Source organism: Pigmentiphaga aceris (genome assembly GCF_008119665.1).
Taxonomy (GTDB): Bacteria; Pseudomonadota; Gammaproteobacteria; order Burkholderiales; family Burkholderiaceae_B; genus Pigmentiphaga; species Pigmentiphaga aceris.
Window position 1 is genome coordinate 5755930 of sequence record NZ_CP043046.1, and the last position, 57201, is coordinate 5813130.

Below are 57201 nucleotides of genomic sequence, written 5' to 3' on the forward strand. Positions count from 1 at the left end.
AGCCGATGTCACCTTGATGCACAGCGACCTGCTGGCCGTCGTCGATGCCATTTCGCTGTCACGCGCCACCTTGCGCAAGATTCGACAGAACCTGTTCTTCGCGTTCGTGTACAACGTACTCGGCATTCCATTGGCTGCGTTCGGTCTGCTCAACCCAGTAATCGCGGGGGCAGCCATGGCCATGAGTTCGGTGTCGGTCATCAGCAATTCTCTGTTGCTGAAAAGATGGCATCCCACCCGGGCGTAAGCCTTGCAAAACCGCAGGCCAGTCCCGATTAAAAATGCTTGGTGACAAGTTTTCCCGAAGTTTGTCCGAGGATCGCGGCACGTATTGATCCCCGTACAGTCGAACCCTCACAATTTCGCCGAGGTGCCATTGTCGAGCACCCTGGTTCACGCAATACCCACAGGAGATTTTCCATGGCACAAACCACCGTCTTCAACATCAAGGGCATTACTTGCGAAGCGTGCGTTCGCACCTTGTCTGCTGCGCTGTACAAGGTCCCTGGCGTGCAGTTCGTCCTGGTCGATCAGCCCAATGCTCGCGCCACCGTGCAGTATGACGAGCAGCAAAGCAAGGACGTTGACCTGGCCAAGACGATCGTCGACACCGGATATGAAGTCGTCTGATTGCTGCACGCCGTCGCCTGAGGCGACGCGCGGGGCTGCGGCGCTGTCCTCGGCCACGTCAGCGGCCGGGGCAGCGGACACCGCAGCCGATGATTCGGCACGCACCGGCCCCAGCGTCGTCCAGCCCGGCAAGCCGCGCCTGATCTCGCGGCTCAATCGCATCGAAGGTCAGGTGCGCGGCATCACCCGCATGGTGGAAGACGACCGTTATTGCGTGGACATTCTCACGCAGGTGGCCGCCATCAAGTCGGCGCTGGATGGCGTGGCCATGCAGCTGCTGGAAAACCATACACACGGATGCGTGGCGCGTGCGCTGCGTGACGGCGATGGTGACGCGGCGATTGCCGAGTTGATGGACGTGATGAAAAAACTGAGCGGGCGCGGGCTGGGCTGACCGGGTTGCGGTCAGTGTGCAGGGTCATGCACGTCCGCGACGCCTGCCTGTCCACCAGGCGTCGATTACCAGCACCGCCACAAACCCCAGCGTGTAAGCCAGCACATCCCACCAGTCGGGCGTGCTGCCCAGCACAACACGAACGATCGGGTTCTCGATGCGCACGTGGAACACCGTCGACAGATATTGGACAAGCTCCACCAGCAGCCCGATCATCCAGGCTGCGCAAGCCAGCCACCAGTTCCTGGCCCGAATGAAGGCCTTGAAGCCCGCGTACACCCAGATCACCGCCAGCACGTCGCCAAAAAAACTGCGCAGCAGGCCAAGGCGTGCACCCACGGTGGCAAGCAGCGCCAGCAACACAAACAAGACCACCGCCCAGATGAAGGACGCGAGATCAAACCGCCAAGCGATACGCGCTTGATCGGGCGGACTGGCAGGCCCCAGGGTTCGCGACATCAGGCAGGCCTCCGATCAGTACGAGGATGGGCCGCCATGTGGCACGTCAGACATGCCGTAAACGCTGCGCGGTCGGGCAAGGCAGCCAGCACGCGTTCCGTCACCCAGAATGCGCTGATGTGATCGGCAACGATGAAGATGCCGTCCTGATCCTTCGCCACCTGCGTAACCGACGACCAAGGCACGAACAGCACACGGGAAGCGTTGTGCATCACCAAGCCACGTTCGCCGATGGCAAGTGTGTGCGCACCGTACAAGTCCCCAGCAGCGGCATGCACCCTGACAAGCATGGCGCGCTGCGCGCGGGTCAGACACAGCATGCCGCAAACAGCCGTCACCACCATCAGCAGAAACGCCAGCACCAGCATGCCGCGCCCGCCCATCTCCAAACCTCGGTCCAGGGTCTCCGACGCAATCCACATCCCGCCCGACAGCTCATGGACAGCGGTGAGCACGCCAATGATCGCACCAAGCATCGCCCCAGCCGTCAGCCAGAAGGCAAGCGACCCCAGCGATGCCCAGCCGATCCGCTTCCGCGTGCGCGTGCCGGGTTGCCGCAGCAACACGCGCTGCATGCGCATATAGGATGCGAACGACAGCGCCGGGATCTGCAGCCGGTAATCGACCACACCGATCTGCGTCTCCAGCGTCATGCCAAGGTGCTGCGTCACGTTCTCGTCCATCGTCGGCTCACTGCTGGTTGCCACATAACCAAGGGTAGAAAGACAGGCGTGCCATTCGCCACCGATGTGGCGAGGCCGCTCACTGGAGCCTGTACAAGCCGCTCTGTTGTTCCAGATAACGCATGAAATCATCCCGATCCGGCATCGCAGCCAGCAAGGATTCGGGCAGCCAATACGCGCTGATGCGGTCGGCAATGATGAACGTCACGCCTTTGTCGGCGACGATTTCGGTAATGACCGACCACGGCACGATCGAGCTGCGCGACGCGTTGTGCAGCAAGATGCCGCCATCGCCGAATTGCAATTGGTGCGCACCGAACAGTCCGCCCCCCGCAGCATGGATGTCACCCAACAGCAGGCGTTGCGTCTGGCTCAGGTAGAACACGCCGAAAAATACGCTGAGCAGCATCAGCCCAAGTGCCAGCAAGATCACGCTCAGCCCCCCGAACAGCCAGCCAGCGTCACTGTCTTCGACACCGATCCAGAGTTCAGCCGACAAGTCATAGGCCCCGGCCGCCCAACCCAGCGAGCCACCGATGACCACCAGGATCCACGTCTTCCAGTTCCAGATTCGCCCAGAGCGTTTGCGCGCTATGCAGGAAGCGGATTTCAGATCGGGCCTGAGCAGCAGACGCTGCATCCGCACATAATCGTCAAACGACAAGGCCGGTACGTTCAGCGTGTAGGCGACCTTGCCCAGCTGATGTGCCGGATGCACGAGCCCCGCTTCCTGCGTGCTTTCCATGCTGCCCCCCAATCGCTTGTTCGAGACCGCGAAGCGTATAAAAACGGGGTGCAATTCTCCAGTGATGTAGCGAGTGCTTGCGTTTTTCCCGGTGGGTCTGGCGTAAGCTTTTGCGTTCTGCGTTTTTGCGTTTTTTGTCTAAGACCGTCCCTACCTCAGTGACCACCCCCTTGTTCCAAGGAGTTCGCTTCATGACCACCCGCCGACTTGGCACCAGCAACCTGCGTGTCTCCCGCCTGTGTCTTGGCACCATGATGTTCGGCGACCGGACCGCCATCGATGAGGCCGCGAACATCGTTGCGTCGGCCCGCGAGCACGGCCTGAATTTCATCGACACCGCTGACGTCTATACCAAGGGCGCATCGGAAACCATGGTGGGCGAAGTGCTGCGCGGGCAGCGTCACGATTGGGTGCTGGCCAGCAAGATCGGCAACGCCTTCAGCAGCAATCCGAACCAGTCGCACTACTCACGACGCTGGTTGGTGCAAGGCGTGGAAGGCAGCTTGCAGCGACTGGAAACCGACTACTTGGACATCCTGTACTTGCACCGCGATTTCCACGAAGAAAACCTGGAAGAAGCCGTTCGCACGCTGGGAGATCTGATCAGCGCGGGCAAGATCCGCAGCTTCGGGCTGTCCAATTTCCGGGGCTGGCGCATTGCCGAAGTGGTGCACCTGTGCAAACAGTTGAACGTGCCGCAACCGGTGGTCTGCCAGCCCTACTACAACCTGCTGAATCGCGGCCCGGAAGTGGAAATTCTGCCGGCCTGCAAAGCGTATGGTCTGGGTGTGGTCCCGTACAGCCCGATTGCGCGTGGTGTGCTGACTGGCAAATACGCCCCTGGCCAGGCACCAGCTGCCGACACCCGGGCCGGACGCGGTGACCCGCGCATGATGGCAACCGAGTTCCGCGAAGAGTCACTGAAGATCGCAGCCGACCTGGCCGAACACGCCAAGTCGCGTGGGATACAGCCCGGCCATTTCGCCACGGCCTGGGTGCTGGCCAACCCGATCGTGACATCGGTGATTGCCGGGCCGCGCACACTGGCGCAAATGGAAGACTATTACGCCGCACTGGACGTGCAGATCACGCCGGAAGACGAGGCATTGATGGACAGCTGGGTGACGCCCGGCCACCCGTCGACACCGGGTTTCAACGACCCGAGCTATCCGTTCTTTGGACGGCCGGTCTGAGGGTCTAAGTGAAGATCAAGGTCTGAAGGTCTGAGGGTCTGAGGGCCTGAAGGTCTAAGTGAAGATCAAGGTCTGAATCGAAAACCCGGGCATGGGGAACCAAGCCCGGGCTGTCAACCTCAGTCTTCGCCCACCAGGAACAGTTTCCGGTGTTCGCGGATCGCGTAGCGATCGGTCATGCCGGCGATGTAGTCGGCAATCGCACGTGCCTGCGTGTTGTCGTCGTTGCGCTGATATTGCGGCGGCAACAGGCGGGGTTCGTCCAGGAAGGCCTGGAACAATTCCCGCACCACACGCTTGGCCTTGTTCATCACGCGCGTGACCTGATAGTGCCGATACAGCTTGTCGCGCAGGAATACCTTCAACTCGTCCGCCTCGGCACGCACACCATCGCTGAATGCAACCAGTGGCGGTGAACTGCGCACCTCGTCAATCGAGCGCGGTCCGTAGACAGAGATGCGGGCAGCCGTGGTGTGAGTCAGGTCCACGATCAAGGTGTTGATCATGCGACGGATAGTCTCGGTGATGGCGCGACGCTCCGTCACCTGCGGGTACAAGCGCAGCACTTCGGCATGATGACGCGCGAAGAACGGCACGTCGCGCATCTGCGCCAAGGTGATCAAGCCAGATCGCAGCCCGTCGTCGATGTCGTGATTGTTGTAGGCAATCTCGTCTGACAGGTTCGCCAGCTGCGCTTCCAGCGAAGGCTGGGTGCGGTTGATGAAGCGTTCGCCGACATCCCCCAGCGTGCGAGCACGTTCCAGCGAGCAGTGTTTGAGGATGCCCTCACGGGTCTCGAAACACAGGTTCAAGCCGTCGAAGGCGGCATAACGCTCTTCCAGCTCGTCAACGATGCGCAGGCTTTGGAAGTTGTGCTCGAAGCCGCCCGCATCCGGCGCGTGATCGCGCATGCAGGCGTGCAATTCGTCCTGGCCCGCGTGCCCGAACGGCGTGTGCCCCAGGTCGTGCGCAAGCGAAATGGCTTCGGCCAGGTCTTCGTTCAGGCGCAAGGTGCGCGCCACGGAACGTGCAATCTGCGCGACTTCCAAGGTATGCGTCAGCCGCGTGCGGAACAGGTCACCTTCATGATTGATGAAGACCTGGGTCTTGTATTCCAGCCGACGAAACGCGTTGGCGTGAATGATGCGGTCGCGGTCACGCTGGAAATGGCTACGCCCCTGCGGACCCGGTTCCGCATGCCGGCGCCCCCGGCTGGCCAGCGGGTCGGCCGCATACGGCGCGTCCCGGCCCGACGATGGCGCGACGGAAACTGTCATCGGTGCCTCGGGCATGAATGAGGACGGACGAGCAGCGGAAGGCGCGGGCTGACTGGCACGCGGACGTCCATACGATGACAGGCCGGGAGCGGAATCTGCAGGCGACCCGGACGATGTCTCAGGTGCCCGATACGCGGGGCGTTCGTTTGGCTGCGCAGGAAACGCTTGCGCGGGAAACGACGGTGCCGACGGTGATGACGATCGCGCGGGCGGCTGCGCAGGTGAATGAACAGGTGCCTGTGCAGGTGTGTGCGCCGATGCACGCGCAGGGGCATGCATGGGCGGCGATCCCGTCGGGCGCGTATTCATCGACTCCGACAGGCGATCCGTCAACACGGCCGGACCTTGCGGCCGGTTCACCGGTGGGACCGGCGGTGCAATGGTCGGTTCCCCAGGGACTTCGGGGTGACCACTGTAATGCGGGTGATCGGGGAAGATCGGCGCGTTCTCCAGCGGCGCGATCGTCGGCTCGACACGCGGCGGCAAACGCGGCCCGGCCATCACGCCACCTCGGTCACAACAGCCGGCAACGCCGTGCTGTCTTCAATCCGCACGGTGCGGGCAATCACCGCGCGCACCGCGTCTTCGGGCGCAGTGCGCATCTTCGCCGCGCCCAGGCTGGGCATCAGCACGAAGCGCAGCTCGCCGCCTTCGGTCTTCTTGTCGACCTGCATCAGATCGAGCCAGCGGTCGGCACCCAGGTCCGGGGCCACGGTGGGGCAGCCAATGGCTTCCACCAGGGCACGAATGCGCTGGGCATCGGCAAGCGGCAAACCGGCCACATCGGCCGACAGCTCGGCAGCCTGCACCATGCCGCATCCGACGGCTTCGCCATGCAACCAGGCACCGTAACCAAGGCCGGATTCAATCGCGTGGCCGAAGGTATGACCCAGGTTCAGCAAGGCACGCAGGCCGGTGGTTTCACGCTCGTCCTGCGACACTACATCGGCCTTGATCTCGCAGGATCGGGCAATGGCGTAGGTGACGGCTTCCGGGTCCAGCGCGCGCAGTGCGGGCGCATTGCGCTCGCACCAGGCAAAGAATTCGGTATCGAGAATGGCACCGTATTTGATGACCTCGGCCAAGCCCGCAGATATTTCGCGCGCCGGCAGCGTCTTCAGCACATCGGTATCGACTTCCACGGCGATGGGCTGGTGGAACGCGCCCACCATATTCTTGCCCAGCGGATGGTTCACCGCCGTTTTGCCGCCCACGGATGAGTCGACCTGCGCCAGCAAGGTGGTGGGCACCTGCACAAAGCGCACACCGCGCATGTACACCGCTGCCGCAAACCCGGTCACGTCACCGATCACCCCGCCGCCCAGCGCCACCAGCACGCAACGACGGTCACAACGATTGCCCAGCAAGGCATCGAAGATCAAGTTCAGCGTTTCCCAGGTCTTGTACTGCTCACCATCGGGCAATTCGACACGCAGCACGCGCTTGCCAGTGGCCGCGAGCGAGCGTTCTACCCGTTCACCATACAAACCCGCCACGACCGGGTTGGTCACCACAACAATGCTGGTGGCATCTGCGGGAATCGACTCGGCGATCTTGTCCAGACGACCGGCAGCGATGTGAATGGGATAACGCCCGCCGGGCGTGTTGACGTCAACGATAGTCATGAGCAGTCCTGTTTTTGCCACGGGGGCAATAAGGGCGACGATGGCACGGTTTTGCCACAAGCGTCGAGCATGGGCAGGATTTTTTGCACCAGGCGGGCAATCGACATCTTGCCGGTGTCGACCACCACGTCTGCAACCGATTCGTACATCGGTTCGCGCAGGGCCAGCAGTTCGCGGATCCGCCCGAGCGGATCGGCGGTCTGCAGCAGGGGGCGATTGCGGTCGGCCTTGGTGCGTTGATACAGATCGTCGGCACGGGCGCGCAGGTAGATCACCAACCCGCGTTCAGCCAGCATGCGACGATTGGTCTCCGACAACACCGCGCCGCCACCGGTGGCAAGCACCAGCATGGGTCGGCGGGTGTACTCGTCGATGATGCAGGATTCGCGTTGGCGGAACCCGGCCTCACCTTCAAGCTCAAAGATCACCGGCACGCGCACGCCACAGCGATCTTCGATCAATTGGTCGACGTCGACGAACTCGCGGCCGAGCGCGCGCGCCAGGCCGCGACCAATGGTGGTCTTGCCCGCCCCCATCATGCCCACCAGATAAATGGGCGTGACGGGACCGGCCGGTTGCGGGACCGGCTCGTCCGGGAAGAGCGAGAGAGTTTCGTTGGATGGATGCATCACCGCTCCATTATCCAGCAAGCGCCCCCTAGCGGGCAAAGCCTGTGGTGATGGGCACGTTACAAGTAAGGAATGCTGCCGGCTCAATTCGTTACAGAACCCAAATCGGCATTTCAGGTCCAAGTTCCCGTCACTCCTTATAATCAGGGAGTTAGTCTGCCGACAATGGCGCCCTGGACCCCTTGCAATCCTTCATCGGTCCGGCCGACGGCGTACATTGCCTCGACGCCCTTTCTCGAGAGCCCGCTTTCTCCATGCTTCGATTTTTCCTTAAGCTAGCCGGTATTTTTGCCGGTTTGGCCGCCTGCGGTGTTTTGCTGGTGGGGCTTGCGCTTGCGCTGGCCTACCCGAACCTGCCTGATCTGGATGCGCTGACCAACTACCACCCCAAGGTGCCGTTGCGCGTTTTCACCGCAGATAACGTCCTGATCGGCGAATTTGGCGAAGAGCGCCGCAATGTGGTCCGCATCAACGAAGTGCCTGACGTGCTCAAGTCGGCCATTCTGTCGGCGGAAGACGATCGCTTCTATCAGCACGGTGGTATCGACTGGGCGGGTGTCACGCGCGCAGCACTCACCAACTTGGTGAACCTGGAAAAGAGCCAGGGGGCCAGCACGATCACGATGCAGGTGGCGCGGAACTTCTACCTGTCGTCGGAGAAAACCTATACCCGCAAGCTGTATGAAATCCTGCTGACCTTCAAGATCGAAGCCAGCTTGACCAAAGACCAGATCCTGGAGCTGTACATCAACCAGATCTATCTGGGTCAGCGTTCATACGGTTTCGCCTCTGCCGCGCGCATCTACTTCGGCAAGCCGCTGTCTGAAATCTCGACCGCAGAAGCCGCCATGCTGGCAGGTATTCCGAAGGCACCCTCGCGTTACAACCCGGTGGTCAATCCCACCCGCGCCAAGCTGCGCCAGCAATACATCTTGCAGCGCATGAACAACCTCGGCTACCTGACGGCCGACGAATATCGCGTGGCCGCCGCCGAAGTCGTGAAGAACAAGCCGCTGGGCGGCGAATTCGCGGTGCACGCCGAGTACGTGGCCGAACTGGCCCGCCAGCTGGTCTACGACATCTACAAGGAAGAGACTTACTCGCGCGGCCTGAATGTCTACACCACCGTGCTGAAAGACCACCAGGATGCGGCTTACGCATCGGTGCGCGAAGGCATTCTGGACTACGAACGTCGCCACGGTTATCGCGGTCCCGACGCGTTTGTAGACCTGCCCGACGGCCTGGAAAAGAACCCGGAGAAATTCAACGAGTTCATCGACGACGCCCTGAACGATCATCCGGACAACGACAACCTGGTCGCGGCCGTGGTGCTGTCGGCCGACAGCAAGAAAGTGGTTGCTGCGCGCAGTTCCAACGACATCATCGAAATCACTGGCAGCGGCCTGAAGTTTGCGGCCGCTTCGCTGACCGACAAGGCCCAGCCTGCGAAGAAGATTCGCCGTGGCGCCATCGTGCGCCTGCTGAACAACGGCAAGACCGGCTGGGAAATCCTGCAGGCACCGGCAGTACAGGCCGCGTTCGTGTCGACCGACCCCACCGACGGTGCCATCAAGGCGATGGTCGGCGGCTTCGACTTCAGCCGCGGCAAGTTCAATCGCGTGACGCAAGCCTGGCGCCAGCCGGGTTCCAGCTTCAAGCCTTTCATCTATGCGGCATCGCTGGAAAAGGGCCTGACCCCATCGACCGTGATTTCCGACTCGCCCTTCGTGCTGGAAGCCTCGCAGACCGGTTCGCAGCGCTGGGAGCCGAAGAACTACGGCGGTGACTACGGCGAGCCGCTGACCATGAAGTCGGCGCTGGCCAAGTCCAAGAACATGGTGTCGATCCGCATCCTGCAGGCCATCGGCCCGAAGTACGCCCAAGATTTCGTAGGTCGATTCGGCTTTGACCCGGCCCGTCATCCGGCCTACCTGACCATGGCGCTGGGTGCAGGCCAAGTCACGCTGTTGCAAGAAGCAGGCGCTTACTCGGTGTTCGCCAATGGTGGTTATCGCGTCACGCCCTTCCTGATCGACAAGGTCACCGACAGCTCGGGTCGGGTGCTGATGCAAGCCCGTCCGCCCAAGGCTGGCGACGAGTCAGTGCGTGCCATCGACGCCCGCACTGCCTTCGTGGCTGACACCATGTTGCGCAACAACGTGCGTACCGGCACGGCCAATCGCGCGATGAGCCTGAAGCGCAACGACGTGGGTGGCAAGACCGGCACCACCAATGACTCGGTTGACGCCTGGTTCGCGGGCTACACGCCGGCACTGGTGGGGATTGCATGGATGGGCTATGACCAGCCCAAGTCGCTGGGTTCACGCGAAACCGGCGGTGGCGCAGCCATGCCGATCTGGCTGGACTACATGCAGAAGGCATTGAAGGGCGTGCCGGAACGCGAGCAGAAGCCGCCTCCGGGTCTGAAGTTCGTCAATGGTGATTACTACTTCGACGAATTCCCGCCGGGTCAGGCGATTGCATCGATCGGTGTGCCAAAGCCGGCCGAAGACCCGCTCAGCAACCTGATCGACAGCTGGGGCAATACGAGTGGCAATCGCCAGGCGCTGCCACCAAGTCAGGACTTCCCGCCTGCGGGTTCCAACCGTCCCTGGGGCACCTCGGGTCAGGTGACTCCGTAAAACCGGCGCAGACCCGGTGGCAGCCAGACAGCTGCCGCCGGGTTTTCTTCAGTCGGGCATCAGCGTCAGGTATCAGCTCAGGCTGACACGCAAGCCGGTATTGGCCTGCTCGGAAATGATTTCCGACAGCGCATCGGCCAGCTCCTTGTTGTTGCGGGAGTCGAACCAGCTGCCGTCTTCCTGCAAGCGGTAGTGGAAACCACCGCTGCGGGATGCCACCCAGATCTCCTGCATCGGAGCCTGGGTGTTGATCACCACCTGTGAACGGTCTTCGAAGCTCAGCGTCAGCACATTGCCGTTACGCTCACCCTCGATATCGATGTCCTGTTCGTCGTACCAACGGTCGACCTGGACCTCGATGGCGTCCAATACCGCGACAGCCACGGCAAGAAATTCGCTTTCGTTCATAATTTCACTTTTATTTGTGCGGATCTGGGCATGAAGCTTTCACACGCGGTGCGATCCACCACGCTCCGGCGCCCGGGTGCCGGCAGTCATCAGGGCATTGTAGCCACCCGCCTGGGTGCTGCGCTGCTTGTCCTCGGACTGCTGGCAGGCTGCGGCCAGAAAGGCCCCTTGTTCTTCCCTGGGCAAAAGCCGCCCTCCAAATCCTCAAGTTCTTCGTGATGACCTCTGCTTCCATCGCATTCCCCACGCCCGTCGGCGCTCCCCACTTCGCTTATCGCAACGGAACCCTGTACGCCGAAGACGTCGCGATCACCGGACTGGTCGAGCAGCTTGGTTCGCCGCTGTACGTGTATTCGCGCGCCGCATTGCGTGCCGCCTACGAGGCCTATCGCAGCGCCATCGGCACCCGCAACGTGCTGGTCTGTTATGGCATGAAGGCCAACTCGAACCTGGCCGTGCTGAAGGAATTCGCACGCATGGGCTCGGGTTTCGACATCGTGTCGGCCGGTGAATTGCGCCGCGTGCTGGCGGCTGGCGGCGATCCGGCCAAGGTCGTGTTCTCGGGCGTCGGCAAGACCGCTGCCGAGATGCGCGCGGGCCTGGAAGCCGGCGTGATGTGCTTCAACGTCGAATCGCTGCCCGAACTGTTGCGCCTGTCGGAAGTCGCCCACGAAATGGGCCAACGCGCGCCCGTGTCGCTGCGCGTCAACCCCGACGTCGATCCCGGCACGCACCCGTACATTTCCACCGGGCTGAAAGAAAACAAGTTCGGCATCGCCATCGATCAGGCCGTAGCGGCCTACCGCACGGCGGCTGCGCTGCCCGGTATCCGCGTGGTCGGGGTGGATTACCACATCGGTTCGCAGATCACGGAACTGTCGCCCTTCCTGGACGCGCTCGACAAGCTGCTCGACCTGGCCGACGAACTGAAAGCTGCCAACATCCATCTGGAACACCTGGATCTGGGCGGTGGCCTGGGCATCCGTTACGACAAGGAAACCACGGTCCCGGCCGCAACGCTGATCGATGCGCTGTTCGAACGCATCGAGGCACGCGGCTACGGCGACCGCAAGGTGGTGTTCGAGCCGGGCCGCTCGCTGGCCGGCAACGCAGGCATCCTGGTGACCCGTGTCGAATATCTGAAGACGACCGAAGTGAAGAACTTCGCGATTGTCGATGCGGCCATGAACGACCTGATCCGCCCCACGCTGTATGACGCGTATCACGGCGTGCTGCCCGTCAGCCCGCGCGATGAAGCCTCACGCAAGTGGGACGTGGTCGGCCCGATCTGCGAAAGCGGTGACTGGCTGGCCCGCGACCGTCGCATCGCCCTGCGCGAAGGTGACCTGCTGGCACTGGAATCGGCCGGTGCCTACGGCATGGTGATGGCCAGCAACTACAACACGCGCCCGCGTGCAGCCGAAGTCATGGTCGATGGCGACAAGGCCTATGTGATCCGCCCGCGTGAGACGGTGGATGAGTTGTTTGCGAGTGAGTCGGTCCTTCCCTGAACGGGCTTGGCCACTGACCGCTTGCCAATTACTTTGGCGACATCTGTGAATGCCCCCCAACCGTCGAACGCCCGTTCCGACTGTTGGGGTGTTTTTCATTGCGTACGTCCTGGCGCGGCGAGCCATTCATCGAAAAACGTTCACCGCCATCGTATTTCGTTAATTTCTCTCAGAAATCTGGGGTTTCTCAAAGAAGAACATCAGGAATTGCTGTTGTCCGATGGCGTGATGTCTTCAGGGTGGCTCAGGCTGAACGCCTCCGTCACCACCTGCTCAATTCGGGCAAATACATTTTCGGGTAAGTGAGCGTACTGCTTGCGCCGGTTGATCGATAATCTTCCCTGCTGAGATTGGGCCATTCGGATCAACGCGGACAGGTCGCTGCGTGGCAAGTCGAACTCGTTGTTCAGAAGCTCAAATGCTCTGTCGTAACCACTCAGCCATGCGAGCTCGCGCGGAATCTCGTCCTCGACGGCAAGCTGGACCATCCGATGAAGAAAAGCGACCTCACGACTGGCGTCGAAAAATCGGTAGGCACCGCTACCAGGATGTGCCAACACGAGTGGCTCGGTATCTGCGCGCACATAGTTCCACAATCGCGTGACGGGCTTTGAGAAGCCTTCCAATACCCCAAGATAGTCTGCAATGTGCTTTTGGATCACTGCCGACACAGGCACCACGACACTTGGCGGTAGCAGCCCAGAGTGAGTCAGCACATGGTGGATGAGGAAGCGATGCAGCCGACCATTTCCATCAAGGAATGGGTGCAGGTAGACAAAACCAAAAGCCGAAATTGCCATCTTGACGAGCACATCGGCACATCGACTGCGGTTGTTGAATGCTTCCCACCCTTGCATGGCGCGGGCGAGATCCTCCTGGGGTACGGGAAAGAAGGTGATCCGGTCGGCGTTCTCCAGCCAGTTTTGCCGTGTTCGATATGACGCCTCGTGGCTGAACACATCACGTACCACCGCGTTCTGAAGGCTCACCAGCCAGTCCTCGCTGACCTGCTGCGTCTCGCCCGCTCGGCGCAGCAACTGTACGAATCGCTCTTGCTTGTCCGAGCTGGGGCTCTCTTTCTCGATAGCAAAACTACTTCGCGTTTCGGAGAGGTACAGATAGCTTAGCGCTCGCTCGTACAAGACTGGATCGGTGACAGACGCCAGCGTTGCGCGCGCGCGTTCAAGCAATTCTGCAAGCGAAGGTGCAGTGGCAAGTGCTTCGCGACGAACTACTGGGGAAAAATCGGCCGTTCCCAGGGCGTTGTTGCGGATACGAAACCGCTTGTCGTTGATGGGTCTGTCAGCAGTGACATACTCGTCAGCGGAGAACAAATCAACATAGGCACCGGCAACCGTGACGTCACCGACAGAAAGCGGACGCCCGGTCAGCCATTCCCACAAGTGGCATGCCCGGCGAATCGGAACGCTGTTCGGCGTTTGTCTAAATCGAACCTCGAGTGCTCCGGGGTACTCCCACACATTGAAAAGTGCGTCGATCACTTCCAGGTTCACTCCCTCGTGGCGAAGGGCGAACTCCAAATGACCAAGTACGGAATCATCGATCGCCACGCTCTGGGGAAACAGGACGCGATCAACCGAGTCGACGCGGCGATTCACCGCAGTACTGGTCGAGGACGGTCTGTTCAACGGCGTGACCGCCAGTGAAAGCTGCTCGATCAGACGGGCGTACCCAAGCGATGTCATGAAATTATCGAAATCCGTTTAGAGGAATCGAAATCCTATTACAAATCGCCTGATTTTCAATAAATAATCGAAAATCCATATTCATCAAACGATCTGGTGCGCCGAGACACATTGCATATCGAAAGAACGAATCCAAATAAAAGGGCCGAGGCCGGTGCAACACCGGACTCGGCCCTTTTAATCTGCCAGCGCCCGTGGGCGCTTCAAGCTCTGCGGCTTAGTACTTCACGCGCGCGATGCTTTCCTGGCTGCCCTTCGGGTCCTTCTCGCCGATCTTCACCGAGGTGTAGACCACGCCATTCTTCTCGTCCAGCGCCAGGCTGTTCGGGTGGGTCGGCAGGCTGACGCTTTGCAGTGACTGGTAGGTCTTGCTGTCGAAGATCTGCACCGTGCCGCCGCTGCGGTTGGCAATGAACAGACGCTGACGGCTCTTGTCCAGCACCACGCCGATCGGGCCGCCATCGGCAGGCATTTCGGCCAGTTGCTTGCCGCTGGTGGCGTCCAGCACCACGACACGGCTACCCGGGTTGGTCGACTTGAAGCCCGGGATCGACTTTTCCTGATAGCTGCGGATGTTGGCCGCGCCCTGGTCGGTCACGAAAATACGGTTGGTCGCCGGATCGAACACCAAGTTCATCGGTTGTTCGATGCCGGTGTTCACGCGCTTGGCAACCTGCAGCGTGCGCGTGTCGATGGTCACCACTTCGCCCAGCAGATTGGACGTGAACAGACGGCCGCCAGCGGCGTCCAGCACCAGGCCCGGGGCCTTGGCACGGCCCAGGCCTTCAATCGTCTTCTCGACGGCCAGGGTGCGGGTGTTCACCACGAACATCACGCTGCCGTCGCCGGAATGGCCGGTGACGTACAGACGCTGGTTGGCCTGATCGACCACCAGTTCACGCAGATCATGCGTGTAGCGTTCCTTGCCGTCGGCACCCTTGGTCTTTTGCTGCAACTGGACCACACCGATGACCTTGTTGGCGTTCAGATCAACGACCGTGACCGAGGTGTCCACGGTATTGCCAACGTAAAGGCGGCCTGCGGCATCATCCAATGCCACGCCAAAGCCCTTGCGTGCCAGCGGGATTTCACCTTCCACTGCCAGGGTTTGCGGATTCAGGCGCAAGACCTTGGAGGCGTCAGCGGTCGCGCCGAAACCACCCGACGACGCCACGAACACGGCGTTCAGGCGCGGGCTGTAGGCCAGTTCGTACAGGCCTTGTGCCAGCGTCTGACGCTGAACCTGCGCAGCAACCGGCGCGGTCAGCGCCGTGTCGCTGGCTTGCTTGGGCGGCACCTGAGAGCAAGCGCCCAGTGCAATGGCAAGTGCGATGGCGGTAAGCGGGGTTTTCCAGTGAATCATCGGGTGCAGCCTGTCGGGGGGAATGAACAAGACGACGAAGATAACCGATTCACGAATGAAAATCAGTCGCACTTCGAAACGAAGTGCCGGATGCGGTGGGCGTGCGTGCAGAATTCACTATTTGCGCGATTTACAGGTTCGGATCGCCGGGCACTTTAAGATAGAGGGCACGGCCTGCCGATCATGGCCTGCGGCGCACCCTGTGCGTCAGCAACCGGACCGGGACTGTCGTCATCAACTTCCCCTTACAAGCACTCATGCCCGATATCGCATCCGAACCGACCGAGCCAGCCATGCACGAGACGGAGCGCGACAAACCTGCGGCTGCGGAACGTTCATCGCTGTTCATCGGCTCCGCAGAAAAGACCTTCCAGGTTCTGCAAGCCTTCGATGGTCCACAGCGTCACATGACCTTGGCCGATATCGCGCGTGCAGCGGGTCTGGATCGCAGCGCCACGCAGCGTGTCGTCTACACGCTGGAAACGCTGGGTTATCTGCGACGCATCCGGGGCACGCGCAACTACGGCCTGACGCCGAAGGTGCTGCAGTTCTCGTACAACTACATCTGTGCCAACGAGTTGATCGACAAAGCCTCGCCGTATCTGCTGGATGTCAGCCGGACGCTGGGTGAGACTTCCAACCTGCAGGAACTCGACGGCAACGAAGTGGTGTTCACGGCGCGCTTTCCGGGGCGTCACATGGTGAACATCAACATCGTGGTCGGCAGCCGGCTGCCTGCGCTGTTCACGGCATCGGGCACGGTGATTCTTTCCGGGCTGCCCGAAGCGCGCCGCCACGAAATTCTGGCGGCTACCGATCTGACACCGGTCACGCCGTACACCGTGACATCACCCGAAGCCTTGCTGCGCCGAATCAATGTCGCGGCCGAGAAAGGCTACGCGATGTGCGTGAACGAGACCGTGCTGGGCGATATCTGTGTGGCCGCGCCGATCACCGATCAGCATGGCATGGCGATCGCCGCGATCAATGTGTCGGTGCCCACCACTCGCTGGACGCCGGAGAGCGCGGAAGCCGAATTGGTGCCTCATGTGCAGGTGGCGGCTACCCGGATTTCACAGGCGAAGATCGCGACGGCCTCGTTCTTCTGATCGGGCACCGATTCGCCGTGACCAGCCGCGCCACAGTCACCGCCTGAGAGGCGCTGACTTTACAAGCGCGCCAACCGCTGCCGGTAATCTTCTGACAGCGCGGATTCGCCCAACTGTCTGGCAGCGGGCACGCCCAGCAGGCGCAAGGCTGTCTCGAATTCCTCGCGCAGGATCTGCAGCACGTCGGCCACGCCCTGGGGGCCGGTCGCCGCCAAACCGAACAAGGGCGCACGCCCCAGCAGCACGGCCTTGGCACCCAGCGCGCGCGCCTTGGCAATGTCATCGCCACGGCGAATACCGCCGTCGACCAGGATGTCGAGCTTGTCGCCCACCGCATCCACCACGGCCGGCAGCACTTCCAGGGGACTGGGCGCGCTTTCCAGTTGCCGGCCACCGTGGTTGGACAGGACCACCCCATCGGCTCCGTAACGCAGCGCCAACTGCGAATCCGCCACCGACAGCACCCCCTTGATCAGCACCGGACCACGCCAGTGCGAACGCATCCAGGCAATGGCATTCCAGTCGAGCGACATGTCCATCTGGCGGCTCATCAGCGCAGCCTGCGCCTGCATGCTGACGGGCACGTCTGCACTGTGCGCCAGGTTCACCAGCTGAGGCGAACCGCCCTGGCGCAGCATGCGCACGCACCAGCGTGGGTGCGTGGCCACATCCATCACCAAACGTGGCGTGATGCGCAGCGGCATCTTGAAGCGGTTGCGGACATCATGGTCGCGCTTGCCATGCACCATGGTGTCCACCGTCAGCATCAAGGTGGAAAACCCCAGCGCCTGGGCACGCCGCATCATGTCTTCGGCAATGCGGCGGTCCTGCTGCACATACAGCTGCAACCACAGATCGCCCGCGGTCGCGGCGCGCACATCTTCCAGCAAGGACGTAGACGCCGTGGACATGGCAAACGGCAGCCCCGCCGCATGCGCTGCCCGCGCCAAGGTTTCTTCGGCCTGTGGCCAATACAGCCCGTTCAGGCCGGTGGGCCCCACCACGGCGGGCATGCTTTGCACCTGACCGAACAGGCTGACGGTGGCATCGACGGTGCTTACGTCACGCAAAATGCGCGGGTTGAACAACAGTTGTTCGTAGGCGGCCAGATTGCGCGCCAGGCCGCGCCCGTCTTCCGCGCCGCCGTCCAGGTAGTCAAACGCAAAACGCGGCAGGCGGCGGCGCGCCAGCGCGCGATAGTCTTTGATGGCAGGAAGCATCAGCGTGGCCTGTTCGCCCCAAGGGGCCGACGCCCGTTTTCAAGGGGCGATGAACATAATGAACGTGGGGGCATTTCCATCCTGGCGGTGCTCGTCAGCCTAGACTTCCGAGATCGCCAGTTGCTTCTGCAATTCCACCCGCAGCTTGGCTTCCAGTTCCGGCGCCGCCTGCACCAGCGGTGCCAGCATGCGCGGCGCGTCCACACCGATCATGTCCATCACCGACTTCATCGGCCCCGGATTGGTTTCCGAGAAGGCCAGGTTCATCAGCGGGATCAGCGCACGGTGCGCAGCCAATGCATCGACCGTGCGGCCGGCGACCGCCAGATCGTAGATATTGCGCCAGGCTCTCGGCAGCAGGCTGGCCGTGACCACGATGCCGCCGCGTGCGCCGGCCGCCAGGTGCAGCGGGAACAGCGAATCTTCGCCGCTCAGGACCGCGAACGAATCGTCCACACCCGCCATCACCTGCAGAAAGTGGTACATGTCGGTGTTGCACGCCTTCATGCCGATGATGTTCTCGTGGCGCGACAATTCGTGCAGCAAGGCGGGGTTGATCGCCACCCGCGTGCGGTACGGAATTTCGTAGATCAGGATCGGCAGCGGCGACGAATCGGCATAACGCAGGAAGTAGTCGCGCACCCCTTGCTGCGTGGGGTTGGTGTAGTAGGGCGTGAGCACCATCAGCGCATCCACACCCACGTCGGCAAAGGCCTGGCCGGCTTGCATGGCGTCGTGGAATCCGGGGTCCAGCACACCTGGAATCACCGGCACTTTGCCATCGACTGCCTTCACGCAAGCGGCTGCCATCTTCACGCGCTCGGCACGCGACAAGGACCCATATTCACCCGTGCCGCCCAAGGGCACGATGCCATCGACACCCTGCTTGAGCAGGTAGGCAATCAGCGCCTCGGTGGCCGCGACATTGATCGTGTCGTCGGCGTTGACGGGCGTGGGAATGGCGGGAAGAACTCCGCGCAGACGGCTTGCATCCATGGAAAATCCTTGGGGGTGATGTCAGGGTTTCGTGCGGTGGTGCGAAGGCAATGCTTCAGGGGTCGATCACGGCATGGCGCACCCTCGGGCGTGGCAATAAGTCGTGGTGCCATTCATGGCGCGGATTCCTTTCATTGCGCAGCACTGCGACGACGCAGACGATCCGCCGTCCAGATCAAAGCCGCCACAAACACGAACAGGCAGGTCGATACCGCGGCAATCACAGGCGAAATCTGCAGGTTCACTTCATCCCAGAACTGCTTGGGCAGGGTCGCATTCAAGCCGCCCGAGGCGAACAAGGAAATCGTCAACTCATCGAAGGACGTGGCGAACGCAAACAGGAAGGACGACAGCAAACCTGCAATCAGAATCGGGAAGGTGACGTGACGCAGCACCTGACTGGGTCGTGCACCCAGGCTTTGTGCAGCCAGGTCCAGGCGCGTGTCGTAGTTGCGCAGCACGGCCATCATGGTCATCACGACATAGGGCACGGCGATCACCGTGTGGCCAAGCGTCAGGCCCAGCGTGGTACCGGCCAGCCCTACCTTCGAGAACATGTAGAACATGCCGACTGCGATGATCATGCGCGGCACGATGATGGGCGACAGCACAAAGGCCAGCATCAAAGACTTGCCACGCATCTTGGCGCGCACCAGCAGGAATGCGGCGGGCGTACCGATGAACATGGCCAGCAGTCCAGACCCGATGCCCACGATCAAGGAGCGTGTCAGCGCCTGCATCCACAGCGGCGATTCCAGCACCTGCTGGTACCACAGGAACGAGAAGCCGCGCGGCGGCCAGTTCAAACCCGACGACCCGGCAAACGACAGCGGAATCATCAGGATGGTGGGCAGGCTCAGGAAGGCCAGAATCGCCAGCACCACCATCAGCAGGCCACGCGACTGACCAGGTTCACGACGGCCACGGCGACGCTTCGGCAGCAAGGATGCCAAGCCATCGGATACCTTGGCCAGCACGTTCAGTACGCCTTCGCTCAAGGCCACTGCCCAGCGGCTGCGCGCACGCGGTCCACGATCATCGGCCACCGTGCCGGTGATCGACGACAGTCCCAGCACGCGGTCATACACCGCAAACACTGCCCCCACTACGATCAGCAGAAAGACCGAGATTGCGCCGGCGAAGCCCCAGTTCAGGGTCTGCTCGACCTGCACGATGATGATCTGCGCGATCATGGTTTCGCGACGACCACCCAGCAGCGCCGGGAAGATGAAGAAGCCCAGCGCAGTCACGAACACCATGATGGATGCGGCCGCGACACCCGGCATCGACAACGGGAAATACACCCGCCAGAACGCCGAGCCAGGACGCGCACCCAGGGTGAGTGCTGCACGCGGCAGGCTGCGGTCGATGTTCTCCATGACTGACAACATGGTCAGCACGGCCAGCGGCATCAGCGCATGCACCATGCCCACCATGGTGCTGCCGAAGGTGTAGAGCATGGTGATGGGCGCATCCACAATGCCCAGCGCCAACAACAACTGGTTGACCACGCCATTGCGGCCCAGCAGCACGATCCACGCAAACGCGCGCACCAGGAAACTGCTCCAGAACGACAGCAGCACCCAGAACAGCAGACCGCCCTTCTTCTGCTGCGGCCACGATGAAATCAGATAGGCCACCGGATAGCCTGCGATCACCGCAAACAGGGTGGTCCAGAACGCGATCTTCAGCGTGATCAGCAAGACATTCAGATAGACCGAGGACGAGAACAGCTGCATGTAGGACGCCATGCTGAACTCGCCGCCCTTCTGCACGCTGAGCAACAGCAGCTGGGCAACCGGATACACCAGCAAAGACAGCAGCAGCACCACCAGCGGTGCGCCCAGCATCACGTTGCGGAAGGTGGTGCGACGCGCCACGCGCGCAGACGGATTGACAATGGCGTTCATGCGCCTACTCCGCAATCGCCACTGCATCGGCAGGTTGCCAATGCAGTGACAAGGTGTCGCCCACACGATAGGAATCTGCCTGTCGCGAGGTCGGCAAGGCAACAGTGATGGGCGTGTCACCGGCAAACGGTGCGCTCAGATAAAGCTTGGTCAAGCTGCCCGTGATCATCACGTCGACGACCGTCGCAGACAGGCCGGGCATGTCTACGGACGGTGTGCGCGACAGGTGCAGATTCTGCGGGCGCACCATCACGCGCACCTTCTGGCCAACGGTCAGCGGACGACCATCGGCTGCGGTCTTTGCAGGCACGCGCCCCTGGTCGAGCATCACGCCGATGGTGTCTGCGCCGACGGAGGAAATAGTGGCTTCGAACAGGTTGGACTCACCCAGGAAGTCGGCCACGAACAAGGTGCGCGGGTTGAAGTACAGGTCCCCCGGCGTGCCCAGTTGTTCGATGCGTCCGCCATTCATCAGGCAGATGCGATCGGACATGGTCATCGCTTCCTCCTGATCGTGCGTGACATACACGATGGTGGTGCCAAGCTCGCGGTGAATGCGCTTGATCTCAAGCTGCATGTGATCACGCAGCTTCTTGTCGAGCGCGCCCAGCGGTTCGTCCATCAGGATGATGGACGGCCGATAGACCATGCAGCGGGCCAGTGCAATTCGTTGCTGCTGGCCGCCGGAAAGCTCTTTCGGAAAACGCTTGCCCAGGTGCGGCAGGCGCACCAGTTCGAGCGCTTCCTGTGCTTGTTTGCGCGCCTGCTCCGGCGCGATATTGCGCATCTTCAATGGGAACGCGATGTTCTCTTCCACCGTCATGTGGGGGAACAGCGCGTAGTTCTGGAACACGACCCCGATGTCGCGCTCGTAAGGCGCGACATAGGTCACATCGGCACCATTGATGAGCATCTGCCCCTGGTCCGGCTGGGCCAGGCCTGCAATCAGGCTCAGCAGCGTCGTCTTGCCCGAGCCCGACGGTCCGAGCAAGGTCAGGAATTCGCCTTGGGCGACGTCCAGGTCGATAGGTGCAAGTGCCACGAAATCGCCGTAGCGCTTGGACAGACCGGAGATCTTCAGATTGGAAGAAGGCATGTGCTCACGTAAATCAATGGTCGAAGAAAGTGCGCCGGCAAGGCGCGGGGTCGCGGTGTTTCAGCGCCTTATTTCAGAACCCAGTCGTTAAAACGCTCGATCACCGCCGCCTGGTTTTCCAACCAGTAACGTGCATCGATCTGCAGGCCGTTCTTCATGTTGTCGGGGTTGGTCGGGCTGTTCTTGGCCACGGCCGGATCGACGTACTGCAAGGCACCCGGATGCGTGAAACCAGCGGGATAGAACTCGGCCTGAATGGCCTGGCGCTTCGGGTCCGAGGCATACACGATGAACTCTCGGCAAGCGTCGGCGTTGGGCGTACCGGCCAGAATCGACCAGTTGTCCACGCCCCAGAGGTTCTGGTTCCAGACGATGGAAATGTCGGCACCCTTGCCCATGGCTTGCTGCGGACGCGACACCCAGGTGGCAACCATGTCGACTTCGCCCGACATCAGCATCTGTTCGACCTGCGCACCCGAGTTCCACCACACGTCGATCTTCGGCTTGATCTTGTCCAGGCTGGCAAACGCACGATCACGATCGATCGGGTAGACCTTGTCGGTGGGCACGCCCGCGCCCATCAGCGCTTCTTCCATGGTGTCGAACGGGTGCTTGCGCAGCGAACGACGACCCGGGAAGTCGTTCACATTCCAGAAGTCAGCCCACGACTGCGGTGCTTTCTTGCCCTTGAAGGCCTCGTTGCGATAGGCCAGCACGGTGGTGTAGACGTTGGTGCCCACGCCATACGGCGACATGTACTTGGCAGGAATGTCGGCCACGCCGGGTTGCGATTCCAGGCCGTGCTTTTGCAGATACTGCTTCTCGCCGCTGGTCAGGATCAGGATCGCGGGCTGGCTGATCTTGGCCATGTCCCAGGTGTAGTTGCCCGTCTCGACCATGCCCTTGATCTGCGCCGTCGGTTCCGCATTGGCCTGCACCGGCACGACCTGAATGCCGGTCTTTTCCGTGAAGGGCTTGTAGAACGCCTTGGCGTAGGCCTGGCTGTAGATGCCACCGTCGTCACGGATGACGATGCGCTTGGTGGCGGCGCGCGACGGTGTCCAGATGGCGGGCGCGATCAGCGCGGTTGCGCCGGCGGCAGCCGCCTTCAGCAGACTGCGTCGCGAGATGGGGGCGTTGAACGAAGACGTCATGATGGCTCCTGGGGTCGTGGTAGGGGCAGACAGAGAGACGAGCGATACACAGCGGCGAACAGCACTGGCAGATGGCACCCCATGCTTGCCGCAGCATGAAGGTGCTGGTTGTCTTCAGGTGGTCCGCAACGCAGCGCCGTGCATCGCGGCCACCGGCGGATCATTCGGGTGGCAGCACACGTCCGGGGTTGAACAAACCATGCGGATCGATCGCGCGTTTGACGGCATGCATCAGCTGCAGCTCGGCCGCAGGCTTGTAGTGCGCCATCTCGCCGATCAGCGTCTGACCAATGCCGTGCTCGGCGCTGAAGGTGCCGCCAAGTTCGTGCGACACCTCGTTGACCACGTGACGCACGTGATGCGCCATGGCGGTCTTGTCGGCAACCGCATCCCACTGATCGAAGCTGAAGAACGGGATGAAGTGCGCGTTGCCGTCGCCCATGTGGGCCACGACCGCCACCGGCATGTCGGGCACGATCTTGTGCACGGCGGCCGTGGCGCGCGCAATGAATTCGGCCACTTTGGAGACTGGCACCGCGCAGTCGGTCGTCAGGCCAACGCCTTCTTTCTTGTTCGCTTCCGACACGCTGTGACGCAGCTCCCACAGCGTGGCGCGCTGCGCATGGTTGGCAGCGATTACCGCATCGCGCACCCACTCGCGCGCCATGGCTTGCTCCAGCACCTGCTGCAAGCGGGTGTCCAGCGCCTCGGCGCTGCCGGTGTCAGACAGCTCGATCAGCACATGCCAGGGGTGTTTGCCAGTCAACGGATTGCGGCGTCCCGGCATGTGTTGCAACACGTTGTCGAGTTGCTGTGCATTGATCATTTCATAGGCCGACATCTGCGCGCTGCAGCTTTCCTGGAACAGCGCCAGGATGTTCAGCACGGTTTCCGGGCTGTCCACGCCCAGCCATGCCACCGCATAGGCGGTGGGCAGCGGGTGCAGCTTCAGCACCGCGCTGGTGATGATGCCCAGCGTGCCTTCGGCTCCGATGAACAAATGCTTGAGGTCGTAGCCCGTGTTGTTCTTGCGCAGCGCGTATCGACCGTCCCACAGCGTGCCGTCGGGCAGCACCACTTCCAGGCCCAGCACGTTGTCGCGCGTGTTGCCGTAGCGCAGCACGCTGGTACCACCAGCGTTGGTGGCGATGGTGCCGCCTATCTGGCTGGAGCCTTCGGCCCCCAGGCTGACGGGGTACAGGCGGTTGGCGGCAATCGCGGCTTCCTGCACGGTTTGCAGCACGCAGCCAGCTTCGACTTCCATGGAATTGTTGGCAGTGTCGACGTTCAAGATCTTGCGCATGCGCGACAGGCCGATGATGACCGGGCGCTGGCCGGTGGCCGAGGGCACGGACCCGCCGCTCAGGCTGGTGTTGCCGCCCTGGGGCAGCACCGGCACGCGTTGCGCGCTGCACAGTCGCACGACGTCGGCGACTTGCGCGGCGGTGCGCGGCAGCACGACGCACGCGGCTTCTTCGCGGAAGCGGCCCCGCCAGTCTTCTGTGTACGCAACCGTGGCACCAGGCCCTTGCAGGACCGCATCGGGGCCGAGAAGTGCGCTGAGGGTGTCGGGCAGGTTCATCGTGCGTTCCTTGTTTGCACCGTTTTGGTTCACCTGGTCGCGGTCTTTTGCGATTGGGTTTTTCGATGCAAGTCCTATGCCAAGTAATCTTATAGAGAACGTATTAATTGATATGCGATTAATACGTGTTAATGGGATGTGAGTATGCCGCCGATGCGAGGCGCTGGATACGAGGGAATACGTGGGTTTTGATTGGATGTTGCGGGGTTATGAAGGGGAATGCTCTCCCCGCCCGGCTTGATGGTGCTGCTGCGTTGAAGCTGGCGCTGGATGGTGCTTGCGGCTTCGGATTGGTGCGATTTTTGTGGCTATTGGCTGGGATGGTGTGCTGCGGTTGGAGTGGTTGCGGGTAGGTGTTTTTGTTCTTTTGCCAGTCGCGGGTGGTGGGGCCGGCTCGTCTGCCCCGCTGGACTTTCGCGTCGGGACTCCCGCCCTCCACGTCGGCCAGAAGGGCAGCCGAGCCGGCCCCACCACCCACGCCTTCAAAGACGTTTGGTTAAAAGCGCATGCCGCCTTTGGGCGAGTGCTGATCTTCTGACTGTTTGGTGCTGTGAACGGTTCTCGGCATGCGTTGGCCACCATTCTTGATCGCTACGCGGCTGGCCTTCGGGACTGGCTGCCCAGGTCGCCACGAAGCGAGTCAGCGGCTCACGCATCGGGCCGTATATCAGGGGCCTTTCAGGGCAGCGCCACGCAAGAAGAATTGCGCTTCTGCTTGGTGGTGGGGTGACTTGGAAGCGGGTGGCCGCGCACCAGGTAATGCGACGAAAAGGCGGGGCGCTGAAAGTTGACGCTTTAAGGGCTGTGCATTGAACGTTCGGGGCGGGGAGGGGCGTTCTAAGCGTGATGGATGTTCGACGCGGTGATGACGGCGGTAAGTGATAGCGAACGCTGATGATGCTGGGCGCTTACAAGAGCCTCCGCAGTTGAGCACCAGGCTGCCGACGCTTATGTGGTGTTGCTCTTGCCGCAAGACAGGCGCTTCGATCAACGCGCAGCACAAGCGTTTTCATGCAATTAGCCGCCAGCGTCACGATCGTCGTGGCCGCTCTCTGCATGCTGTGATGCGGCGGCCACCCGCTTCGGTGTCACCCCACCACCAAGCAGGCGCGCAAATATTCTTGAGTGGCGCTGCCGTAAAAGGCTGCTGAAGAACCAACCGAATCGTAAGCCGGAGAAATCGCTTCGTGGCGACCTGGCCAGCCAGTCCCGAAAGCCAGCCGCGTGGTGTTTAAGAATGGTGGCCAACAAATGCCGAGAACCGTGTCCAGCTCCAAGCAGCTAGCAGAACGGCAAACGCCCAAATGCGGGATTGGCTTTTAACCAAGCCGTTTTGAAGGCGTGGGTGGTGGGGCCGGGTTGGCTGCCCTTCTGGACGAGGTGGAGGGCGGAGACCCGACGCCTAAGTCAAGCGGGGCAGACGAGCCGGCCCCACCACCCGCGACTGGCAGAAGAACAAAAACACCGTCCCAGCAAAACCCCGTTCAGCGAGCACGCTTCCCCGCTTGGATGTAAGGCCAGAGCAGCCTCCAGGCCAGTAATGCAGCCAACACCGCCGCATACCAAATCACCTCCTGGAAATCGTTCTTGCCCGCCTTGTGCCACCAGTAATGAACAATCGCCAGAACACCGATCACGTACACCGCGCGATGCAACAAGCTCCAGCGCTTGCCCAAGCGTCGCATCCACCCCTGCGTCGACGTCACCGACAGCGGAATCAACAACACAAACGCCGAAAATCCCACCAAGATGAACGGCCGCTCAATGATGTCCTTCACCGTCGCTTGCAGATCGAAAAACTGATCGAACCAGATATACGTCGTGAAATGCAAAAAGGCGTAGAAAAACGCGAACAAGCCCGCCATACGCCGCACGCGCGCCAGCATGTTTTGTTTCGTCAACTGACGCAACGGCGTGATACCCAGCGCAATCAACAGACAGACCAAAGTCCAGGTGCCCGACGACCGTGTCAGAAACTGCGTCGGATTGGCACCGAAGCCGTCAGTGAAGCCCAGCCATACCCAGCGCAACAAGGGCAGCAAACCCAACACGAAAAGCAGGACTTTTGCGCCCCGCAAAGGCAAACCGAACAGACGCTGCGCGGGCACATTGCCAGCAGCGGCAGCCGGCTTTTTTGCACCCGGCGCGGATCGAGGTGACACAACGCCCGCGCGGGTGACCGGGTCCGCAGACGAGCCCGAGACTGAACCAGGGACTAGCCCCGGCGCCAACCCACTCTCCACTGCCGCGCCCTTTCCTCCACCCGTCCCAAGCGCACGCGCAGTCGCCTCAGATGAATCATTCACAGCCATGTTTCCTACCAACGCTTAGTAGAACTTGACCAGATCCATGCCCTGATAAAGCGATGCCACCTGATCGCCATAACCGTTGAACTTCAAGGTCTTGCGCTTGGGCGCAAACAGGCCGTCTTCGCCGATGCGTCGCTCGGTAGCCTGGCTCCAGCGCGGATGCGGGACATCCGGGTTCACGTTGGCGTAGAAACCGTATTCCGACGGGGCGGTCTTCATCCACGCACTGGTGGGCTGCTTTTCGACAAAACGGATCTTGACGATCGACTTGCCGGATTTGAACCCATACTTCCATGGCACGATCAAACGCACCGGCGCGCCGTTCTGGTTCGGCAGCGTCTCGCCGTACAAGCCCAGCGTCAGCAGCGTCAGCGGGTGCATGGCTTCGTCGATGCGAAGCGCTTCGATGTACGGCCATTCGATCACGCGGCTGCGCAGGCCCGGCATGGTCTTCGGGTCGGCAGCGGTGATGAATTCCACGTACTTGGCATTGCCGGTGGGCTCGACCGCCTTGATCAGGTTAGCCATCGAGTAGCCCACCCACGGGATCACCATCGACCAGCCTTCCACACAGCGCATGCGATACACGCGCTCTTCCAGCGGGGCCAGCTTCAACAGCTCTTCGATGCCGAAGGTGCGTGGCTTGCCCACCTCCCCTTCTACCGACACCGTCCACGGACGCGTGACGAACTTGCCAGAGTTCTCGGCGGGGTCGCCTTTGTCCAGGCCGAATTCGTAGAAGTTGTTGTAGGTGGTGACGTCCTTGCGGGGCGTCAGCTTGTCCATGATGGCGAAGGCGTTGTTCGGCGGGGCAACCAGCTTGGTGGTGGCACCGGCACTCTGCGCCCAGGCCATCCCCCCAATGCTGCCCAAGCCAAGGGCCGCAGCGCCTTGCAAGAGCCTGCGGCGATCAAGGTAGATCGGTTCAGGCGTGATTTCCGAGGGAACGATGTCGGCGGGACGGCGGATAAGCATGTGGGGTACTCCTGGGCCGGCCGCCTCGCATGAAAAGGCCGACGATGGACAATCCTGGACCTGCCCCACGTGTTTGATCGGGGACAGGCCAGGAGATATACGTCGGACAATACCGCGCAGATGCGGTTCCCTGCCAGCGCGTGGTTACAGGCCCCGGAAAGCCTTACACAACGCCACAACTGGCCTGACATCGAGCTTAAAGTTCACCGTAGGAATGCAGGCCGGACAGGAACATGTTCACGCCCAGGAACGCGAAGCCGGTGATCAGCAGGCCCACCAGTGCCCAGTAGGCAGACGCCGCGCCACGCAGGCCTTTCATCAGCCGCATGTGCAGCCAGGCCGCGTAATTCAACCAGACGATCAGCGCCCAGGTTTCCTTCGGGTCCCATTGCCAGTAGGCACCCCAGGCGTCTGCCGCCCACAGTGCGCCCAGCACGGTGGCCACCGTGAAGAAGGCAAAGCCTACGGCGATTGCCTTGTACATGATGTCGTCGAGCACCTCCAGGCTGGGCAGGTGCTCGGCGATACGACGGCGTGCAAGCAGGATCGCACCAATCGCCACGGCAGAGATGCCGAAGTAGATCATCCAATAGGCCGAGGTCTGGCTGCCCCGGAACACCAGTGGCTCGGCCGCAAGCAACACGCCGAGCAGGAACAGCGGTGTCAGCTTCTTCCACGATGTGGTGTCGCCGTTGATCTTCACCAGGTAGGCGAAGGCCACCATGGCCGCCAGCGAGAACGTGCCGTAACCAATGAAATTGGCAGGCACGTGCAGCTTCATCCACCAGCTTTGCAGAGCAGGTACCAGGGGCTGGATTTCATGCGCGCCACGATCAAACGAATACCACAGCAGGAACGCCACAGCAGCGGTAATCACCAGCGAGACAAACCCACCCAGACTGCGCGTGCCGTATTTCTGTTCGTAATACAGGTAGAACAGCGCCGTCACCAGACAGAACAGCACAATCACTTCGTACAGATTGCTGACCGGGATGTGGCCAACGTCAGCGCCCAGCAGATAACTTTCGTGCCAGCGCACCAGCAGGCCGGTGGTGCCGAAGAACACTGCCGTCCACGAAAACGCCGTGCCCAGCCAGGACGCCGTTTTCCACCGCGCCAGCAGCCCAAGCCAATAGCAGGCCATCGCAATGCAGAAGGTCGCGCACATCCACAGAATCGCGGATTGCGAGGACAACAGGTACTTCAGGAAGAAGGATTGTTCGGCGCGAACCGCCGATCCCTGGTAGGCCAGAATGGCGATCCCGGTGGACAGGGCCACCGCCACCATCATGCTGCGCAGCGGACGCCACAACCAGCCCAGCCATGCCAGCGCGGGCACGGTGCCGAACAAGATCGCTTTGTCGTAGTAGTCCATGTGGCCGCCGACCCGGTGCAGCGCAAAGGCCGCCCCACAGGCGAGCAACAGGAAGAAGACCACATCGGTCCAGTCGGGCTTGCGGCCGCCCGCGACCACGTCGGTCATGCCATGCAATCGATTGCCGGCGTCAGTGCCGGGTTTGGTACCTGCGTTGTTACCTGACTTGCTAACCGCATTGGAACCCGACGGGGTCCCTGGCTGAGTGCTTATTTCCATCCTGTTTTATCCCCTGGAATTCTGCGTCTGCACGCCGACTTCTTCGCGCAAACGCTCAAATTCACGTTCGAAATCCAGTGTACGCCGCGCTGACGACATCGCCATGGCGGCATGCGTACCCGCTGCCTCGGGCTTGACCCAGATCCAGACCCGGCGTTCGCGGATATAGAACATCGCAAACACACCCAGGATCAGCATCAGGCAACCGATGTAGACCGAGTTCTTGCCCGGCGTGCGGCTCACCTGGAACACGCTGGCCTGCACGTGCTCGAAGTCGTCCAGCGATAGCAGCACCGGTGCCGGGTACAGGAACAGGTCGGACAAGGCAGCGATCGACAATTGCATGAAGCCGCCATCGTCGGGTCCCGCAGCCGGCAGCCCGATCTGTTCGCGCGCCACGTTGCGCAATTCAGCCAGCGCGCTGCCCAGCAGCTTGATCACCACGTCGGCCGCGCGCTGTTGTTCGTCGGCAGCCACGTTTTGCTGCAGGAACTGGGCAACTGCCTGCAGGCCGCCATTGGCGAAGGTGTCGAGCGCACGACGCGCAGACGATTCCAGCTGGCTCGACAGACCGTCGGCACCTGCAGGCCGGTTGGCCAGTGCAAAACGACGTGCCGCCAGGCCGCGCATGTCCGGGTTTTCCAGCGCGGCGCGCAAGGCCATGAATTCTTCCATCGAGCCTTTGGCATCGGCGGGAATGCGCAGATAGCGATACGCCTCGTCCGGCGTGCTGCGCATGCCGGTCAGGAAGACCGACCCACCATCCAAGGTAATGGGCAGCATGTAATTGTGGAATTCGCGCGCCTGGCCGCTGGCATCCCGAATGCGGTATTCGACGCTGGGACCGACATTGCGCAGGTTCTTGTCGATGGGACGCGCAGCACTGCCCGCGACCGAAGCCACGTGATCGCTGAACGCTTTGGGCGTATTGCCGATCTCGCCCGAGAAATTCTCGACGTTGATCGGACGCAGATTGCTGAATTCCAGGTTCAGCGGCGGCGTGCCCGCAGTGCCAGCATCGATCTGGGTAGACTCACCGATCTTGCCGCCTACGTCGAAGGTGTATTCGCGCCCACCGCGCAGGGGGTAGCCCTTGAGCTTGACCGTGCTGCCGCCGTCGTTGAAGCTCGACTGGTACACCGTCATGCCCTTGTAGCGCAGCGGCTCGTTGACCTTGATGGTCTGCGCAAAGGTCTTGCCGGTGTCCGGGTCGGTGACCTCGACTTCACTGGCAAACGAGCGCGGCATGCCGGTGGAGTAGTACTCCACCACAAACTTTTTCAAGGACAGCGTGAACGGCAACGGCTGCACCAGCGCACCGTCGCCAATCAGCACAATGGCGTTGCGCGAGGCACCGCCTTCAGACACCAGCATGTTGGCGCGGAAACTGGGATTGCCCGGTGCCAGGCGACCCGTGGGCGGTACGTCGGCAATCGTCATGTTCTCGCGCACCGGCTCCTTTGCCCCTACCCAGATCTGCGCGCGCACCGGCAGCTCGCTGTCGAGCAGACCGCCAATACAGATGACCACGATCGACAGGTGAGCAAAGATATAACCCAGCCGGTTGCTGGAACCTGCCTTGGCGGCGATCAGCACGGCGTCGCCGTCCTGGCGGGTGCGGAACTTGTAGCCGCGTGCGCGCAGCAAGGCCGTCAGGCGTTCCACCACCGAAGGCACGTCATCGGTGGCCGAGTATTCGGCACGATGCGGGAAAGACTTCAGACTGGATTCGCGCAGGTGTTCGCGGAAGGTCCGCATGTCGCGCACCATCTTCGGTGCGTTGCGCACCACGCAGATGGAGGTCGAGATCACCAGGAAGCTCATCACCACCAGGAACCACCACGCGTTGTACACGTGATAGAGCTGCAGCATGTCGAAGAGTTCGTACCAGAACGGGCCGAACTGGTTGATGTAATTCGACGGAGCCTGGCCTTGCTGCAACACGGTGCCGATGACGCTCGCGATACAGATGAACGACAGCAGGCTGACCGCAAAACGCATCGACCCGATCAGGTCGACGAAATCATCCAGACCACGGCGAAAGCCGCTTGGGGAAGATGGTGAAGAAGAAGCATTCATAAAGATGACATACGTAAATTACATACGTGAAAAAGGGGCGACACGAATCGCCCCTTTTTTCATGGGCCGCGCTGGACGGCCCAGGTTTTCAATCGATGCCCACGCCGTGAATCCAGGCGTAGGGGTATGCGAGATCTTGACGATACTAACCGACATCACCCGTCTGTCAGCTGACAGGCATCTCGCACGATAGTTCAGCGCAGGCCTGCAATGTAGTCAGCCACTGCCTGGATTTCCTTGTCCGACATGCGCGCTGCAATCGCGGTCATGGCGGGGTTGTTGTTGCGCTCGCCACTGCGGAAATGTTCCAGCTGCAGTTGCGTGTACTCGGGATACTGACCACCGATGCGCGGGTATTGCGAGGGCAGACCCGCACCGTTGGGGCTGTGGCATGCGGCGCATGCCGGCACGTTCTTAGCAGCAATGCCGCCTCGGTAGATCTTCTGACCGAGTTCGACCGTTTCCTTGTTCTTGGCGAACGCAGGCTTGATGGTCTGCATCGACAGGTAGGCCGAGATATTGCGGATTTCTTCTTCAGTCAGCGGCTGGGCCTGGGCATTCATCACCGGGCTCACGCGTTCCGGACGTGCCTTGCCATCTTTGGACTTGAAGTTGTGCAGTTCTTTTGCCAGGTAGTCCGCATGCTGGCCGGCCAGCTTCGGATTGGCTGCACCGGCACTGTTGCCGCCGGGGCCATGACAGCTTGCACAGGACACGATGTTGCGTGCGGCGTCGCCGTTGGTGAACAACTGCTCACCCTTCGCAGGGTCTGCCTTGGGCATGGAAGGCGGCGCATCGGCCGCAAAGGCGGGCGATGCAAACACGCCAAGCGCCAAACCAGCAACCGCACCAGACATCATGGCGCTCGAAATGAGCAACCGGGACAGCACACGCTTCATGGAAACCTCGATAAGCTCCGTGGGCAGGCGTGACCCTTGGGACAGCGCTTTCAGGCACTCACCGGGTGATCGCAGGCAGGGAGCAAAATGACAGACCGAATACCGCAGTGTGTCGATTTTTTCCCGTATTGCTAGCTGGGTGATTCACTAATCACGTAAAACAACAATACCGTGTTGGTAAATCCACGCTTTGGTAAATCCACTCGGGGACCCAAACACCAAGAACACAGGCCTGGAAACCATTAATCATACAATAGGCACCTTTGCCTTCCGGGCGTTTGTTGCCCCCTCACATCGTGTCCCTACTTCATCGCGCGACCTTCCTGACGTCCTCTGCCAGGCTTGATCAGCTCCCCCCCCCCGGCGCCCCGGAAGTCTGCTTCGTAGGCCGCTCCAATGCGGGTAAGTCCTCGGCGATCAACGTCTTGACGCAACAGCGCAGACTGGCTTTTGCCAGTAAAACGCCGGGCCGAACACGCCTTATCAACATGTTTTCTTTGCCAGATAAACTTGATCCAGATCAAGATATTGGTTATCTGGTTGACCTGCCGGGCTACGGATATGCTTCAGTTGCCCGCGACGACCGAAATACCTGGGCTGACGTGCTTGGCGGATATCTGCGCACCCGGCCTTCGCTGGTCGGCGTGGTCTTGCTGATCGACATTCGCCGTGGGGTCACAGACCTCGATCGCCGCATGATCGACTTCCTGGTGCCGGCCGGCCGCCCCGTGCTGGCGCTGCTGACCAAGGCCGACAAGTTCCCGTACGGCCAGCGCATCAAGGCGCAGTTTGCCGTGCGCAAGGAACTTGAAGCCATTGCGTCACTCCATACCATCCCGTTCTCGTCGACGGACCGCATCGGACTGGAAGAAACCGGCGAGTACATCGAGAACTGGATTTCGCCGGCAGTCGCGCTCTGACCCAGCCCTCGCGCCGCGTCGCGCCAGCCCCGGATCGAACCAGAACTGGCTCGCTCCCGGATCTGCGCTGTGACCGGCCCTTCACCCGGACCGCGCCCCCCGGCTTTCCCGCCGTGTCGTCTGGCGCGCCCTCCCGCTTATTCAAGGAATCACCATGAGCCAGGACAAAGCTTTCGCCGCCTACCCCTACGGACGGCCGCGCCGCCTGCGTCGCGATGCCTTCACGCGCCGCCTGGTGCGCGAGAACAACCTGCGCACCGACGACCTGATCTACCCGGTGTTCGTCGTCGAAGGCAGCGGCCAGCGCCAACCCGTGGGCTCGATGCCGGGCGTGGAACGCTATTCCATCGATACGCTGCTGCCGGTGGCTGAAGAATGCGTGAAACTGGGCGTGCCGGTCATGGCCTTGTTCCCGCTGATCGACAACGCACAGAAGTCGCTCGACGGCGCGGAAGCCTTCAACCCGGATGGCCTGGTGCCGCGCACCGTGCGCGCGATCAAGGAGCGCTTCCCGGAACTGGGCGTGCTGACCGATGTGGCGCTCGACCCCTACACCTCGCACGGCCAGGACGGCGTGATCGACGAAAACGGCTACGTCATCAACGACGTGACGGTGGACCTGCTGGTCAAGCAAGCGATTGCGCAAGCCGACGCCGGCGTGGACATCGTTGCCCCCAGCGACATGATGGACGGCCGCATCGGCGCGATCCGCGAAGGCCTGGAATCGGCCGAGCACATTCACACCCGCATCATGGCCTATTCGGCCAAGTACGCCAGCGCCTTCTACGGTCCGTTCCGCGACGCCGTGGGTTCAGCAGGCAACCTGGGCAAGGCCGACAAGGCCACCTACCAGATGGACCCGGGCAACATCGAAGAGGCTCTGCGCGAAGTGGCGCTGGACCTCGAAGAAGGTGCCGACATGGTCATGGTCAAGCCCGGCATGCCCTACCTGGACGTGGTGCGCCGCGTGAAAGACACCTTCCACGTACCGACCTTCGCCTACCAGGTGAGCGGTGAATACGCGATGCTGAAGGCCGCTGCCATCAACGGCTGGCTGGATCACGACAAGGTCATGATGGAATCGCTGCTGGGCTTCAAGCGCGCCGGTGCCGACGGCATCCTGACCTACTTCGCGCTCGACGCCGCACGCCTGCTGCAACATTCGCGCTAAGCATCGAGGCCGGCATGGACATCCTGTGGATCTCGGACAAGCAGCCGGTTGAAATCTTCGATCCGGCCTCGCGCCTGCCGCACGAAGGTTTTCTGTGGATCGACGCGTCGCAGGACGACCTGACCGACCTGCCCGCGTGGCGCGAACAGATCCACCGCCTGACCGGCGTCTACCTGCACGGCCTGCATCTGCGCGATGCGACCAACCCGACGCACCCGTCGTATTTCGACAATACGGCGGACTACGAGATGGTCATCTTCCGCAAGCTGTACATCGATGCGCCAGACGTAGGCGAAAGCTTCATCCATTCCGACCCGGTGGCCCTGCTTGGCAAGGAAAGCCTGCCCACCCGGCCGGTAGCGTTCTTCGTGCTGCCCAATGCACTGATCACGGTGCGACACGGCGAAAGCGTGTCGGTCAACGAGATGCGCCAGCGCCTGTTCGAACTGGGCAAGCCCGACCAGCGCGCAGGCGGCTCAGGCAGCCGCGCCATCGGCGGCCTGGGTGCACTGACCCGCCCGCCTGCCGGGCCAGGCGACCTGATGCTGCGCATCATCAACGCCATGGTCGATCGTTACCTGGCCTTGCGTGCGCCGCTGACCCAGTTGCTGGACTACTGGCAACGCGAACTGCTGCGCCCGAATCGCAAGTTCAACGACTGGATCTCGCTGCTGGAAGCACGCATCGGGCTGCGTCGCCTGGAAAGCCTGTGCGAAGAACAGTACGACGCGCTGCAAGAGCTGCGTGAAGTGGCGCTGGACCCGAACGAGACCATCGAGGACGATCGCGGCCGCGTGCGTGCCTATGGGCCGCGCCGTGATGCCTTGCTGGTGCACATCAACGACGTGCTGGAACACATCGCCCGTGTGCTGAACAGCGCACGGCGCATGGAAGCGTCGGTGGAATCGGCTGTGCAACTGCATTTCTCGGCGACCGCGCACCGCACCAACGAGATCATGCGCGTACTGACGGTCATCACGGCGATCTTCATGCCGCTGACCCTGATCACCGGCATCTTCGGCATGAACGTGGACCTGCCGCTGGTGAAAGACCACCACGCGTTCTGGTGGGTCATGGGCAGCATGGTGACCCTTGCGCTGCTGATGTGGCTGGCGTTCTCGGCAAAAAGCTACCTGGAATCGCGCCCGTATCGGGTGGCGCAGATGCTGGCGCGCAAAGCGGCACATCGGGCCGCACACACGCTGACCGCGCCAGGGAAAAGCCGGGCAGCCAGCCGAACCCGCGCGGCATCGGCAAGCCGGGCCAAATCGCCGTAATTTCTATTCGAATACTGTGCCTTCAAAAAAAGACGCTTCAACCCCTGACTACGACGCCGAATTCGACCTGAAAAACCGACCGCCCCAGGCGGGAGAAACACGCAAATTCCCGACCGGCGAAGCCTTCTTCCTGTCACCGCTTCCCGTGCCCACTGGGCAGATTCCGGTCGACCTGGGCGGCAGTTTCGTCGCGGTCAACGACGTCTACCTGGATGTCGGCAGCTCCAATCTGACCAAGTCGTTTCAAGCCCGCCTGTGTGTCATGCTGCCGACGACGCTGATCTTCCTCATGCAAGTCGTCTTGCCAGTCGGCATGGGGATCGCCGGCGAACTCTACAACCCGTTCGGCAGAACCTTCTGGTACTACTTCAGCGACCTGTTCCTGTTCGGTCTGTGGATCTCGCTGTTGGGCGGCGGCGCGGCGACGCTGCTCGGCATCTGGGCCGTGGTCACCACCACCCTGGCCAAGGCGCGCACGCGCCCCTTGCGCTTTCATCGCCAGCGGCGCGAAGTCTGCTTCTTCCCCGACGGCTCGGACGAACCGGTGATCTGCCCCTGGGAAAAGATGGTGGCCTGGGTGTCCGTCAGCAGCGGCCAGACCGGCGTAGGCGCGGTCACCAGCTACACCTTCGGCATGGCCGTCGATGATGTAAAAAATGACAAGGTGCACTTTCTGCTGCGCGGTGCGCTGACGCCATTGCACGGTTTGGTGCAGTGGGAATCCATCCGCACCTACATGGAAAAGGGTCCCGAATTCGCACCCGGCGTTGCGCCCTATGAAGGTCTGCACACCTTCGACAAAGAGCGCGAAGACATGCGCGAGGAATACCTGTACAAGGAACGTTCCGCCCTGGGCGTGGCCTGGTGGTACGTGTCGCACGTGTTCACGCTGTGGCGCTTCCCGTACTGGGTGGCCGAGTGGGACCACGGCTACAGCATGAAGGCCATGCCCGATTCGATTGCGGCGTGGTCACAGGCCATCCCGCCAGAGGAATGGGCCAAGCCCAGTGCCGAGCTGAAGGAAGAAAGCGTGAAGATTGAAGCTGCGTTTGCAGAGGGCATCAACTTCGCGAAGTACTTTGAATCGAAGCTGGTGAAGATCGACTGAGTGCTGCGCCCTGAGTGCTGCTCACACACCGTTTTTCAGTCCTCGCTGACCACATACGCAACCAGTGCTTCAAGCGAATCGAAAACGTCCGCATCTTCAATGAATGGATCGCCTGCATCGAGCAAATGGAAGCGTGGTGCGCCAGACTTCGGCATCAGAATCAGCCGACCGCCAGAGTCATCGCCGACCGATACATGGTCCGGGAAACTGGTGCCTACGTCATAGGTCTGGTTGCGCTCGGCAATGTCGTCAGTGGCATAGATCACCACCAGGTCATTGAGCATCGCGCCGTTGTGCGCAGCCCAGAAACCGCCTAGCCAGCACGTAGCAGGAAGCCCTAGCTGCTCGCACATCGCCTGGATGTCTGCGGCGGACGCAGGCGCGTTTGCGTAGGTGTAGATCATGCTCATGCCGGAAACCCTGCGGGCCGTTCCAGCTTCGGATAAATGAACTTCTTCTGCTCGTCCCAGTTCACACCGGTGGCATGAATGAAGCGCAGTCGGTTCAACAGTTTCTTGGGGTCGCCAACCATGCCGCAGAAATCGTGAGACTGGATGAGTGCCAGGTCGTCTTCGACGGTCAAATGGCGTTTGATGACCCGCGCATCGATGTTCGAATACTGGTCGGTCAGCTCGATCAAATTGGCGGTGTAGGTGTTCTCGGCCAGCCACTCGAAGGACAGCATGTTGCGGATGATGGGGCGTGAATTCTTTGTGACTTCATCTGCTGCCAGACGGCGCGCAAACATGGGCCGCAACGGCTTGTCGGCGACAAAAAGACTGAACAGAATTTTCTCGTCGTTCAGATCCACGTCGTGCCAATCATCAACGGATCGGAACACGTCGAAAAATTCCATCAGGCAGTTCTTTCTGACCTGGGCCAGGGTGAACAGGGATGCATCCACCTGCACCACCAACACATCATCTTCTGCCCACTTGACCTGCTTCGGCACAGCACGCTCCTGTCGTGATCGTCAGGGCAAGGTTTTACCTCATGGCATGTAAGCCAATCGTTGTCGGACAGGAGCAACTGGATCAAGCTGAAACGAAAAGGGCTGAGTTCGGTGAAACACCGAACTCAGCCCCAGGCGCAGGCCCGTCTCGTCACCTAACATCACCTCACGCTGATGCATGGTTGCCGTGGCGGGTGCACAGGACGGTCTTGCGCGGTCTAGATCAACGACGACGCCACATCGACGCCATCGACACACGTCGAGCCACACCGCGACCAATTACTTGCGCAGATCTGCCAGCGTCTTCTGCACACGTTCGACCACGTCCGGGCCGATGGTTGCCTTGTGTTTGTCATATACCACTTGCGCCTTGCTCAGCATGCGCTTGTGCTCTTCCGGCGAGATCTCGTTGACTTGCAGGCCAGCTGCCTTGATCTTGGCCAGCGACTGCTGCGACAACGCACGAATGACCTTGCGCTCTTCGTCACGGCCCTTCACGGCGCACTCGCTCAACGCAGCTTTTTCTTCCGCGCTGTAGGTGTTCCAGATGGGCTTGGAGAACAGCACCAGGAATGGCGTGTAGGCGTGGTTGGTGACCGAGATGTACTTCTGCACTTCGTAGAACTTCGACGTGTCGATCGTCACGAAGGGATTTTCCTGCGCGTCGATGGCCTTGGTTTCCAGGCCCGAGAAGATTTCACCGAAGGCCATGGGCGTGGCGTTCGCGCCCATGTTCTTGAAGGTGTCCAGGAAGATGTTGTTCTGCATCACCCGGATCTTCATGCCGTCGAAGTCTTCCCACTTCGCCACCGGCTTCTTGGAATTGCTCAGGTTGCGGAAGCCGTTTTCCCAGTAGGCCAGATTCACCAGTCCGACTGCGTCGAGCTTTTCATTGATGAACTTGCCGAAGTCGCCGTCCACCACCGCGTCGGCTTCTTTTTCGTTGGCGAACAGGAAGGGCAGATCGAACACACCCAGCGCTGGTACCAGGCCCACCAGCGGCGAGGACGAGGTGATCACCGCTTCCTGCACGCCGGAACGCAGGGCTTGTGTGGCCTGCAGGTCATCGCCCAGCGCGCTGCTCCAGAAGGCGGTGATCTTCATCTTGCCGCCGGACTTTTCCTGCACGCAGGCGTCGAATGTTTTCACACCATTGCCCACTGGGTGGGTCTGAGCCAGGCCGTTGGACAGGCGGATGTTGCGGGTCTTGAATTCCGCGTTGGCGGACATCGCGACGCTCATGCCGAGCAGCGCGACCATGCTTGCGAGTAGGGTCTTTTTCATGGGTATCTCCGTGATCTTTTATAGGTATGGAAAGAGTGCGCCCTGCCCCTGCAGGGCGCGGTAGATCAGAGCAATACAGTCAATGCAATACGGTCAGATCAATACAGCCACTTCAGCGGCACCAGAACCAGCTCCGGGAACGCAACCAGCAGGAACAGCACGACCACTTGCGACAAGAGGAACGGCCATACCCCAACCGTCACCTTGCCCAGCGGAATCTTGGCCACGCCGCTGACCACGTTCAGCACCACGCCCACCGGCGGCGTCAGCAACCCGATGCAGTTGTTCATGATGAACAGCACACCGAAGTACACTGGGTCGATGCCTGCCTTGATGATGATGGGCATCAGCACCGGGGTCAGGATCAGGATGGTCGGTGCCAGGTCCAGCGCCGTGCCCACGATCAGCACCAGCACCATGATTGCCAGCATCAGCAGCTTCGGACGCTCGATCAGCGGTTCGATCATCTCGCCGAGTTCTGCCGGGATGTTGGCGGCGGTGATCAGCCATGCCGATACCAGCGCAGCAGACACCAGGAACATCACCACGGCGGTGGTCTTGGCAGCACGCAGCAACACGCCGTACAGACTCTTTACGGTCAGTTCGCGGTACACGAACATGCCCACCAGCAGCGCGTACATGGCGGCCACCACAGCGGCTTCCGTCGGCGTGACTACACCCATGCGGATACCGCCCAGAATGATCACCGGCATGCCCAGCGCCCAGGCAGCGTTGCCCGTGGCCTTCAGACGTGCCTTCATGCTCTGACGCGGCAGGGGCTGGATGTTGGATGTGCGGATCACCCAGTACCAGGCCACCAACAGTGCCACCGCCATCATCAGGCCGGGTGCGATGCCGGCCATGAACAGCTTGCTGATCGATACGTTGGCGGCCACGCCGAAGATGATGAAGGCCAGCGACGGCGGCAACACCGGCGCGATGATGCCGCCAGCGGCCATCAGGCCGGCCGCACGCGGCACGTTGTAGCCGGCACGCGCCATCATCGGGATCAGAATGGACGCAAGCGCAGCGGTATCGGCAGCCGCCGAACCCGACAGACTGGCCATGATCACCGCAGCCAGAATGGCCACGATGCCCAGGCCACCACGGATGTGACCCACACATGCCAGGGCGAAGTCGATGATGCGCTTGGACAGACCGCCCGAGTTCATCAGTTCGCCTGCGAGCAGGAAGAACGGAATCGCCAGCAGCGTGAAGGTGTCGGCACCCTTGATCATGTTCTGCGCAACGATCTGCGTGTTGAACATGTCCATGTAGCCCATCAGGACCACACCGCAGAACATCAGCGCAAACGCCACCGGCACGCCAATCGCCATGGCCCCCAGCAGGGACGTGATAAAGACGAGCAGCGTCATTGGGTGCCCTCCCGCATCATGGCGGCAGCTTCGCCTTCACCGCAGAAGGCAGAGATTTCTTCTTCCGTCGTGCGACCCGTGATGACACGGATGACACGTTCAATCGCGATCAGGCAGATACCGCCGCCGCTGAACAGCCCCACGCCATAGACCCAGCCCATCGACAGTCCGGTAACCGGTGCCGCCATGCTGATGTTGATGTCGAGCTGTTGCCAGGTGCCCCAGAAGAACACCGCTGCGCAACCCGCCACGATGACGTTGCTGATGCCCATGCAGATCAGGCGGCCCCTGCGCGACAGGCGTTGCACGAAGGTCTCGATGCCCAGGTGCGAATACTCACGAAAGGCGATCACGGCACCGATGAAACTCAGCCACACGAAGAAGAACCGTGCGAGTTCTTCAGAGACCGCAATGCCGCTGTTGAATCCGTAACGCAACACCACATTGCCGAAGACCATCACCACCATGCCGGCGAGCGCGACAACGATCAGCCCCTCCAGCACGCGGTAGAACAAATTGATGGCAGCTTGCATGAATGCTCACTCCTTGTTCTCGAATGCGGGCCCAAGGCCCGCCACGGGGTTGACTCAGGCGTTCGCAGACGAGCTGCTGAACGCGCCGCGTTTGGCCAGGTTCTGGAACAAGGCGCTCAGGCCGAACTGCCAAGGCGGGCAGGCGTCCGAACGATCCACCACATTGACCAGACGGCCCAGCAAGGGCGAGCTGATCTCGACCCGGTCACCGATCTCGTGCGTGAAGCCTTGCCCCACCCCGCGCCGGTCTTTCACCGGTGCGAACATGGTGCCCAGGAACAGCAGCGCGCCGTCGGGGTATTGGTGATTGCGGTTCAGCAGCTGGCCCGCCAGGCTTTCCGGCGAGCGGCTGATGGCGGCCATGGGGCTGACACCCGTCATCTCGAAACCGTCGGTGCCAACCACCGACAGCGAGACTTCGACCTGCTTGAGCTGTTCGATGGTGAAGTTCGCATCGAACAGTCGGATGAACGGACCGATCGAGCAGGACGCGTTGTTGTCCTTGGCCTTGCCCAGCAGCAGGGCCGAGCGGCCTTCAACGTCGCGCAGGTTCACATCATTGCCTAGCGTGGCACCCACGATCTGGCCGTCGGAACGGACCGACAGCACCACTTCCGGCTCGGGGTTGTTCCACTGCGACATGGGGTGGATGCCGACACGGGCACCCACGCCCACCGACGACATGGGCTGCGACTTGGTGAAGATCTCGGCGTCGGGACCAATGCCCACTTCCAGGTATTGCGACCACAGGCCCAGGTCCTGCAACAGACGCTTGACCTCGGCAGCTTTGGCCGAACCGGCCTCGATGCCACGCAGGTTGTCGCCCAGCACCGGGGCCAACTGCTTGCGCACATCCAGCGCACGCGTTGGATCGCCCTTGGCCTGCTCTTCGATCACGCGTTCCAGCATGCTGTCGGCAAAGGTCACGCCAGCGGCCTTGACGGCCTGCAGGTCGGCGGGCGGCAACAAGGTACCGCTGCGACCGCTCAGGTAGTCATCGACCGAACCGATGTCCGGGTGTTCCGACGGCGTTGCCACCCGCGCGGCCAGGTCGCTGCGTTCGATCACGCCCGACAAGGTCGGCGACAGCGCGGACAGGTCATAGACCCGGTCGCCGGCCACCAGCACCGGGCACGGGCCACCGGCGGCGTCAGACCACACACGGCCCAGCAGGCGCGCCTGTGCGGCGTCCTGGGGCAGGATATCGGCCGCAGTCAGGTTGGCGATGTCATCGCGGAAAATACCAGCGGTACGGCCGGCGGCATCGGCATGCGTCGTGGCCGATTGCGGGGTGGTGCTTTGTGGCATGACGCCATCTCCTGTGGTGTATTCGTTTGCACGTATCTGTCGATACGCACGCGCAGGCTTGTTTGCCGTGTTTTGCCGTGTTTTTTTGCGGTCTGCCGGCAGCCTTTTGCGCGCGGGTTTCAGTGTTCGTCGTACTCCTCGCCATCGAAGGCCAGGCCGAGCCGTGAGGCCGCGCCGCGGATGTGCGCACGCATGGCGGCGCGGGCACCGCGCACGTCCCGGGCGGCGACTGCATCGCGAATGGCACGGTGTTCGGCAATCGTGATCTCGACGATCTGCTCAAGCTCGGTACGCTCGCGCGCCAGGTCGATGGTGGCGCTGATGCGACCCGCCACGAAACCCAGGATCATCGTGAAATATTCGTTGTGCGTGGCCACGGCCAGCGCATGATGAAACGCCAGGTCGGCAACGATGCCGTCACGCGTCCATTTGTCGATGCCGGTCATGCGGTCGAGCGCGGCATCCAGTGCAGCCAGTTCTTCAGCCGTGTGATGACGCGCCGCCAAGCCTGCGGCCTCGACTTCCAGTGGCGCACGCAGCTGGAACAGCCCGCGAAACGCATCGTGGCTGGCAAGCGCTTCGTCTTCGATGCGGATCGACCGGCGACGGTCGGCATCCACCACAAACGCGCCAATGCCTTGCCGCGATTCCACGATGCCCTCGTTACGCAGCTGGGCAATCGCCTCGCGCACGACCGTGCGGCTTACGCCAAAGCTCTTGGCAAGCGCGTGCTCGGTCGGAAGCCGATCACCGGGCACAAGCCGCCCTTCGGTGATCTCGCGGCCGATCTGCATGGCGATCTGCGTCGGCAACTGGTCGGCGCGCTGGAGTTGATTGAAAGGCATGAGTAGTGGCGGGAAGCTGAGAGAAGGCCGTCAGTCTGCCAGGACTTGGCAGCCGGGATTCATGCGACCTTCCGGGTCGATGGCCTTGCGAATTGCCACCAGCAGCGCCTTGTGCGCAGGTGCCAGCTTCTGTTCGAACTCAGGTCGCTTCAGGCGACCAATGCCGTGCTCAGCGCTGATGCTGCCCTGGTATTCATAGACCAGCTCGTTGATCAGATTCTTGCCCACATACAGAATGCGCTGACGCTCTGCGATATCGGCGCTGGCCGGTGGCAATACGTTGATGTGCGCATTGCCGTCGCCCACATGACCGTAAGCAATCGACAAGCTGTCCGGGAAAGCCTGCTTCAGCACAAACAGTGTGCGTTCAACAAATTCCGCCATCGTCGACAGCGACACCGACACATCGGTACGCAGATGCACGCCACGCATGGCCTGGCCTTCGTTCATGCCTTCGCGGAAGCGCCACAGATTGATGCCCTGCGCCCGCGATGCAGCCACCACCCCGTCTTGCACCATGCCGTCTTCCAGCACGTTTTCCAGGAACTGGTCGAGCAAGGTCTTGATGTCGACCAGGCCCGAGCCAGACACTTCCATCAGCACGTAGGCGGGGTAGTCGCCGGCAATCGGCATCTTCAGATCGGGCTGGGCTTCGATGGCCAGCATGAAGGCTTCAGGCGGCATGAACTCAAAGGCCGTCATCAGGTCGCAGCAGTCACGACGCGCGCGGCGATACAACGCAATGGCGTCGTGCAAGGAAGCCACGCCAAGCAAGGCAGTTTCCACTTGGGTCGGGCGCGGCAGCAGCTTCAGCGCCACGGCGGTGACGATGCCCAACGTGCCTTCGGCACCGATGAACAACTGTCGCAGGCTGATGCCACGGTTGTCCTTGCGCAAGGTGGTCAGGCCATCCCAGATGCTGCCGTCGGGCAACACCACTTCCAGCCCCAGCACCAGTTCGCGGGTCATGCCGTAGCGAAGCACGTTGATGCCGCCGGCATTGGTGCCCACGCTGCCGCCGATCTGCGCTGACCCTTCCGCGCCGAATCCCAAGGGGAACAACATGCCGTGCGCGTCGACTGCTTCCTTGATGTTGGCAACGATGCAACCAGCCTCGACCACGGCAGAGAAATCATCTTCATCGATGCGGCGAACGCGATTCATGCGTTCCAGGCTGATGATGACCTGATGGTCCGGCTGATCGGGAATGCCGCCCAGCACCAGACCGGTATTGCCACCTTGCGGCACGACCGCCAGGCCCAGTTCGGCACAAGCACGCATGGCCTTGGAAACGTCTTCGGTACTGCGCGGGCGAATCACCGCCACCGTGCCGCTTGCCACGTCACCGTGCCAGTCGCGGCAATAGCGCGCCTGGTCGGCCGGGTCCGTCAGGACGGCGTCTTGCCCGAGGCGCTCGACAAGCGCCGCGCGGGCCTGCAAGACGGTGTTCAACACAGCATTCATGGCCCGCATTCCTTGCGTCGGCATCTTCTAGAGGGATAGAGGTCAGACAACCGATACACCCGATGGCAGTGCCAGGTGTTCCCATCCGCTTTGTCTAGGGGAACACCCCAAACGCGCGCTGCGTAGCCCTTCACGCATAATTGTCTGACAACCTGATAATACGTCGCAGCCTGCAAAAAACTGTCCTGGGAATGACCCTAGGGCACATGAAAAGACAGGTGATACGACGTGCACCCGGGCCGCTTCTGGTTCACACCTGGCCCCTTTTCGGAGATCGACAGGATGCATATCGCCATCATTGGTGCCGCAGGCATGATCGGCCGCAAGCTCGCGGAAAGACTGGTTGCCGACGGTCGCCTGGGGCACCAGGAAATCACGCAGTTCAGCCTGCTGGACGTGATTCAGGCGCAGGCACCCGCAGGCTTCAAAGGGCCGGTCGACAGCCGCGCCGCAGACTTGTCCGACCCTGCCGCGTCAGCAGCTTTGATCGATGCGCGGCCCGATGTGATCTTCCATCTGGCCGCCATCGTGTCAGGCGAAGCCGAGGCCGATTTCGACAAGGGATACCGCGTCAATCTGGATGGCACGCGATATCTGTTCGATGCAATTCGCCTGGCCAGCACCGATGGCTACAAACCGCGCGTGGTCTTCACCTCGTCAATTGCCACCTTCGGTGCTCCGCTGCCCGACCGTATCCCCGACGATTTCCACACTACGCCCTTGACCAGCTACGGCACGCAGAAAGCCATCTGCGAACTGCTCTTGTCCGACTATTCGCGACGCGGCTTCTTCGAAGGTCTGGCAATTCGCCTGCCCACGGTCTGCATTCGCCCGGGCAAGCCCAATCTGGCTGCGTCGGGCTTCTTTTCCAGCATCGTGCGCGAACCGTTGATTGGCCAGGATGCCGTGCTGCCGGTGACCGATGGCGTGCGCCACTGGCATGTGTCGCCGCGCTCGGCAGTGGGCTTCCTGATTCACGGAGCCACCATCGATCTGGCGCAAGTCGGCCCGCGTCGCGCCTTGTCGATGCCCGGCGTCAGCGTCACAGTGGGTGAGCAGATCGAAGCCCTTCGCCGCGTGGCGGGAGACAAAGCCGTGGCCTTGATCAAGCGTGTACCGAATGAAGACATTCAGCGCATGGTGAACAACTGGGCACCGGGCTTCAACGCCGAACGAGCCACTGCACTGGGCTTCACGGCAGAACAGACATTCGACGAGATCATTCGCGTACATATCGAAGATGAATTAGGTGGCAGTCTTCCCGTAGCCAGCTGATATCAATTCATCTGCATATCCAAACACCCTGCATTTCAGAAGCCGTTCGCCAGTACCGGTCGGGACCACCCCTGATGCCTGACCCGACATTGCCAAGGACATTTGCATGAGCACGCCGACTATCCCGAAAAACCGCCTGCGTTCGCTGGACTGGTTTGCCAACCCCGACCACATCGACATGACCGCGCTTTACCTTGAGCGCTTCATGAACTACGGCATCACGCCGGAAGAATTGCGCTCGGGCAAACCCATCATCGGCATTGCGCAAAGCGGCAGTGACCTGACGCCTTGCAACCGTATCCATGTGGAACTGGTCAAGCGGGTGCGCGACGGCATTCGGGACGCGGGCGGCATTCCCATTGAATTCCCCACCCACCCGATCTTCGAGAACTGCAAGCGCCCCACCGCCGCGCTGGACCGCAACCTGGCCTACCTGGGCCTGGTCGAAATTTTGTACGGCTACCCGCTGGACGGCGTGGTGCTGACCACCGGCTGTGACAAGACCACGCCATCGGCGCTGATGGCCGCATCCACCGTGAATATCCCGGCGATTGTGCTGTCGGGCGGACCGATGCTGGATGGCTGGCACGAAGGGGACTTGGTCGGGTCCGGCACCGTCATCTGGCGCTCGCGCCGCAAGCTGGCCGCAGGTGCCATCACGGAAGAAGAGTTCCTGCAAACCGCGCTCGACTCTGCCCCGTCTGCCGGCCACTGCAACACCATGGGCACCGCGTCCACCATGAACGCCATGGCCGAGGCCCTCGGCATGTCGCTGACAGGCTGTGCGGCCATTCCCGCGCCCTACCGCGAGCGCGGGCAGATGGCCTACCGCACCGGCCGCCGCGCCGTGGAACTGGTGCTGGAAGACATCAAGCCGTCAGACATCCTGACGCGTGCCGCTTTCCTGAATGCGATTCGCGTGAACACCGCCATTGGCGGCTCGACCAACGCACAGCCGCACCTGGCCGCGATGGCACGCCACGCGGGCGTCACACTGGAACCGGAAGACTGGCAGACCTACGGCTACGACCTGCCCTTGCTGGCCAACGTGCAGCCCGCCGGCAAGTGGCTGGGCGAACGCTTCCACCGTGCGGGCGGCGTGCCTGCTGTGATGTGGGAATTGCTGCAGGCAGGCGTGCTCGACGGCAGCTGCCCCACCGTCACCGGCAAGACGATTGCCGAGAACCTGGTGGGTGAAGAATCAGACGACCGTGAAGTCATCAAACCGTTTGCCGAACCGCTGAAGGAAACCGCAGGTTTCCTGGTACTGCGCGGCAACCTGTTCGACTTTGCGATCATGAAAACCAGCGTGATCTCACCGGGATTCCGCGAACGTTATCTGTGCGTGCCGGGCCACGAAGGGGTATTCACTGGCAAGGCGGTGGTGTTCGATGGTTCAGAGGATTACCACAAGCGCATCAACGACCCGGCGCTCGACATCGACGAAGAAACCATCCTGGTGATCCGGGGTGCTGGTCCCATCGGCTGGCCAGGCTCGGCCGAGGTCGTCAACATGCAACCGCCAGACCACTTGCTCAAACGCGGCATCATGAGCCTGCCCACGATTGGCGACGGCCGCCAATCCGGCACAGCCGACAGCCCGTCGATCCTGAACGCATCGCCCGAAAGCGCGGCAGGCGGCGGCCTGAGCTGGCTGCGTACGGGTGACAAGATCCGCATCGACTTCAACCACGGGCACTGCAATGCGCTGGTGAGCGACGAAGAGATCGCACGTCGCAAGCAAGACGGCATTCCGGCTGTGCCGCCCGATGCGACCCCGTGGCAGCAGATCTATCGCCGCACAGTGACGCAACTGGTGGATGGTGCCGTGATTGAAGACGCAGTGGCGTTCCGTGGTCTGGCGCAGAAGGGGCATCCGCGCCATAACCACTAATCGCAGGTACTGATCGCAGGCGCTGATTACGGGCGCTGACTGCCAACCGCGCAGCCCGCCGCCGAGCCTTTACAGGCAAGGTGGCAGGCTGCCGTAAAGCCCCGGTTCTCGGAGCTCTGGATCGCAGTTGATTTGCTGTGGTTTGGTCAGCTTGCGCGTTGGAAGACGGCGTGGTGACTGGGCACGGCGTGTGGTGATGCATACTGGACCGACTCACACTGGAGCACACATGCCAACTGCCACCGAAAAGGACTTCTCCGAGCAAGGCTTCTGGGACAAGCTCAAACACTTCGCCGTCAAAGCGGGCAGCGAAGTCGTAGAAAAAGCCTTGTGTCTGTACTACGCCGCCCAGCAGCCATCCACGCCCGCCTGGGCCAAGACCGTGATCTACGGCGCACTCGCGTATTTCATCCTGCCCTTCGACGCGATTCCCGACTTCATTCCCGTTGCCGGTTACACCGACGATCTGGGTGCCCTGGCCACCGCCATCGTGACGGTATCGATGTACGTGACCGAAGACGTGAAGGAACAGGCGCGGGTGAAAAAGCAGCAGTGGTTCGGCTAAGGAATTACAAAACAGCGGGGGCAAGGCCTTGAATTTGCGGCTTGATCCACGCCGTCAATTCGCGTTTGCCGAAATGCGAACTATTTGCAACAATCGCCGAATACCTCAACCAGGCGACGCGCAATGATCCGCAACCGACTCCTTCGTCTTACCCTTTCTGCGACGGTGCTTGCCGTTGCGCTGGCCGCCTGCAAACAAGTCCCGACGCGCCCGGATGAACCGGCGGTCACGGCACCGGCCAAACCCGCGCAGTTGTTGCGCCAATCGCCCGCCCCAGCCTTGTACGAACTGGCTTACAGCCCTCGCCAGAACGCCTTGTTCGTGACCTCGGCAGGCGGATTCGGCCCCGATGCACCGTCGCCCAAGCTGCTGCGCCTGGACCCGAAGACATTGGCCGTGCAGCAAGAAATTGCGCTGCCCTTCAAGGGCTTCGGCATTGCGCTGGATGATGCAGCCGGCCGCCTGTACGTCGGCAATTCGGTCGATGCCTCGATCACGGCGGTGGATATTGCCACCAACACGGTGATCGGCACGCTGCCGCTGCTGAAAGAAAGAATCGTCAACAAGGATGGGCGCACGGTGTTTGCGCACCACTTGCGTCAGCTGGTGGTCGATACCGCCAATAACCGCCTGTACGCACCCGGCCTGTCGGTCGATGTGGAAAGCGTGTTGTTCGTGGTCGACACGCGCAACTTCGTGCTGGAAAAGACCATTGGCAACCTGGGTGGCGCAGCCACTGGCATTGCCTTGGACAGCGCACGCAATCGCATCTTCGTGACCAACCTGGCAGGCCAGCTGTACACGATCGACAGCAAGTCGCTGACCGTCACCAAGAGCGTGGACAGCGGCGCAGACCAGCCACTGAATCTTGCCTACGATCGCGCCAGCAATCGCCTGCTGGTGGTCGACCAAGGCCAGGAATCGATTCGCGACTACCAGCGCCGCATGATCCCGAACTTCAAGTCGCGCAATCCCGGCAACCGCGTGATGGTGCTCGATGCGGACACCAACAAGGAGATCAAGAGCGTGCCGACCGGCGACGGTCCGATCACCCTGGAACTGGATGATGCGCGCAAGCGTTTCTATGTGACCAACCGCGTGGCGGGCACGGTAACGGTGTTCGACAGCAAGACCTATGAATTGCTCAACACCCTTGCGCTGCCGACCCACCCGAACAGCCTGGAACTGGACGCACCGAACAATGTGTTGTTCGTGTCGGTGAAGAACGACCCCAAGAGCGCGGAAAAGACTGCCAATGAAAGCGTGGTGCGTCTGGGGTTCTGAGCCCGAATTTTCTGACTGCGTAAGCCAGATGGGATTCCCTGTCTGGCGGTCAATGCCACTCACGTAGCGCACGGGTTGACGCAAGCAACACCTGCGTACACCCCCCCCGCACGACTGCACCCCAAGGCTCGAACACCGGTTCAAGCCTTGGGGTGTTTTTCATCGCGAGCATGACGACAGGCAAACGCCCCGCCTAACAAACTCCTGACAGACGCTTTTTGATACTGCGCGCACTTTTCGCTCATTGGGAATTGCGCGTGCTTCAACGTCTGACATCCATGCGGCTCAACCCGGTACAACTGACCTGGGTAGCGGCGCTGTTCTTCACCACGATTGGCAATCTGGTGCTGTGGCAAACCTTGTGGTCCAGGGTAGAGATCAGCAACCTGCGCAGCTTGCTGTTCTTCATCAGCCTGCCTGTCTTCTTTTTCTGCCTGCTCAACCTGTTCCTGACGCCGGTAATGGCCTTGCCATACGTGCGCAAGCCGCTGCTGGCACTGCTGGTCGTCATCAGTGCCAGTTGCAGTTATTTCATGCTGCACTACAAGGTGCTGATCGACCGCAGCATGGTGCAGAATTTCTTCGAGACCAATCAGGCCGAGTTCACCTCGTACTTCTCTGCCCCCTTGCTGCTTACCGCGCTGGCGCTGGGCATATTGCCAGCCGCCGCGATGGTGATTCCGCGCAGCAAACAGATCGGGCGCGTCACGCAGACCGCGATCTGGTGGCTGGGTAACGTGCTGGTGACCGTGGCGGTGCTGCTGGTCGTGACCATGGCGTTCTACAAGGACTACGCGTCGCTGCTGCGCAACCATCGGGAAATCAAGGATCAAGTGCTGCCCTTGAACTTCGTGCGCAATACCAATGGCTACTTGAAACGCAAGTACAGCGCAAAATCGCAGCCGCTGCGAACCGTGGCTGCAGATGCCACGCGCGCAGTGCCTGCTGCCGGCGAACGGCCCAAGCTTGTGATTGTCGTGGTGGGAGAAACCGCGCGGGCGCAAAACTTCCAGCTCAATGGTTATCCGCGCGCGACCAACCCATCACTGTCGCAGCGCGCAGACGTCATCAGCTTCAAACACGTATCGTCCTGCGGAACGGCCACCGCGATTTCTGTGCCCTGCATGTTCTCGCGCATGACACGCTCGGACTACGATGAAGTGCGTGCTGCGACGGAAGAAAATCTGCTCGACCTCCTGCAGCGCACCGGCATGCATGTGCTCTGGCGCAACAATAACAATGGCGGTTGCAAGGGGGTTTGCAAGCGTGTGCCGACCGATGACATGCCGGCACTGAAAATCGCCGAGCAATGCGTCAACAAGGACGGCACGTGTTATGACGATGTGCTGCTGCATGAACTCAGCGCCCGGATCGACGCCATGCATGGCGATGCGTTGATTGTGCTGCACCAGTTGGGCAGTCACGGCCCCACCTACTTCGAACGTTATCCGTCAGCGACCAAGGTCTTCAGTCCTACCTGCGACAGCAACCAGATTCAGAAGTGCAGCAACGAGGCGCTGACCAACACCTACGACAACACGCTGGTCTACACAGATCGGATGCTTGGCAAGACCATCGACTTGCTGCAAGGCTATTCAACACAGCGCGACGTGGCCATGATCTACGTATCCGATCACGGCGAGTCGCTGGGCGAGCGCGGCATGTACCTGCACGGCACGCCTTACCTCATTGCGCCCGACGAGCAGACACACGTGCCGATGGTGATGTGGTTCTCGCCCGAATTTGCGAAGCGTGCTCATCTCAATCTCAATTGCGTACGCACCAACGCGAACAACCAGCGCTACAGCCACGACCATTTCTATCATTCGATGCTGGGGCTGTTCGATGTTCGAAGCAGCGTGTATCAACCCGAGCTGAACTTGTTTGCCGCATGTCGTGAGCCGCAGCGAGTTTCTTCGCCCGGCGCAGCCTTGTCATGGATCACCAACACCAATCGGAGAAAAGCATGGCAACCGTGACGGTCGAAAAGTTCGTCGGCGGCAAACAAGAAACGCAGTTCTGCTTTCCCGCTGTTTTTCTTGGCATGGCAAGGGTCATGCTGCCTCGCGCTGCACTCACCGCCTTGGCAGAAAAAGGCATGGACGTGGCGGGCATGCTGTCGGCGATGAGGTCGGGCAGGCAATACACGACATCCGTGAACCTTGTCGAAAAAGGAGTCAGCAAAACGGTTGTCGTGTCGGTCGTCTAACGGGAATGTGTTCTGACGTCGGGGCGGCAGAGCGACCGCCCTATCCCAGCAGTATCACCGCCCACACCGCGCCCACCATCAGCAGCGCCACGGTCTGCGCGGCGCTGCCCATATTTTTGGCGTTCTTTGACAAGGGATGCAGTTCAAGCGAAATGCGATCGACCACGGCTTCGATGGCGGAATTAAGCAATTCGACCAACAGGCTGATGAAGCAGACCGCCAGCAGCAGCGCACGCTCGGCCACGCTGACCTCAAGCAGCAAGGCGACCGGAATCAGCACGCCATGCAAGGCCAGCAATTGGCGAAATGCAGCTTCGCCACGCACGGCAGCAATAAAGCCGTCACGCGAGTAAATCGAGGTATGAAAGAGCCGGGTCAGCCCGGTTTTGCCATGTTGATACTTGCCGCTTTCAGCGGGGCCCGACGATTGCATTGCTTGCTCCTGAAGCATTCAAACTTCGCGGAGTATGGGAAGACAGGTGTCAAGAAGTTGTCAGGCGTCCTAAGTGTTCAGACCCGGCGCACGCATTTCCAATGTGAAGCGACAACCATCGGCCGAGCTTTCCACCGCCATATGCCAGCGCAGATGCTCCACGATGCGTTGCACGATCGACAGGCCAAGCCCTTCGCCGTTCTGTTGTGAGCCGGAGAAAAACCGCTGAAACTGCTGTGGGTCAATGCTGGATGGCAGGCCCGGGCCTGAATCGGAAATGACCAAGGTCGTGCCCTGTACGGTTACGCGTACTTCACCCTCGTCCGTGTATTGGCAGGCATTGCGAAGCAGGTTCCAGATCACGCTGTAGGCCAGTTCTGCATGGGTGTGAACGTGGATATTTTCGGGGGCATCCAGCACGATTGCCACCGGCTTTTTCGCCAGCCAGGGCTGGCAGCGGATCATGCATTCCTCGATCAATGGGCGCAGCGCCACCATCGTCCGCGCAAGGCTTTGCGGATCGCGCGACAGCAGCAACAGGCAGCTCAGCTGGCGTTGCATCTCTTGCGTCGTGCGCACGATGCGCGCTGCGCTTGAGGTCAGGTGACTGTCGGCAGGCAGCTGGTGCACGATGGTTTCTGCCGCACCGGCAATGATGGCCAAGGGCGTGCGCAGTTCGTGGCTGGCATCGCCCACAAAACACCGCTCACGTTGCAGGAACTGTTCGGCCTCGTCGCTGTGCTGGGCAAATGCGCGCGCCAGCACACCGATTTCGTCGGGCGCATCCTGGAAGGGAAAAGGCTTTTTCTTGCGCTGCACAGCATCGGCCAGACGGGTGATGGGGGCCGTGACACGCGCCGAGGTCAGTCGCCCGATCCAGAACGCGCAAAGAACGCACAGCACGATGACCAGCAGCGCATAGCCATGAATCAGGTATTCCAGATAATCGTAGGTATCGACATCCTGAAGCAGGTAGTAGCGCTGACCATCGCGTTCAAACACCAGCAGGTGCCAGCCCTCGGGCTTGTCTGCGCGGTGGTAACCCGGCGCGTACTTGCGCAGGGCATCGGGCACGGTCTGCGCGTCATGAAGCCGGGTGCCTTCAGGCATCACGGGAACGATGCCTTGCGCGATAGCTGCCTCCAGCCTGCGCATCTCTTTGCGCAGACTTTCCGAGATCACATAGGTGCGCAAGTCATCGTAATCAAGCTGCTCTGCCGCAAGCACAAAGCCCATGACGGCCACCATGAGCAGCACAAATGAAATCGTGATGCGCGTCTTGAGCGTCATCTGAAGGTAAAAGGATTTCATGATGGCAAGCGTGTTCTTGGGGTGACTTATTGCGGCGCAGTCTTGCCGGGCTGGCAAAGACGCCACCCTATTCCGTGCACCGTTTCTATCAGCGCAGATGTGAAGTCTTTGTCAGTGTGCTGACGCAACTCATGAATGTGTGTGCGCAAGGCACCGCCTTCCGGTGGATCGTCGCCCCAGAGCAGGTATTCCATCTCTTGCTTCCTGACGACGGCAGGCGCGGCGCGCATCAGGCACAGCAGCAATTTATGTGTGCTGGGTGTCAGGTTGATCGTCTGCCCTTGCCGCCATGCCTGCGGGACGCGGGTGTCCACCTTCAGATCTTCCCAGGTCAGCGTGCCTTGCACCTGCCGGCCTTGGGCACGGCGCACCAGCGCCTTGATGCGTGCGTCCAGCTCTATGAGGGAAAACGGCTTGACCAGATAATCGTCTGCCCCCAGCTCGAAACCCTGCACACGGTCTTCCACCGGGTCGCGCGCGGTCAGCATCAACACAGGCACAGGATTCTGAAATTCCTGGCGAAGTTTGCGACACAGCGTCATGCCATCGAGCCGGGGCAACATCAGGTCCAGCAAGATGGCGTCGTAATCGTTCTCGGTCGCCATGCGCAGGCCGGTGGCACCATTGCGTGCATCGTCCAGCACATAGCCCAAGGGCTCGAAGAATCCGTACAGGTTGGCCACCAATTCGGGGTTGTCTTCGATGATCAACAGGCGGGTCATAGGTGCTCGAGATGTGGCGGGCCGATAAAGAACCCACGATCAACGCGGGCGACGTTCATGCAAACTGGTTCGACGACACCACGTAAGCGTGTGGTGATGATGCGGGGGATCTAAAGCGCCCTGTGCACCATGTTCCGCCAGCTTGCACAGGGCCATTCAACAGCAGTCGCGCATCTTCTCGACCCCCGACAGTGTAAAAGCCAAACGCGCACCAAGCCTTGTCTTGAACCAATCCATGGACATCAGATGCCGGGTGTGCAGGGCGGGATATCGATCTTGCTTTAAGCTTTTCACCCTCCCTGTCGCGGCGGCTGCGTTCGGCCACCACTTTTCGTTGTGACTGATTCATGAAACCCCTGGACGTCGAGGCCGTACAAGCCTTCCTGATGGTTGCTGAACTGAAGAGCTTCACGCGTGCTGCGGAACTGATGGACAGCACACAATCTGCCATCAGCCTGAAGATCAAAAGACTGGAAGAGGGTGTGGGGCGTCGCCTGCTGGAACGCACGCCGCGACTGGTGCGGCTGTCGGCAGCGGGCACGGCGTTTCTGGAACCTGCGCGGCAATTCGTGGCGGCGCACGAAGGGGCCGTGGCATCGTTCGGGGACAAGCCTCGGCGGCTGGTCGTGGGCATCAGCCATCACGTGGTCGGCTCGGAACTGCCAGGCATGTTGCGCCAGCTTGGGCGCAGTGCATCAGGCCTGCAGATCGACATGCGCGTGGCCTCGTCGGCGGATCTGCTGGATGCCTTCGATCGTGGCCTGCTTGATGTGGCGATTGTGCTGCGGCATGACAATCGCCGGCTGGATGGCGAGGTGATTCTGGAAGAAACCTTCGGGTGGATGGCCGCCCCCGATTTCGACTGGCAGCGCAACGCGCCGCTGCGGCTGGCGGCTCAGGCTGCGCCTTGCAGCGTGCGGCAGATGGCGGTCGATGCGCTGGGCGAGGCCGGTATCGCCTGGACGGAGGTGTTTGTGGGCGGTGGACTGATGACCGTCGGGGCGGCGGCATCGGCAGGCTTGGCAGTGGCGGCGCTGGGGCAGCGGGTGGCCCCGCGCGATACGGTCGATGTCGGCACACGCCTGGGCTTGCCGCCTTTGCCTTCGCGTGATGTGGTGCTGTATGCCACCGCGACCGACGCGCAGGCGCGCAGTGCCTTGCGTGCGCTGCGCGCTGCGTTACGGGCGACGGCAGCGTAGTTCTGGGTGTATGGTTTCGGGCGCGTGGTCGGCGGCAGGCACCATGAGCAAGCCCGTGGTGCCTGCCGATCAAGCAGCAGGTAAACAGCAGATCAAACCGATGGCAAGGCAGCGATTCCCGGCCCTGCCAGATACCAGACCTGATAGATCTCACCGGGCTGCGCAAGGTCGGGCTCTGCCGAAGACAGCGTGAACCACACCAACTGCCACGATGCCGAGTCCAGCACCACCCAGGCGGCCACGGTGTCCGCGCGTTTGGCGGTTGCGCGATTGCGCGCCGCTGCGGCAGCGACTGCTTCCGCAATATCTGCGTTCGACGCCAGCGCCACGGTGTCGCGATACAGCGTCTTTGCCGTGCCAGCAGCGGCGGCAGGTCCGGCCAGCGCATCCAAAGGCAGCCAGGTCGGCACCTGCGGACGACCGAAGCTGTCGGTCACAATGCGGAATTTTTCGGTGGTCAGCAAGCGCATGGCCGACGCCGCGTCTTGCCACAGGTAGACCGAGCCATACAGATTTGCGTGCGAACCGCCCTGCCCGCGCGTCCGCGCCACAAAGGCTTTCAGCACCAGTCCGGGCGTGGCGTCCCAGAGCGGTCCGCGTGTGGCGGCCCGGTCACGGATCACCTGCATGTCGTAATCGGCTGGCAGACGGTGTTCGTATTGCATCGCAAACATGTTGCATTCCCTGGGGGGTGGTTGATGCAGAAAGTGTGCGCGTCTGCACTGCGCCGGGACAGCCTGCCAGCCATATAGCTGTGATGGGTTTCTGTCATTACTGAGGGATGGAAGCCGGTCTTGGCCATCGGCCCTGATACCCGTGCAGGCGTGATCCGGAGACCGAAGCAGGCAAGTCTGCCATAGCACGACAGCACCACATGAACCGTCACATTACTGACATGAAGCACGACTAGACTCGCGTGCTTCCCCCAGGCGGCTCCGGCCGCGCAGCCGTTTCCCACCCGATGCTCACACTTGCAGAACTCCTGGCGGGACTTGGCCTGCTTTTCGTTGGTCTGCGCCTGGTCGGGCTGCATCTGCAACAGGCTACCGGTCGCGGCATTCGTCGCGTCTTGCAAACTGCCACCCGATCTCCCGCACTGGGCATGCTGTCGGGTGCGGCAGCGGGCGTGGCCACCCAGTCCAGCAACGCCATTACCTTGATCGCCGGCAATCTGGTGCGTGGTGGCACGCTTACCGTGCGCGATGCTATCCCGGTGGTCGGCGGTGCCAACGTGGGCACGGCCGCGCTGGTGTTCCTGGCGGCCATCGATTTCCACATGGCCGTGCTGTATGTCGTGGCGCTGGTCGGGCTGGCATATCAACTGAAACTAGATACGCATCCGCGCCGACGCGATTGGGCGGGCGTGGCACTGGGCCTGGCGCTGCTGTTTCTGGGGCTGGATTTCATCAAGGCCGCCCCCGGGCACTTGCCGCCAGGACAGCTCACCGCATTGATTGGCGGCGGCCTGTCGCCCGCCCTGGCCTTTGTGGCGGGCGTGGGCATGGCAACGCTGACCCAGTCGGCGTCTACTGCCACCATTCTTGCCGTGGCGGCGGTGCAGTCCAGGGTGGTTGGCCTGGACGACGGCGTCTGGCTGGTGCTGGGTGCCAACGTGGGCAGCGGCGTTGCCGTGATGCTGGCCGGCAGCGGGCTGACGGGCAGTGGACGCCAGCTGTGTCTGGTGCAGGTCATCGTCAAGCTGGCGGGCAGCGGATTGATCGCGGCTACCTGGCTGATCGCAGAGGCCGTATCGCCCGTGGCACCTGCCACCTGGGCGCTGAACATGGCTGGCGGTCGGCTATCGCCGACTCTATCCATTCTGTTCCTGGCACTGCAACTGAGCGGCGGTTTGTTTGCCACCTTGCTGCGCACTCCCATCGAAC

The 57201-nt window shown here is 61.5% G+C and carries 52 protein-coding genes (2 of these 52 cut by a window edge); 20 read left to right on the top strand and 32 right to left on the bottom strand.

What is annotated here, in order from left to right; translation table 11 throughout:
- From FXN63_RS24745 to FXN63_RS27350, 3 genes are all read left to right on the top strand, one after another.
- A protein-coding gene (locus tag FXN63_RS24745) for a heavy metal translocating P-type ATPase (protein ID WP_148818166.1) crosses the window boundary here: on the top strand, positions 1-247 show its 3' portion. The gene continues 2042 nt to the left of window position 1, outside the view; the window shows 247 of its 2289 coding nt (coding positions 2043-2289); its start codon lies beyond the left edge, outside the window; it ends in the stop codon at positions 245-247.
- Between the two features lie 173 nt (positions 248-420).
- Complete coding sequence (locus FXN63_RS24750) at positions 421-630, top strand: heavy-metal-associated domain-containing protein (protein ID WP_148818167.1); 210 nt, start codon at positions 421-423, stop codon at positions 628-630.
- Positions 617-1024, top strand: coding sequence for a metal-sensing transcriptional repressor (locus FXN63_RS27350; protein ID WP_187395027.1), 408 nt, complete (start codon positions 617-619; stop codon positions 1022-1024). Before FXN63_RS24750 ends, FXN63_RS27350 begins: the two co-directional genes overlap by 14 nt.
- Before the next feature lie 24 nt (positions 1025-1048).
- On the opposite strand, the gene FXN63_RS24760 is transcribed toward FXN63_RS27350, so the two are convergent.
- The 3 genes from FXN63_RS24760 to FXN63_RS24770 form a co-directional block, all read right to left on the bottom strand.
- Complete coding sequence (locus FXN63_RS24760; RefSeq protein WP_148818169.1) at positions 1049-1483, bottom strand: ribosomal maturation YjgA family protein; 435 nt, start codon at positions 1481-1483, stop codon at positions 1049-1051.
- Entirely contained in the window at positions 1483-2166 is a 684-nt protein-coding gene (locus FXN63_RS24765) for a YcxB family protein (protein ID WP_148818170.1), read from the bottom strand. The genes FXN63_RS24760 and FXN63_RS24765 overlap by 1 nt, the downstream gene beginning before the upstream one ends.
- Before the next feature lie 79 nt (positions 2167-2245).
- On the bottom strand, positions 2246-2911 hold the full coding sequence (locus tag FXN63_RS24770) for a YcxB family protein (RefSeq protein ID WP_148818171.1): 666 nt from the start codon (positions 2909-2911) through the stop codon (positions 2246-2248).
- Between the two features lie 191 nt (positions 2912-3102).
- Here FXN63_RS24770 and FXN63_RS24775 point away from each other — a divergent pair, with 191 nt between their 5' ends.
- A complete protein-coding gene (locus FXN63_RS24775) occupies positions 3103-4104 on the top strand; it encodes an aldo/keto reductase (protein ID WP_148818172.1) in 1002 nt (333 codons plus the stop codon).
- A 119-nt stretch (positions 4105-4223) separates the two neighbouring features.
- On the opposite strand, the gene FXN63_RS24780 is transcribed toward FXN63_RS24775, so the two are convergent.
- From FXN63_RS24780 to FXN63_RS24790, 3 genes are all read right to left on the bottom strand, one after another.
- The gene (locus FXN63_RS24780; RefSeq protein ID WP_148819805.1) at positions 4224-5381 is read right to left on the bottom strand and encodes a deoxyguanosinetriphosphate triphosphohydrolase; all 1158 of its coding nucleotides are present in this window, start codon (positions 5379-5381) and stop codon (positions 4224-4226) included.
- 500 nt (positions 5382-5881) lie between these two features.
- Positions 5882-7006 carry a 3-dehydroquinate synthase gene (gene aroB, locus FXN63_RS24785; RefSeq protein WP_148818173.1) on the bottom strand — a complete coding sequence of 375 codons (1125 nt, stop codon included), beginning with the start codon at positions 7004-7006 and terminating at the stop codon, positions 5882-5884.
- Complete coding sequence (locus tag FXN63_RS24790; RefSeq protein WP_246165296.1) at positions 7003-7545, bottom strand: shikimate kinase; 543 nt, start codon at positions 7543-7545, stop codon at positions 7003-7005. The genes aroB and FXN63_RS24790 overlap by 4 nt, the downstream gene beginning before the upstream one ends.
- A gap of 344 nt (positions 7546-7889) precedes the next feature.
- On the opposite strand from FXN63_RS24790, the gene FXN63_RS24795 reads away from it, so the two are divergent.
- The gene (locus FXN63_RS24795; RefSeq protein WP_148818175.1) at positions 7890-10277 is read left to right on the top strand and encodes a penicillin-binding protein 1A; all 2388 of its coding nucleotides are present in this window, start codon (positions 7890-7892) and stop codon (positions 10275-10277) included.
- A 72-nt stretch (positions 10278-10349) separates the two neighbouring features.
- On the opposite strand, the gene cyaY is transcribed toward FXN63_RS24795, so the two are convergent.
- Positions 10350-10685: an iron donor protein CyaY gene (gene cyaY / locus FXN63_RS24800; protein ID WP_148818176.1), complete on the bottom strand. Its 336-nt coding sequence runs from the start codon at positions 10683-10685 to the stop codon at positions 10350-10352.
- 30 nt (positions 10686-10715) lie between these two features.
- Between cyaY and lptM the strand changes: the two genes are divergently transcribed.
- The gene (gene lptM / locus FXN63_RS26930) at positions 10716-10904 is read left to right on the top strand and encodes an LPS translocon maturation chaperone LptM (protein ID WP_148818177.1); all 189 of its coding nucleotides are present in this window, start codon (positions 10716-10718) and stop codon (positions 10902-10904) included.
- The gene (gene lysA, locus FXN63_RS24810) at positions 10904-12196 is read left to right on the top strand and encodes a diaminopimelate decarboxylase (RefSeq protein ID WP_148818178.1); all 1293 of its coding nucleotides are present in this window, start codon (positions 10904-10906) and stop codon (positions 12194-12196) included. The genes lptM and lysA overlap by 1 nt, the downstream gene beginning before the upstream one ends.
- A gap of 200 nt (positions 12197-12396) precedes the next feature.
- On the opposite strand, the gene FXN63_RS24815 is transcribed toward lysA, so the two are convergent.
- A complete protein-coding gene (locus FXN63_RS24815; protein WP_148818179.1) occupies positions 12397-13902 on the bottom strand; it encodes a Fic family protein in 1506 nt (501 codons plus the stop codon).
- A gap of 217 nt (positions 13903-14119) precedes the next feature.
- Positions 14120-15265: a YncE family protein gene (locus tag FXN63_RS24820; protein ID WP_148818180.1), complete on the bottom strand. Its 1146-nt coding sequence runs from the start codon at positions 15263-15265 to the stop codon at positions 14120-14122.
- A gap of 293 nt (positions 15266-15558) precedes the next feature.
- Here FXN63_RS24820 and FXN63_RS24825 point away from each other — a divergent pair, with 293 nt between their 5' ends.
- Positions 15559-16374: an IclR family transcriptional regulator gene (locus FXN63_RS24825; protein WP_222864114.1), complete on the top strand. Its 816-nt coding sequence runs from the start codon at positions 15559-15561 to the stop codon at positions 16372-16374.
- 59 nt (positions 16375-16433) lie between these two features.
- Here the strand turns inward: FXN63_RS24825 and FXN63_RS24830 are convergent, their stop codons facing one another.
- The 11 genes from FXN63_RS24830 to FXN63_RS24880 form a co-directional block, all read right to left on the bottom strand.
- Positions 16434-17594, bottom strand: a complete 1161-nt coding sequence (locus tag FXN63_RS24830; RefSeq protein ID WP_148818182.1) for an alpha-hydroxy acid oxidase — start codon at positions 17592-17594, stop codon at positions 16434-16436.
- Between the two features lie 99 nt (positions 17595-17693).
- On the bottom strand, positions 17694-18590 hold the full coding sequence (gene dapA, locus FXN63_RS24835; protein WP_148818183.1) for a 4-hydroxy-tetrahydrodipicolinate synthase: 897 nt from the start codon (positions 18588-18590) through the stop codon (positions 17694-17696).
- Positions 18591-18721: 131 nt separating this feature from the next.
- Complete coding sequence (locus tag FXN63_RS24840; protein WP_425468751.1) at positions 18722-20440, bottom strand: ABC transporter permease subunit; 1719 nt, start codon at positions 20438-20440, stop codon at positions 18722-18724.
- 64 nt (positions 20441-20504) lie between these two features.
- Positions 20505-21596 carry an ABC transporter ATP-binding protein gene (locus tag FXN63_RS24845; protein WP_148818185.1) on the bottom strand — a complete coding sequence of 364 codons (1092 nt, stop codon included), beginning with the start codon at positions 21594-21596 and terminating at the stop codon, positions 20505-20507.
- A 68-nt stretch (positions 21597-21664) separates the two neighbouring features.
- Positions 21665-22750, bottom strand: a complete 1086-nt coding sequence (locus FXN63_RS24850) for an ABC transporter substrate-binding protein (RefSeq protein ID WP_148818186.1) — start codon at positions 22748-22750, stop codon at positions 21665-21667.
- Positions 22751-22910: 160 nt separating this feature from the next.
- Positions 22911-24332: an FAD-binding oxidoreductase gene (locus FXN63_RS24855; RefSeq protein WP_148818187.1), complete on the bottom strand. Its 1422-nt coding sequence runs from the start codon at positions 24330-24332 to the stop codon at positions 22911-22913.
- Positions 24333-25816: 1484 nt separating this feature from the next.
- Positions 25817-26440, bottom strand: coding sequence for a protein-methionine-sulfoxide reductase heme-binding subunit MsrQ (locus tag FXN63_RS24860; protein ID WP_148819807.1), 624 nt, complete (start codon positions 26438-26440; stop codon positions 25817-25819).
- A 219-nt stretch (positions 26441-26659) separates the two neighbouring features.
- Entirely contained in the window at positions 26660-27616 is a 957-nt protein-coding gene (gene msrP / locus FXN63_RS24865; RefSeq protein WP_148818188.1) for a protein-methionine-sulfoxide reductase catalytic subunit MsrP, read from the bottom strand.
- A 196-nt stretch (positions 27617-27812) separates the two neighbouring features.
- Entirely contained in the window at positions 27813-29099 is a 1287-nt protein-coding gene (ccsB, locus tag FXN63_RS24870) for a c-type cytochrome biogenesis protein CcsB (protein ID WP_148818189.1), read from the bottom strand.
- 117 nt (positions 29100-29216) lie between these two features.
- Complete coding sequence (locus FXN63_RS24875) at positions 29217-31289, bottom strand: cytochrome c biogenesis protein ResB (RefSeq protein ID WP_148818190.1); 2073 nt, start codon at positions 31287-31289, stop codon at positions 29217-29219.
- Positions 31290-31483: 194 nt separating this feature from the next.
- Positions 31484-32188: a c-type cytochrome gene (locus FXN63_RS24880; RefSeq protein ID WP_148818191.1), complete on the bottom strand. Its 705-nt coding sequence runs from the start codon at positions 32186-32188 to the stop codon at positions 31484-31486.
- A 296-nt stretch (positions 32189-32484) separates the two neighbouring features.
- Between FXN63_RS24880 and yihA the strand changes: the two genes are divergently transcribed.
- From yihA to FXN63_RS26840, 4 genes are all read left to right on the top strand, one after another.
- Positions 32485-33108 carry a ribosome biogenesis GTP-binding protein YihA/YsxC gene (gene yihA / locus FXN63_RS24885; protein ID WP_148819809.1) on the top strand — a complete coding sequence of 208 codons (624 nt, stop codon included), beginning with the start codon at positions 32485-32487 and terminating at the stop codon, positions 33106-33108.
- Positions 33109-33262: 154 nt separating this feature from the next.
- Entirely contained in the window at positions 33263-34279 is a 1017-nt protein-coding gene (gene hemB, locus FXN63_RS24890) for a porphobilinogen synthase (protein WP_148818192.1), read from the top strand.
- Positions 34280-34293: 14 nt separating this feature from the next.
- Positions 34294-35556 carry a magnesium transporter CorA family protein gene (locus FXN63_RS24895; protein ID WP_148818193.1) on the top strand — a complete coding sequence of 421 codons (1263 nt, stop codon included), beginning with the start codon at positions 34294-34296 and terminating at the stop codon, positions 35554-35556.
- A 16-nt stretch (positions 35557-35572) separates the two neighbouring features.
- Positions 35573-36664, top strand: coding sequence for a DUF6708 domain-containing protein (locus FXN63_RS26840; protein WP_222863969.1), 1092 nt, complete (start codon positions 35573-35575; stop codon positions 36662-36664).
- Positions 36665-36699: 35 nt separating this feature from the next.
- Here the strand turns inward: FXN63_RS26840 and FXN63_RS24905 are convergent, their stop codons facing one another.
- The 8 genes from FXN63_RS24905 to FXN63_RS24940 form a co-directional block, all read right to left on the bottom strand.
- A complete protein-coding gene (locus FXN63_RS24905; RefSeq protein WP_148818194.1) occupies positions 36700-37074 on the bottom strand; it encodes a hypothetical protein in 375 nt (124 codons plus the stop codon).
- The gene (locus FXN63_RS24910) at positions 37071-37616 is read right to left on the bottom strand and encodes a hypothetical protein (RefSeq protein WP_148818195.1); all 546 of its coding nucleotides are present in this window, start codon (positions 37614-37616) and stop codon (positions 37071-37073) included. The genes FXN63_RS24905 and FXN63_RS24910 overlap by 4 nt, the downstream gene beginning before the upstream one ends.
- 279 nt (positions 37617-37895) lie before the next feature.
- Complete coding sequence (locus FXN63_RS24915) at positions 37896-38900, bottom strand: TRAP transporter substrate-binding protein (protein ID WP_148818196.1); 1005 nt, start codon at positions 38898-38900, stop codon at positions 37896-37898.
- Between the two features lie 98 nt (positions 38901-38998).
- A complete protein-coding gene (locus FXN63_RS24920) occupies positions 38999-40276 on the bottom strand; it encodes a TRAP transporter large permease (RefSeq protein WP_148818197.1) in 1278 nt (425 codons plus the stop codon).
- On the bottom strand, positions 40273-40809 hold the full coding sequence (locus FXN63_RS24925; RefSeq protein ID WP_148818198.1) for a TRAP transporter small permease: 537 nt from the start codon (positions 40807-40809) through the stop codon (positions 40273-40275). Before FXN63_RS24925 ends, FXN63_RS24920 begins: the two co-directional genes overlap by 4 nt.
- A gap of 54 nt (positions 40810-40863) precedes the next feature.
- Positions 40864-42117 (bottom strand): fumarylacetoacetate hydrolase family protein, encoded by a 1254-nt coding sequence (locus FXN63_RS24930; protein WP_246164966.1) that lies wholly within the window; start codon positions 42115-42117, stop codon positions 40864-40866.
- A gap of 119 nt (positions 42118-42236) precedes the next feature.
- On the bottom strand, positions 42237-42962 hold the full coding sequence (locus tag FXN63_RS24935; protein WP_148818199.1) for a FadR/GntR family transcriptional regulator: 726 nt from the start codon (positions 42960-42962) through the stop codon (positions 42237-42239).
- A 30-nt stretch (positions 42963-42992) separates the two neighbouring features.
- On the bottom strand, positions 42993-44426 hold the full coding sequence (locus FXN63_RS24940) for an FAD-binding oxidoreductase (protein WP_148818200.1): 1434 nt from the start codon (positions 44424-44426) through the stop codon (positions 42993-42995).
- Between the two features lie 282 nt (positions 44427-44708).
- Between FXN63_RS24940 and denD the strand changes: the two genes are divergently transcribed.
- From denD to FXN63_RS24970, 6 genes are all read left to right on the top strand, one after another.
- The gene (gene denD, locus FXN63_RS24945; RefSeq protein WP_148818201.1) at positions 44709-45701 is read left to right on the top strand and encodes a D-erythronate dehydrogenase; all 993 of its coding nucleotides are present in this window, start codon (positions 44709-44711) and stop codon (positions 45699-45701) included.
- Positions 45702-45807: 106 nt separating this feature from the next.
- The gene (locus FXN63_RS24950; RefSeq protein ID WP_148818202.1) at positions 45808-47595 is read left to right on the top strand and encodes an IlvD/Edd family dehydratase; all 1788 of its coding nucleotides are present in this window, start codon (positions 45808-45810) and stop codon (positions 47593-47595) included.
- A 229-nt stretch (positions 47596-47824) separates the two neighbouring features.
- A complete protein-coding gene (locus FXN63_RS24955) occupies positions 47825-48160 on the top strand; it encodes a YkvA family protein (RefSeq protein ID WP_148818203.1) in 336 nt (111 codons plus the stop codon).
- Between the two features lie 123 nt (positions 48161-48283).
- On the top strand, positions 48284-49444 hold the full coding sequence (locus FXN63_RS24960) for a YncE family protein (protein ID WP_148818204.1): 1161 nt from the start codon (positions 48284-48286) through the stop codon (positions 49442-49444).
- Positions 49445-49701: 257 nt separating this feature from the next.
- Positions 49702-51423: a phosphoethanolamine transferase gene (locus tag FXN63_RS24965; protein ID WP_222863970.1), complete on the top strand. Its 1722-nt coding sequence runs from the start codon at positions 49702-49704 to the stop codon at positions 51421-51423.
- Positions 51411-51653, top strand: coding sequence for a hypothetical protein (locus FXN63_RS24970; RefSeq protein WP_148818205.1), 243 nt, complete (start codon positions 51411-51413; stop codon positions 51651-51653). The genes FXN63_RS24965 and FXN63_RS24970 overlap by 13 nt, the downstream gene beginning before the upstream one ends.
- Before the next feature lie 40 nt (positions 51654-51693).
- On the opposite strand, the gene FXN63_RS24975 is transcribed toward FXN63_RS24970, so the two are convergent.
- The 3 genes from FXN63_RS24975 to FXN63_RS24985 all read right to left on the bottom strand — a co-directional run bounded on the left by FXN63_RS24975 (position 51694) and on the right by FXN63_RS24985 (position 54119).
- Complete coding sequence (locus FXN63_RS24975; protein WP_148818206.1) at positions 51694-52086, bottom strand: diacylglycerol kinase; 393 nt, start codon at positions 52084-52086, stop codon at positions 51694-51696.
- Between the two features lie 69 nt (positions 52087-52155).
- A complete protein-coding gene (locus tag FXN63_RS24980; protein ID WP_148818207.1) occupies positions 52156-53397 on the bottom strand; it encodes a HAMP domain-containing sensor histidine kinase in 1242 nt (413 codons plus the stop codon).
- A 26-nt stretch (positions 53398-53423) separates the two neighbouring features.
- A complete protein-coding gene (locus FXN63_RS24985; protein WP_148818208.1) occupies positions 53424-54119 on the bottom strand; it encodes a response regulator transcription factor in 696 nt (231 codons plus the stop codon).
- A gap of 347 nt (positions 54120-54466) precedes the next feature.
- Here FXN63_RS24985 and FXN63_RS24990 point away from each other — a divergent pair, with 347 nt between their 5' ends.
- Positions 54467-55318, top strand: coding sequence for a LysR family transcriptional regulator (locus FXN63_RS24990; RefSeq protein WP_148818209.1), 852 nt, complete (start codon positions 54467-54469; stop codon positions 55316-55318).
- Between the two features lie 92 nt (positions 55319-55410).
- Here FXN63_RS24990 and FXN63_RS24995 read toward each other — a convergent pair whose 3' ends face one another.
- Positions 55411-55992 (bottom strand): DUF4865 family protein, encoded by a 582-nt coding sequence (locus tag FXN63_RS24995; protein WP_148818210.1) that lies wholly within the window; start codon positions 55990-55992, stop codon positions 55411-55413.
- Positions 55993-56279: 287 nt separating this feature from the next.
- Here FXN63_RS24995 and FXN63_RS25000 point away from each other — a divergent pair, with 287 nt between their 5' ends.
- A protein-coding gene (locus FXN63_RS25000) for a Na/Pi symporter (RefSeq protein WP_148818211.1) crosses the window boundary here: on the top strand, positions 56280-57201 show its 5' portion. 665 nt of this gene lie beyond the right edge of the window; the window shows 922 of its 1587 coding nt (coding positions 1-922); its start codon is at positions 56280-56282; its stop codon lies off the right edge, out of view.

What these genes read in the sequence shown, in the direction of transcription:
- FXN63_RS24750 (WP_148818167.1), top strand. Translation starts at nt 421, where the DNA reads ATGGCACAAACCACCGTCTTCAACATCAAGGGCATTACTTGCGAAGCG.
- FXN63_RS27350 (WP_187395027.1), top strand. Translation starts at nt 617, where the DNA reads ATGAAGTCGTCTGATTGCTGCACGCCGTCGCCTGAGGCGACGCGCGGG.
- FXN63_RS24760 (WP_148818169.1), bottom strand. Translation starts at nt 1,483, where the DNA reads ATGTCGCGAACCCTGGGGCCTGCCAGTCCGCCCGATCAAGCGCGTATC.
- FXN63_RS24765 (WP_148818170.1), bottom strand. Translation starts at nt 2,166, where the DNA reads ATGGACGAGAACGTGACGCAGCACCTTGGCATGACGCTGGAGACGCAG.
- FXN63_RS24770 (WP_148818171.1), bottom strand. Translation starts at nt 2,911, where the DNA reads ATGGAAAGCACGCAGGAAGCGGGGCTCGTGCATCCGGCACATCAGCTG.
- FXN63_RS24775 (WP_148818172.1), top strand. Translation starts at nt 3,103, where the DNA reads ATGACCACCCGCCGACTTGGCACCAGCAACCTGCGTGTCTCCCGCCTG.
- FXN63_RS24780 (WP_148819805.1), bottom strand. Translation starts at nt 5,381, where the DNA reads ATGACAGTTTCCGTCGCGCCATCGTCGGGCCGGGACGCGCCGTATGCG.
- aroB (WP_148818173.1), bottom strand. Translation starts at nt 7,006, where the DNA reads ATGACTATCGTTGACGTCAACACGCCCGGCGGGCGTTATCCCATTCAC.
- FXN63_RS24790 (WP_246165296.1), bottom strand. Translation starts at nt 7,545, where the DNA reads ATGATGGGGGCGGGCAAGACCACCATTGGTCGCGGCCTGGCGCGCGCG.
- FXN63_RS24795 (WP_148818175.1), top strand. Translation starts at nt 7,890, where the DNA reads ATGCTTCGATTTTTCCTTAAGCTAGCCGGTATTTTTGCCGGTTTGGCC.
- cyaY (WP_148818176.1), bottom strand. Translation starts at nt 10,685, where the DNA reads ATGAACGAAAGCGAATTTCTTGCCGTGGCTGTCGCGGTATTGGACGCC.
- lptM (WP_148818177.1), top strand. Translation starts at nt 10,716, where the DNA reads ATGAAGCTTTCACACGCGGTGCGATCCACCACGCTCCGGCGCCCGGGT.
- lysA (WP_148818178.1), top strand. Translation starts at nt 10,904, where the DNA reads ATGACCTCTGCTTCCATCGCATTCCCCACGCCCGTCGGCGCTCCCCAC.
- FXN63_RS24815 (WP_148818179.1), bottom strand. Translation starts at nt 13,902, where the DNA reads ATGACATCGCTTGGGTACGCCCGTCTGATCGAGCAGCTTTCACTGGCG.
- FXN63_RS24820 (WP_148818180.1), bottom strand. Translation starts at nt 15,265, where the DNA reads ATGATTCACTGGAAAACCCCGCTTACCGCCATCGCACTTGCCATTGCA.
- FXN63_RS24825 (WP_222864114.1), top strand. Translation starts at nt 15,559, where the DNA reads ATGCACGAGACGGAGCGCGACAAACCTGCGGCTGCGGAACGTTCATCG.
- FXN63_RS24830 (WP_148818182.1), bottom strand. Translation starts at nt 17,594, where the DNA reads ATGCTTCCTGCCATCAAAGACTATCGCGCGCTGGCGCGCCGCCGCCTG.
- dapA (WP_148818183.1), bottom strand. Translation starts at nt 18,590, where the DNA reads ATGGATGCAAGCCGTCTGCGCGGAGTTCTTCCCGCCATTCCCACGCCC.
- FXN63_RS24840 (WP_425468751.1), bottom strand. Translation starts at nt 20,440, where the DNA reads ATGCTGGGCGCACCGCTGGTGGTGCTGCTGCTGTCTTTGCTGGTGTAT.
- FXN63_RS24845 (WP_148818185.1), bottom strand. Translation starts at nt 21,596, where the DNA reads ATGCCTTCTTCCAATCTGAAGATCTCCGGTCTGTCCAAGCGCTACGGC.
- FXN63_RS24850 (WP_148818186.1), bottom strand. Translation starts at nt 22,750, where the DNA reads ATGACGTCTTCGTTCAACGCCCCCATCTCGCGACGCAGTCTGCTGAAG.
- FXN63_RS24855 (WP_148818187.1), bottom strand. Translation starts at nt 24,332, where the DNA reads ATGAACCTGCCCGACACCCTCAGCGCACTTCTCGGCCCCGATGCGGTC.
- msrP (WP_148818188.1), bottom strand. Translation starts at nt 27,616, where the DNA reads ATGCTTATCCGCCGTCCCGCCGACATCGTTCCCTCGGAAATCACGCCT.
- ccsB (WP_148818189.1), bottom strand. Translation starts at nt 29,099, where the DNA reads ATGACCGACGTGGTCGCGGGCGGCCGCAAGCCCGACTGGACCGATGTG.
- FXN63_RS24875 (WP_148818190.1), bottom strand. Translation starts at nt 31,289, where the DNA reads ATGAATGCTTCTTCTTCACCATCTTCCCCAAGCGGCTTTCGCCGTGGT.
- FXN63_RS24880 (WP_148818191.1), bottom strand. Translation starts at nt 32,188, where the DNA reads ATGAAGCGTGTGCTGTCCCGGTTGCTCATTTCGAGCGCCATGATGTCT.
- hemB (WP_148818192.1), top strand. Translation starts at nt 33,263, where the DNA reads ATGAGCCAGGACAAAGCTTTCGCCGCCTACCCCTACGGACGGCCGCGC.
- FXN63_RS24895 (WP_148818193.1), top strand. Translation starts at nt 34,294, where the DNA reads ATGGACATCCTGTGGATCTCGGACAAGCAGCCGGTTGAAATCTTCGAT.
- FXN63_RS24905 (WP_148818194.1), bottom strand. Translation starts at nt 37,074, where the DNA reads ATGAGCATGATCTACACCTACGCAAACGCGCCTGCGTCCGCCGCAGAC.
- FXN63_RS24915 (WP_148818196.1), bottom strand. Translation starts at nt 38,900, where the DNA reads ATGAAAAAGACCCTACTCGCAAGCATGGTCGCGCTGCTCGGCATGAGC.
- FXN63_RS24920 (WP_148818197.1), bottom strand. Translation starts at nt 40,276, where the DNA reads ATGACGCTGCTCGTCTTTATCACGTCCCTGCTGGGGGCCATGGCGATT.
- FXN63_RS24925 (WP_148818198.1), bottom strand. Translation starts at nt 40,809, where the DNA reads ATGCAAGCTGCCATCAATTTGTTCTACCGCGTGCTGGAGGGGCTGATC.
- FXN63_RS24930 (WP_246164966.1), bottom strand. Translation starts at nt 42,117, where the DNA reads ATGCCACAAAGCACCACCCCGCAATCGGCCACGACGCATGCCGATGCC.
- FXN63_RS24935 (WP_148818199.1), bottom strand. Translation starts at nt 42,962, where the DNA reads ATGCCTTTCAATCAACTCCAGCGCGCCGACCAGTTGCCGACGCAGATC.
- FXN63_RS24940 (WP_148818200.1), bottom strand. Translation starts at nt 44,426, where the DNA reads ATGAATGCTGTGTTGAACACCGTCTTGCAGGCCCGCGCGGCGCTTGTC.
- denD (WP_148818201.1), top strand. Translation starts at nt 44,709, where the DNA reads ATGCATATCGCCATCATTGGTGCCGCAGGCATGATCGGCCGCAAGCTC.
- FXN63_RS24950 (WP_148818202.1), top strand. Translation starts at nt 45,808, where the DNA reads ATGAGCACGCCGACTATCCCGAAAAACCGCCTGCGTTCGCTGGACTGG.
- FXN63_RS24955 (WP_148818203.1), top strand. Translation starts at nt 47,825, where the DNA reads ATGCCAACTGCCACCGAAAAGGACTTCTCCGAGCAAGGCTTCTGGGAC.
- FXN63_RS24960 (WP_148818204.1), top strand. Translation starts at nt 48,284, where the DNA reads ATGATCCGCAACCGACTCCTTCGTCTTACCCTTTCTGCGACGGTGCTT.
- FXN63_RS24970 (WP_148818205.1), top strand. Translation starts at nt 51,411, where the DNA reads ATGGCAACCGTGACGGTCGAAAAGTTCGTCGGCGGCAAACAAGAAACG.
- FXN63_RS24975 (WP_148818206.1), bottom strand. Translation starts at nt 52,086, where the DNA reads ATGCAATCGTCGGGCCCCGCTGAAAGCGGCAAGTATCAACATGGCAAA.
- FXN63_RS24980 (WP_148818207.1), bottom strand. Translation starts at nt 53,397, where the DNA reads ATGAAATCCTTTTACCTTCAGATGACGCTCAAGACGCGCATCACGATT.
- FXN63_RS24985 (WP_148818208.1), bottom strand. Translation starts at nt 54,119, where the DNA reads ATGACCCGCCTGTTGATCATCGAAGACAACCCCGAATTGGTGGCCAAC.
- FXN63_RS24990 (WP_148818209.1), top strand. Translation starts at nt 54,467, where the DNA reads ATGAAACCCCTGGACGTCGAGGCCGTACAAGCCTTCCTGATGGTTGCT.
- FXN63_RS24995 (WP_148818210.1), bottom strand. Translation starts at nt 55,992, where the DNA reads ATGTTTGCGATGCAATACGAACACCGTCTGCCAGCCGATTACGACATG.